Annotated in this window: 55 protein-coding genes and 5 tRNA genes (2 of these 60 only partly in view); 33 read left to right on the top strand and 27 right to left on the bottom strand. The window is 51.5% G+C overall.

The window, feature by feature from the left end; genetic code table 11:
• The 4 genes from OGY15_RS02665 to OGY15_RS02650 all read left to right on the top strand — a co-directional run.
• Nucleotides 1-878, top strand: partial view of a DUF2264 domain-containing protein gene (locus OGY15_RS02665; protein WP_286538094.1) — the 3' end only. Its footprint begins 904 nt before the window's first position; only the last 878 of its 1782 coding nucleotides appear in the window; its start codon lies beyond the left edge, outside the window; the stop codon is at nt 876-878.
• 24 nt (nt 879-902) lie between these two features.
• Entirely contained in the window at nt 903-2168 is a 1266-nt protein-coding gene (locus tag OGY15_RS02660) for an oligosaccharide MFS transporter (RefSeq protein ID WP_187252798.1), read from the top strand.
• A 21-nt stretch (nt 2169-2189) separates the two neighbouring features.
• Nucleotides 2190-3380, top strand: coding sequence for a glycoside hydrolase family 88 protein (locus tag OGY15_RS02655; protein ID WP_151219545.1), 1191 nt, complete (start codon nt 2190-2192; stop codon nt 3378-3380).
• 80 nt (nt 3381-3460) lie between these two features.
• Nucleotides 3461-4249, top strand: coding sequence for an oligogalacturonate-specific porin KdgM family protein (locus OGY15_RS02650; RefSeq protein ID WP_286538083.1), 789 nt, complete (start codon nt 3461-3463; stop codon nt 4247-4249).
• 19 nt (nt 4250-4268) lie between these two features.
• Here OGY15_RS02650 and OGY15_RS02645 read toward each other — a convergent pair whose 3' ends face one another.
• From OGY15_RS02645 to OGY15_RS24775, 3 genes are all read right to left on the bottom strand, one after another.
• Nucleotides 4269-5306, bottom strand: a complete 1038-nt coding sequence (locus OGY15_RS02645; RefSeq protein WP_151219547.1) for an AbrB family transcriptional regulator — start codon at nt 5304-5306, stop codon at nt 4269-4271.
• 174 nt (nt 5307-5480) lie between these two features.
• Nucleotides 5481-6764, bottom strand: coding sequence for a citrate synthase (locus tag OGY15_RS02640; protein WP_151219548.1), 1284 nt, complete (start codon nt 6762-6764; stop codon nt 5481-5483).
• Between the two features lie 206 nt (nt 6765-6970).
• Nucleotides 6971-7024, bottom strand: coding sequence for a hypothetical protein (locus OGY15_RS24775; RefSeq protein WP_418135082.1), 54 nt, complete (start codon nt 7022-7024; stop codon nt 6971-6973).
• A gap of 437 nt (nt 7025-7461) precedes the next feature.
• On the opposite strand from OGY15_RS24775, the gene sdhC reads away from it, so the two are divergent.
• From sdhC to sucD, 8 genes are all read left to right on the top strand, one after another.
• Complete coding sequence (sdhC, locus tag OGY15_RS02635) at nt 7462-7866, top strand: succinate dehydrogenase cytochrome b556 subunit (RefSeq protein WP_016152282.1); 405 nt, start codon at nt 7462-7464, stop codon at nt 7864-7866.
• Complete coding sequence (sdhD, locus tag OGY15_RS02630; RefSeq protein ID WP_005122550.1) at nt 7860-8207, top strand: succinate dehydrogenase membrane anchor subunit; 348 nt, start codon at nt 7860-7862, stop codon at nt 8205-8207. The genes sdhC and sdhD overlap by 7 nt, the downstream gene beginning before the upstream one ends.
• A complete protein-coding gene (gene sdhA / locus OGY15_RS02625; protein ID WP_003022919.1) occupies nt 8207-9973 on the top strand; it encodes a succinate dehydrogenase flavoprotein subunit in 1767 nt (588 codons plus the stop codon). Before sdhD ends, sdhA begins: the two co-directional genes overlap by 1 nt.
• A gap of 15 nt (nt 9974-9988) precedes the next feature.
• Nucleotides 9989-10705, top strand: coding sequence for a succinate dehydrogenase iron-sulfur subunit SdhB (gene sdhB / locus OGY15_RS02620; protein ID WP_003022921.1), 717 nt, complete (start codon nt 9989-9991; stop codon nt 10703-10705).
• 364 nt (nt 10706-11069) lie between these two features.
• Entirely contained in the window at nt 11070-13871 is a 2802-nt protein-coding gene (sucA, locus tag OGY15_RS02615; protein WP_286538079.1) for a 2-oxoglutarate dehydrogenase E1 component, read from the top strand.
• Between the two features lie 14 nt (nt 13872-13885).
• Nucleotides 13886-15109: a 2-oxoglutarate dehydrogenase complex dihydrolipoyllysine-residue succinyltransferase gene (gene odhB, locus OGY15_RS02610; RefSeq protein ID WP_187252794.1), complete on the top strand. Its 1224-nt coding sequence runs from the start codon at nt 13886-13888 to the stop codon at nt 15107-15109.
• A 90-nt stretch (nt 15110-15199) separates the two neighbouring features.
• Entirely contained in the window at nt 15200-16366 is a 1167-nt protein-coding gene (sucC, locus tag OGY15_RS02605) for an ADP-forming succinate--CoA ligase subunit beta (protein WP_003022927.1), read from the top strand.
• Nucleotides 16366-17235, top strand: coding sequence for a succinate--CoA ligase subunit alpha (gene sucD, locus OGY15_RS02600; protein ID WP_003022929.1), 870 nt, complete (start codon nt 16366-16368; stop codon nt 17233-17235). The genes sucC and sucD overlap by 1 nt, the downstream gene beginning before the upstream one ends.
• A 97-nt stretch (nt 17236-17332) precedes the next feature.
• Here the strand turns inward: sucD and OGY15_RS02595 are convergent, their stop codons facing one another.
• Genes OGY15_RS02595 through otnK form a run of 8 tightly spaced genes read right to left on the bottom strand, consistent with a single transcriptional unit; the run spans nt 17333 to nt 24093 of the window.
• On the bottom strand, nt 17333-17986 hold the full coding sequence (locus OGY15_RS02595) for an aspartate/glutamate racemase family protein (protein WP_286538071.1): 654 nt from the start codon (nt 17984-17986) through the stop codon (nt 17333-17335).
• Nucleotides 17983-18402: a GlcG/HbpS family heme-binding protein gene (locus OGY15_RS02590; protein ID WP_151219689.1), complete on the bottom strand. Its 420-nt coding sequence runs from the start codon at nt 18400-18402 to the stop codon at nt 17983-17985. The genes OGY15_RS02595 and OGY15_RS02590 overlap by 4 nt, the downstream gene beginning before the upstream one ends.
• A gap of 5 nt (nt 18403-18407) precedes the next feature.
• Complete coding sequence (locus OGY15_RS02585; RefSeq protein ID WP_286538067.1) at nt 18408-19754, bottom strand: bile acid:sodium symporter family protein; 1347 nt, start codon at nt 19752-19754, stop codon at nt 18408-18410.
• Between the two features lie 21 nt (nt 19755-19775).
• A complete protein-coding gene (locus OGY15_RS02580) occupies nt 19776-20588 on the bottom strand; it encodes a beta-keto acid cleavage family enzyme (protein ID WP_286538065.1) in 813 nt (270 codons plus the stop codon).
• 34 nt (nt 20589-20622) lie between these two features.
• Complete coding sequence (locus OGY15_RS02575; RefSeq protein WP_286538063.1) at nt 20623-21399, bottom strand: hydroxypyruvate isomerase family protein; 777 nt, start codon at nt 21397-21399, stop codon at nt 20623-20625.
• Nucleotides 21380-22189, bottom strand: a complete 810-nt coding sequence (locus OGY15_RS02570; RefSeq protein ID WP_187252788.1) for a DeoR/GlpR family DNA-binding transcription regulator — start codon at nt 22187-22189, stop codon at nt 21380-21382. Before OGY15_RS02570 ends, OGY15_RS02575 begins: the two co-directional genes overlap by 20 nt.
• Before the next feature lie 6 nt (nt 22190-22195).
• A complete protein-coding gene (otnC, locus tag OGY15_RS02565) occupies nt 22196-22840 on the bottom strand; it encodes a 3-oxo-tetronate 4-phosphate decarboxylase (protein WP_151219551.1) in 645 nt (214 codons plus the stop codon).
• Entirely contained in the window at nt 22837-24093 is a 1257-nt protein-coding gene (gene otnK / locus OGY15_RS02560) for a 3-oxo-tetronate kinase (protein WP_151219552.1), read from the bottom strand. The genes otnC and otnK overlap by 4 nt, the downstream gene beginning before the upstream one ends.
• A gap of 372 nt (nt 24094-24465) precedes the next feature.
• Between otnK and OGY15_RS02555 the strand changes: the two genes are divergently transcribed.
• On the top strand, nt 24466-25359 hold the full coding sequence (locus OGY15_RS02555; RefSeq protein WP_286538058.1) for a PocR ligand-binding domain-containing protein: 894 nt from the start codon (nt 24466-24468) through the stop codon (nt 25357-25359).
• Here OGY15_RS02555 and cobA read toward each other — a convergent pair.
• Nucleotides 25338-26126: a uroporphyrinogen-III C-methyltransferase gene (gene cobA, locus OGY15_RS02550; RefSeq protein ID WP_286538056.1), complete on the bottom strand. Its 789-nt coding sequence runs from the start codon at nt 26124-26126 to the stop codon at nt 25338-25340. The genes OGY15_RS02555 and cobA overlap by 22 nt on opposite strands.
• Nucleotides 26127-26530: 404 nt before the next feature.
• On the opposite strand from cobA, the gene OGY15_RS02545 reads away from it, so the two are divergent.
• Entirely contained in the window at nt 26531-27433 is a 903-nt protein-coding gene (locus tag OGY15_RS02545; protein WP_151219554.1) for a LysR substrate-binding domain-containing protein, read from the top strand.
• Nucleotides 27434-27490: 57 nt separating this feature from the next.
• Here OGY15_RS02545 and cobO read toward each other — a convergent pair whose 3' ends face one another.
• The 10 genes from cobO to glmS all read right to left on the bottom strand — a co-directional run bounded on the left by cobO (nt 27491) and on the right by glmS (nt 38631).
• Nucleotides 27491-28093, bottom strand: a complete 603-nt coding sequence (gene cobO / locus OGY15_RS02540; protein ID WP_187252785.1) for a cob(I)yrinic acid a,c-diamide adenosyltransferase — start codon at nt 28091-28093, stop codon at nt 27491-27493.
• Nucleotides 28094-28102: 9 nt separating this feature from the next.
• Nucleotides 28103-29755 (bottom strand): class I fumarate hydratase, encoded by a 1653-nt coding sequence (locus OGY15_RS02535; protein ID WP_151224962.1) that lies wholly within the window; start codon nt 29753-29755, stop codon nt 28103-28105.
• Between the two features lie 93 nt (nt 29756-29848).
• Nucleotides 29849-30850 carry a glutaminase A gene (gene glsA, locus OGY15_RS02530; RefSeq protein ID WP_286538053.1) on the bottom strand — a complete coding sequence of 334 codons (1002 nt, stop codon included), beginning with the start codon at nt 30848-30850 and terminating at the stop codon, nt 29849-29851.
• A 74-nt stretch (nt 30851-30924) separates the two neighbouring features.
• Nucleotides 30925-32232, bottom strand: a complete 1308-nt coding sequence (locus OGY15_RS02525; RefSeq protein WP_151219558.1) for a dicarboxylate/amino acid:cation symporter — start codon at nt 32230-32232, stop codon at nt 30925-30927.
• Nucleotides 32233-32400: 168 nt separating this feature from the next.
• On the bottom strand, nt 32401-32718 hold the full coding sequence (locus OGY15_RS02520; protein WP_005122536.1) for a DUF4387 domain-containing protein: 318 nt from the start codon (nt 32716-32718) through the stop codon (nt 32401-32403).
• Nucleotides 32715-34085 carry an acyclic terpene utilization AtuA family protein gene (locus OGY15_RS02515; protein ID WP_278238710.1) on the bottom strand — a complete coding sequence of 457 codons (1371 nt, stop codon included), beginning with the start codon at nt 34083-34085 and terminating at the stop codon, nt 32715-32717. Before OGY15_RS02515 ends, OGY15_RS02520 begins: the two co-directional genes overlap by 4 nt.
• Before the next feature lie 3 nt (nt 34086-34088).
• Nucleotides 34089-35330 carry a methylaspartate ammonia-lyase gene (locus OGY15_RS02510; RefSeq protein ID WP_005122534.1) on the bottom strand — a complete coding sequence of 414 codons (1242 nt, stop codon included), beginning with the start codon at nt 35328-35330 and terminating at the stop codon, nt 34089-34091.
• Nucleotides 35330-36775 carry a methylaspartate mutase subunit E gene (locus OGY15_RS02505; protein ID WP_151219559.1) on the bottom strand — a complete coding sequence of 482 codons (1446 nt, stop codon included), beginning with the start codon at nt 36773-36775 and terminating at the stop codon, nt 35330-35332. The genes OGY15_RS02510 and OGY15_RS02505 overlap by 1 nt, the downstream gene beginning before the upstream one ends.
• An 18-nt stretch (nt 36776-36793) precedes the next feature.
• Nucleotides 36794-38182, bottom strand: a complete 1389-nt coding sequence (gene glmL, locus OGY15_RS02500; RefSeq protein ID WP_187252783.1) for a methylaspartate mutase accessory protein GlmL — start codon at nt 38180-38182, stop codon at nt 36794-36796.
• A complete protein-coding gene (glmS, locus tag OGY15_RS02495; protein WP_151219560.1) occupies nt 38182-38631 on the bottom strand; it encodes a methylaspartate mutase subunit S in 450 nt (149 codons plus the stop codon). The genes glmL and glmS overlap by 1 nt, the downstream gene beginning before the upstream one ends.
• A 1218-nt stretch (nt 38632-39849) precedes the next feature.
• Here glmS and cydA point away from each other — a divergent pair.
• The 18 genes from cydA (at nt 39850) to pnuC (ending at nt 51762) form a co-directional block, all read left to right on the top strand.
• Nucleotides 39850-41418 carry a cytochrome ubiquinol oxidase subunit I gene (gene cydA / locus OGY15_RS02490; protein WP_151219691.1) on the top strand — a complete coding sequence of 523 codons (1569 nt, stop codon included), beginning with the start codon at nt 39850-39852 and terminating at the stop codon, nt 41416-41418.
• A gap of 15 nt (nt 41419-41433) precedes the next feature.
• Nucleotides 41434-42573: a cytochrome d ubiquinol oxidase subunit II gene (cydB, locus tag OGY15_RS02485; RefSeq protein WP_151219561.1), complete on the top strand. Its 1140-nt coding sequence runs from the start codon at nt 41434-41436 to the stop codon at nt 42571-42573.
• A gap of 14 nt (nt 42574-42587) precedes the next feature.
• Nucleotides 42588-42701 (top strand): cytochrome bd-I oxidase subunit CydX, encoded by a 114-nt coding sequence (gene cydX, locus OGY15_RS02480; protein ID WP_003022970.1) that lies wholly within the window; start codon nt 42588-42590, stop codon nt 42699-42701.
• Entirely contained in the window at nt 42701-42994 is a 294-nt protein-coding gene (ybgE, locus tag OGY15_RS02475; protein ID WP_151219562.1) for a cyd operon protein YbgE, read from the top strand. Before cydX ends, ybgE begins: the two co-directional genes overlap by 1 nt.
• Nucleotides 42995-43267: 273 nt before the next feature.
• Nucleotides 43268-43672: a tol-pal system-associated acyl-CoA thioesterase gene (gene ybgC / locus OGY15_RS02470; protein ID WP_045441116.1), complete on the top strand. Its 405-nt coding sequence runs from the start codon at nt 43268-43270 to the stop codon at nt 43670-43672.
• Nucleotides 43669-44361 carry a Tol-Pal system protein TolQ gene (gene tolQ / locus OGY15_RS02465; protein ID WP_003022976.1) on the top strand — a complete coding sequence of 231 codons (693 nt, stop codon included), beginning with the start codon at nt 43669-43671 and terminating at the stop codon, nt 44359-44361. Before ybgC ends, tolQ begins: the two co-directional genes overlap by 4 nt.
• A 3-nt stretch (nt 44362-44364) precedes the next feature.
• Nucleotides 44365-44793, top strand: coding sequence for a colicin uptake protein TolR (gene tolR, locus OGY15_RS02460; RefSeq protein WP_003022978.1), 429 nt, complete (start codon nt 44365-44367; stop codon nt 44791-44793).
• 63 nt (nt 44794-44856) lie between these two features.
• Nucleotides 44857-46113, top strand: coding sequence for a cell envelope integrity protein TolA (gene tolA / locus OGY15_RS02455; protein WP_008784157.1), 1257 nt, complete (start codon nt 44857-44859; stop codon nt 46111-46113).
• 128 nt (nt 46114-46241) lie between these two features.
• Nucleotides 46242-47534, top strand: a complete 1293-nt coding sequence (gene tolB, locus OGY15_RS02450) for a Tol-Pal system beta propeller repeat protein TolB (RefSeq protein WP_003022981.1) — start codon at nt 46242-46244, stop codon at nt 47532-47534.
• Nucleotides 47535-47568: 34 nt separating this feature from the next.
• Entirely contained in the window at nt 47569-48087 is a 519-nt protein-coding gene (pal, locus tag OGY15_RS02445) for a peptidoglycan-associated lipoprotein Pal (RefSeq protein ID WP_003022983.1), read from the top strand.
• 9 nt (nt 48088-48096) lie between these two features.
• The gene (gene cpoB, locus OGY15_RS02440) at nt 48097-48885 is read left to right on the top strand and encodes a cell division protein CpoB (RefSeq protein ID WP_151219564.1); all 789 of its coding nucleotides are present in this window, start codon (nt 48097-48099) and stop codon (nt 48883-48885) included.
• A 164-nt stretch (nt 48886-49049) separates the two neighbouring features.
• Nucleotides 49050-49125, top strand: a tRNA-Lys gene (locus OGY15_RS02435).
• 137 nt (nt 49126-49262) lie between these two features.
• A tRNA-Val gene (locus tag OGY15_RS02430) sits at nt 49263-49338 on the top strand.
• Between the two features lie 3 nt (nt 49339-49341).
• Nucleotides 49342-49417 (top strand) — tRNA-Lys (locus OGY15_RS02425).
• A gap of 146 nt (nt 49418-49563) precedes the next feature.
• Nucleotides 49564-49639: transfer RNA gene (locus tag OGY15_RS02420), tRNA-Lys, on the top strand.
• 32 nt (nt 49640-49671) lie between these two features.
• Nucleotides 49672-49747, top strand: a tRNA-Lys gene (locus OGY15_RS02415).
• Nucleotides 49748-49971: 224 nt separating this feature from the next.
• Nucleotides 49972-51015: a quinolinate synthase NadA gene (nadA, locus tag OGY15_RS02410; RefSeq protein ID WP_187252781.1), complete on the top strand. Its 1044-nt coding sequence runs from the start codon at nt 49972-49974 to the stop codon at nt 51013-51015.
• 27 nt (nt 51016-51042) lie between these two features.
• The gene (gene pnuC / locus OGY15_RS02405) at nt 51043-51762 is read left to right on the top strand and encodes a nicotinamide riboside transporter PnuC (RefSeq protein ID WP_151219566.1); all 720 of its coding nucleotides are present in this window, start codon (nt 51043-51045) and stop codon (nt 51760-51762) included.
• Here pnuC and zitB read toward each other — a convergent pair.
• A complete protein-coding gene (gene zitB / locus OGY15_RS02400; RefSeq protein ID WP_151224966.1) occupies nt 51759-52700 on the bottom strand; it encodes a CDF family zinc transporter ZitB in 942 nt (313 codons plus the stop codon). The two genes, pnuC and zitB, sit on opposite strands and share 4 nt — an antisense overlap.
• A gap of 113 nt (nt 52701-52813) precedes the next feature.
• Nucleotides 52814-53188 carry a YbgS-like family protein gene (locus OGY15_RS02395; protein WP_286538033.1) on the bottom strand — a complete coding sequence of 125 codons (375 nt, stop codon included), beginning with the start codon at nt 53186-53188 and terminating at the stop codon, nt 52814-52816.
• Nucleotides 53189-53505: 317 nt separating this feature from the next.
• Here OGY15_RS02395 and aroG point away from each other — a divergent pair, with 317 nt between their 5' ends.
• Entirely contained in the window at nt 53506-54558 is a 1053-nt protein-coding gene (aroG, locus tag OGY15_RS02390) for a 3-deoxy-7-phosphoheptulonate synthase AroG (RefSeq protein ID WP_187252779.1), read from the top strand.
• A gap of 67 nt (nt 54559-54625) precedes the next feature.
• Here aroG and gpmA read toward each other — a convergent pair whose 3' ends face one another.
• The 3 genes from gpmA to galK all read right to left on the bottom strand — a co-directional run.
• A complete protein-coding gene (gene gpmA / locus OGY15_RS02385; protein WP_151224968.1) occupies nt 54626-55378 on the bottom strand; it encodes a 2,3-diphosphoglycerate-dependent phosphoglycerate mutase in 753 nt (250 codons plus the stop codon).
• Nucleotides 55379-55610: 232 nt separating this feature from the next.
• Nucleotides 55611-56651, bottom strand: a complete 1041-nt coding sequence (gene galM / locus OGY15_RS02380; protein WP_151219571.1) for a galactose-1-epimerase — start codon at nt 56649-56651, stop codon at nt 55611-55613.
• Nucleotides 56645-56970: the 3' end of a galactokinase gene (galK, locus tag OGY15_RS02375; protein WP_151219572.1), read on the bottom strand. Its footprint extends 823 nt past the window's final position; the window shows 326 of its 1149 coding nt (coding positions 824-1149); its start codon lies beyond the right edge, outside the window — the gene reads right to left on this strand; the stop codon is at nt 56645-56647. Before galK ends, galM begins: the two co-directional genes overlap by 7 nt.

The raw sequence follows: 56970 nt of genomic DNA, 5'->3' as shown, positions 1-56970 counted from the left end.
ATACCTATCCGAATCTGGTGATGACTGAAGATTACAACAGCCCGTGCTCGCCCTGGTGGGCATGTAAGGCATTGCTGATTCTGGCACTGCCGGAACAGAGCGCGTTCTGGCAAGCCGAGTCGGCCCCGTTGCCTGAACCAGAGCCAATTCATCCGATCAAGGAAGCTGGGCAATTTGTCGTTCATGATGATGAAAATCGACACGCCTGGATGCTGATGTCCGGGCAGTACGATCGCAATAATTTTGTCAATTTCGATGCCAAATACGGCAAATTTGCTTACTCCAGCCACTTCGGTTTTACCCTTGAGCGTGGTCTTTATGGCATCAACCATGCGGCCTGTGATTCGATGCTGATGTTCAGCGAACAGGACAACTATTGGCGCGGCCGCCGTGAGTGCGAGGCTGTAGAAATGACCGATACGTTGATTCGAAGCCGTTGGCTCCCATGGTCAGATGTCGCAGTGACGACCTGGCTGATCCCGTTTCAGCAAGGGCATATTCGAATCCATCGCGTGGAAACCGCGCGTACGCTTGAGTGTGTGGAAGGGGGATTTGCGCTTAATCGCCATCAGCTTATCGATACCAAAACTGCACAGCACGGGGTCACGCTTCGCGCCATCTCAGGTGTATGTCAGATAACCGATCTGTTGGCTGGACGCCAACCGGAGGTCGTCACTACGCCACCTAACAGCAATATTCTGTATGCATCTCCGGGAGAGATCCCCTGTCTTCGTAGCACGCTTACACCGGGCACGCACTGGCTGGTCTGCGCCATCAATGCCACTTCGCTTTTATGGCTGCCGCCCCCAGTGGCAATGGCCTTCGACTGCGAAAACCAGGCGCTGACGCTGGGTGCCAAAACGTTGGAAATCTTATAACTAACGCATCTCCGGAGAAAAATAATGGCTAACTCTGTGCAGTCGACGCGCTCGGCTTACATAAAATTAAGTCTGTTTGTATTCCTGTTTACCTTTACCTGGGCGGCCAGTTTTGGTCTGTATGCTATCTGGCTGGGAGATAAAGCCGGGCTGGATGGTGTGGAAATCGGCACGGTGTTTGCTGTAAACGGCGTTTTTGCGGTAGTTATCAAACCTGTTTACGGTTACATCATGGATAAAATGGGCATGAAAAAACATCTGCTTTATTTTGTCTGTCTCGTTTCGGCCCTGATGGCACCCTTTTTCATCTGGTGTTACCTGCCGCTATTACAAACGCATTTTATCAGCGGGATGATCGTCGGCGCGCTATTTTTCAGCCTCGGTTGGTATGCGGGCGTGGCGGCGGAGGAGTCCTATGTTGACCGTTTCAGCCGTCTGTACGCGATGGAGTTTGGCCGGATACGCATGTGGGCGGCGCTGGGCTGGGCAACAGCGTCGTCATTCTCCGGTTATCTCTACAATATATCCCCCAAAATAAACTTTGTTATCAGTAGCGTCTCCGCACTGTGCATGTTTGCGGTTCTGTTGACGCTGAAAGTTGATCACTTTGGCCAGGAAGAGAATAACGTCCTGTCGAAAGAGAAGATTGTGATTGGTGATGTGTTCGAGCTGTTACGTAATAAAAAATTCTGGACCTTTGCGCTGTATATCGCGGGAGTGGCATGGATGATGTTTATTGCCGAGCAACAGTTCTCTCGCTATTTCGTCACTTTCTTTAGCACTAAAGAAGAAGGTAATGCCATGTTTGGCTATATGAGTACCGCGCAGTCGGCCGCTGAGTTTTTCGGCATGATGCTGGTGCCTGCCATTATTAACCGCATTGGCGCCAAGCAGGGGATGATCCTGACCGGTCTGGTGATTAGCTTACGTTTGATTATCTCCGGACTAACTAACGATCCGCTGATCATCTGTCTGGTTAAACCATTATATGGAATTGAAATCGCCCTAATTCTGGTTTCAGTCTTCAAATATATTGCCGAGCATTTCGATAAACGCGTTAACGCCACGATGTATCTGCTGGGCTATCAGGCCATGATTTACGTCGGCTCAATTGTCGTGGCGCCGCCTGCTGGCTATGCCTACCAAAAAATTGGTTTTGAGCATACCTATCTGATTATGGGCGTGGTTGCCCTGGTATTTACCGGGATCTCTGCCTTCACGCTTTCTACTTGCTATCAACATAAAAAAAATATTGCAGCCCCTGTCCATGGGCAAGAAGCCACCCATTAAAGTAAAGAAAACGAGAGAATTATGTCTGCAACTATTCGTAAAGAACCGATCGTTCCTGTTGTCCTGCGAAGCGGCGAACGCGCTGCTATTGCGCAGAAGATTCGCCGTGCTTTACCGGTAATTTTATCTGCTATCGATCGTAACAGCGTTTATTTTGGCTCGCGTTTTCCCGATGCGGCATGTGAGGACGGGCGTTATCCAATTATTGATAATCAGGAATGGACTACCAGTTTCTGGACTGGCCAACTGTGGCTGGCATGGGAATGGACGCGTAATGATGCCTATCGTACGTTGGCCGAACAACATGTTCGTTCTTTTGGCGAACGTATTGCCAGACGGGATCATACTAATCACCACGATCTGGGTTTTCTGTACAGCCTTTCCTGCATAGCGGCTAATAAACTGACCGGCAATCGCGAGGCAGCTTATATCGCGCAGCAGGCAGCAGAAGTGCTGATGGAACGCTATCACGAGAAATGCGGCATTATTCAGGCGTGGGGCGAACTGGATAATCCAGAGCAGCAGGGCAGGATGATTATAGACTGCAATATGAATCTGCCATTACTGTATCAGGCCAGCGCCAGCACCGGCGATCCACGTTATGCAGAAGCGGCAAAAAATCATATTGAGCAGGCACGACGTTATATTGTGCGCGAGGACGGTTCGACGTTCCATACGTACTATATGGATGTTCACACCGGGGAACCGCGATTTGGCAATACTCATCAGGGTTTTTCTGATGATTCCTGCTGGTCGCGTGGGCAGGCATGGGGCGTTTATGGCTTTTTGCTGAATTATCTCTATACCGGAGATGAACGACTACTGGAACTGAGTCAGACGCTGGCAAATTACTTTATAAATCGTTTACCGGAAGATCTTATTTGTTATTGGGATTTGGCACTCACCGATCCCCATAGTGAAAGGGATAGCTCAGCCAGCGCAATACTTGCCTGCGCCTTGCTGGAGTTGGTTAAGCAGCTCCCGGCGACTCATCCAGATCGTGAAAGCTACGAAGCGCTGGCATTACGAATGATTGCGCGAATGCTTGATGACTATCTCAATACTGTGCATAAAGCAGGCGAAGGATTATTACAGCACTCTGTATATTATTTTAAAGGTAATGTTGGCGTCGATGAATGCTGTGCGTGGGGTGATTATTTTCTGATGGAAGCATTGACCCGCGCAACATCCTGCTGGAATAGCTACTGGTAATATACCGCTCCCCCAGTTTAATAAATATGCTATTGGTTTAGCAGGGGGAGCTTTTATCTCTGTACGGCGAGGAAAGTATAATGAAAAGCAATAATATTAAGAAGGCCATATTAATGGCTGTATTGGTCATGCCCTCAACTGGCGCTTTGGCTGCGGAAAATAATACGACAACGGTCCCTCAGGTAAAATCAACTCCTTTTACGACGGTTTATTTTGCGCCGCGTACGCAGTATCGTACAGCCAGCAAAGGTTTTTTACAGCGACTGATGTTAACCGGCGTGGTACAGGATCCTGACTCAATTTTCAGCAAAATGTACTGGAGTTTTGAAACCGATGCCGATCTAGGAAAAAACATGGATCAGTGGAAAAGCAGTTATCAGGAAGCTGAGTTTAACAAACCTTTTGCGCTGGGTGAGAGTGACTTCTGGCTTGAGCCTGGCGTGGTGTTTCACTGGGAGTCTGCCGGTTCACGCGTTGATCCTTATATCGGGATTGGCTATCATTTTGATCCGACGCTGGGTGCGGTTTTACGCTATCGCTATAACCACCAAAACCATGACAGCGAAACATTGCAAGGCGACTGGGATGATTCTTCGGAACACCGTGTCGATATTTATTTAACCAAATATTTTACGCCAAACTTCTGGGTGCAATACAATCCGACGTATTACAGTAAAACTCATGGCGATAAATTTGAGTATGCTAATGGCAAGAATCATACCCTGCAGCATAACTTTGTATTTAATTTCCATGCTACGCCACGTTTTTATCCGTTTTTTGAATTAGGCTATCTTGATAAATATAAAGATGGTAATGATACAAAAAATGAATATCAAATCAGGGTAGGGTTTAAATATAACTTAAACTGATCCGGGTTTATGAGGGGAATTATTTTGGCGCATGCACCGAAATAAATCGCGCCACTGCCGGACCAGTCAATAATATACTGAATAGCCGCAGGGTTTGCATCGCCATGATCAGCGCCATATCGGCGTGGCTTCCTGCGGCAATCACCGCGACAGAATCCACGCCACCTGGACTGGTCGCCAGATAGGCAGTGAGAAAATCAATCTGCATGTAATGCGCCAGTCCCCAGGCCATCGCGGCACAGATCGCCATCAGTGAAAAAATGGACAACAGGATCTGCGGCAAAGGGCGCAGCGCCATTAAAAAGATCTGCTTGTCAAAGCCGAGGCCGATTTGCCAGCCGATGGACATATAGGCTATTGCCAGTAGCCACTCCGGCAGCTCGATCACCATCACCCCACCGGCATTTAACAGTGCACCAGCCAGCATCGGGAGCAACATGACGCCAGAGGGAATGCGCAGTAAACGCCCGGCTATTCCGGCAATAGCAGCCAACAAGATGGTGCTGAACAGATTGCCGCTCAGCGGTGGGAACCAGACGATTTGCTCGCTGACCGTTTGGGCCTGTTCACCCATTACCAGTCGGGTGACCAGCGCCGCAGCGCCAACCACTAATAATACCCGCAGATACTGCATAAACGCCACCAGACGGATGTCGGCACCATAATCCTGCGCCATCGCGACCATGGCCGCTGCACCGCCCGGTGATGAGCCCCATGCACCGGTGTTCCCCGGTAGACTACTGTAGCGAACAAGCAGCCAGCCGATTACCGCGCTGCTGACAAGGGTTGCTATCAGGATAACCATCACCATCGGCCAGTGGGCCGCAAGGGTTGTAAAGATTGAGCCAGTCAGGTTTTGGGCAATCATGCAACCGAGGATCGCTTGGGCACCAAGAAACGTGAAGCGGGGAGGGCGCAATGAGATGCCGCGCAGACTGAAAATGATACCGACGATCATCGAACCGAGCAGCAAGGGTCCAGGAAGATGGATAAACAGAAAGAACAGGGAAAGAAGGAGTGATAGCAGAAACAACAGGCTCCACTGCAAAACAGGCATCCCGTGCTCCTGAGTAAAATGAGGGAAATCTCAGTAAATCATAGAAAAGGCGTGATGAGAATAAAATAATATGGATCAAGAAAAACAGGCCGGATTGTGGCTTTAACGCCTTGTCCGGCCAGGGGGAGCTGATTGTTGTAAGCCGGAAAGGCGCTAACGCTATCCGGCAGACAATTAACGCTTAATTTCAGACTTAAAATCGCGTTTGTCGTAGCCGGTATACAGCTGACGTGGACGTGCGATCTTCATGCCGTCGGTGTGCATTTCGTTCCAGTGTGCAATCCAGCCAACGGTACGCGCCATGGCGAAAATAACGGTGAACATAGAAGACGGAATACCCATTGCTTTCAGAATGATGCCGGAGTAGAAGTCTACGTTCGGGTAGAGTTTCTTCTCAATGAAGTACGGGTCGTTGAGCGCAATGTGCTCAAGCTCCATAGCCACTTCCAGCAGATCATCTTTGGTGCCCAGTTCTTTCAGCACTTCGTGACAGGTTTCACGCATCACGGTGGCGCGTGGGTCATAGTTTTTATAAACACGGTGACCAAAGCCCATCAGGCGGAAAGAATCATTCTTGTCTTTCGCGCGGCGAACAAATTCTGGAATGTGTTTAACGGAGCTGATTTCTTCCAGCATTTTCAGTGCAGCTTCGTTTGCACCGCCGTGTGCCGGTCCCCACAGGGAAGCAATACCGGCTGCAATGCAGGCAAACGGGTTAGCGCCAGACGAACCCGCGGTACGTACGGTAGACGTCGAGGCGTTCTGTTCGTGGTCGGCGTGCAGGATCAAGATACGGTCCATTGCGCGTTCCAGAATCGGGTTTACTTCATATTTTTCGCACGGCGTGGAGAACATCATGTTCAGGAAGTTACCGGCGTAAGAGAGATCATTACGCGGGTACACGAACGGCTGTCCGATGGAGTATTTGTAGCACATCGCGGCCATGGTCGGCATTTTGGACAGCAGACGGAAAGCGGCGATTTCGCGGTGACGCGGATTATTCACATCCAGCGAATCGTGGTAGAACGCAGCCAGCGCACCAGTAACACCGCACATAACGGCCATCGGGTGAGAGTCGCGGCGGAAACCGTGGAACAGACGGGTGATCTGCTCGTGGATCATGGTATGGCGAGTGACCGTAGTTTTGAACCCGTCGTACTCTTCCTGCGTCGGTTTTTCGCCGTACAGCAGGATATAACACACTTCCAGATAGTTGGACTCGGTCGCCAACTGGTCAATCGGGAAGCCGCGATGCAGCAAAATACCTTCGTCACCATCGATGAACGTAATTTTGGATTCGCAGGATGCGGTAGAGGTAAAACCTGGGTCAAAAGTGAACATCCCTTTTGAACCGAGACTACGAATATCAATAACATCTTGACCGAGCGTACCTTTCAGCACATCCAGTTCAATAGCAGTATCACCATTTAGAGTGATTTTTGCTTTAGTATCAGCCATTTACGGTCTCCTTAGCGCCTTATTGCTTAAGACTGCCGGAACTCACATTTGCTTTCGTACATCAATGAACCGTTACCAGTTTGTTATTTGGCTCGCCGCTCTGCGAAAGAGGGGATGACCTGGGTACAGAGCTATGGGCGCTTGCAGGTAAAACGGTCTTTTCATGGCGAATAAACTGCAAATCAAGAACTTAGCAATCCGAATTATTAAACCTGTCTATCACTAATAACTGTCCTGACGGTATTGGTCAATACTTCCACACTGTTGCATAACTAAATCTCCGGTGAAAGAGTGACCCCATAACTTTTACGCATTATATGCTTTTTCTGGTGTCGTTTGTAACAACTTTGTTTAATGATTGTCAAATCAGATGATTAAAAATTAAAATAATGTTGTTATCGTGACCTATGTCACTGTTCGGGATAAAACCCGACAAACTATATGTAGGTTAATTGTAATGATTTTGTGAACGTCCTATACTGCCGCCAGGTCTCCGGAATACCCTGCAATCCCGAGCCAACCAGCGTTGTAACGTGTCGTTTTAGCATCTGGAAGCAGTGTTTTATATGACGCGTAGTTATAGTAAGGACGCTGTCTGACCCGCACGCAGACCGGAGGAAGGAAATCCCGTCGTCTTTCAGGCTACAGGTGTCTTCATCTTCTGTACCCGAAGTCCAAAGGGAATAATAAGAACAGCATGTGGGCGTTATTCATGATAAGAAATGTGAAAAAACAAAGACCTGTCAATCTGGATCTGCAAACGATCCGGTTCCCAATCACGGCGATAGCGTCCATTCTCCATCGCGTATCCGGAGTGATCACCTTCGTGGCGGTCGGGATTCTGTTGTGGTTATTGGGTACCAGCCTTTCCTCCCCTGAAGGTTTCCTCGCGGCGTCATCCATTATGAATAACTTCTTTGTGGAGTTAATTCTGTGGGGGATCCTGATTGCGCTGGCATATCACGCCGTAATGGGCATTCGCCATCTGTTGATGGATTTTGGCTATATCGAAGAAACCCTCGAAGCAGGGACACGCTCCGCCAAAATTTGTTTCGTTATCATTGTCGTGCTTTCACTTCTCGCAGGAGTCCTCGTATGGTAAGCAACGCCTCCGCATTAGGACGCAACGGCGTACATGACTTCATTCTGGTTCGTGCTACCGCTATCGTTCTGACGTTATACATCATCTATATGGTCGGCTTCTTCGCCACCAGCGGCGAGCTGACGTTTGAAGTCTGGACCGGTTTCTTCTCATCGGCATTCACCAAAGTCTTCACCCTGCTGGCACTTTTTTCCATCTTGATTCATGCCTGGATCGGCATGTGGCAGGTGTTGACCGACTACGTTAAACCTCTGGCTGTGCGCCTGATTCTGCAACTGGCTATCGTCGTTGCGCTGGTGGTTTACGTCATTTATGGATTTGTTGTGGTGTGGGGTGTGTAATGAAACTGCCAGTCAGAGAATTTGATGCTGTTGTGATTGGTGCCGGCGGCGCAGGTATGCGCGCGGCGCTGCAAATTTCCCAGAGCGGTCAGACCTGTGCGCTGCTCTCCAAGGTGTTCCCAACCCGTTCCCATACCGTATCTGCGCAAGGTGGTATCACCGTTGCGCTCGGTAATACCCATGAAGATAACTGGGAATGGCACATGTACGACACAGTAAAAGGGTCGGACTACATTGGTGATCAGGACGCTATTGAATATATGTGTAAGACCGGTCCGGAAGCGATTCTGGAGCTGGATCACATGGGGCTGCCGTTCTCTCGCCTTGATAATGGCACCATTTATCAACGTCCGTTTGGCGGCCAGTCGAAGAACTTCGGCGGTGAGCAGGCGGCACGTACCGCAGCCGCGGCAGACCGTACCGGTCATGCGCTGTTGCACACGCTGTATCAGCAGAACCTGAAAAACCATACCACCATCTTCTCAGAATGGTATGCGCTGGATCTGGTTAAAAATGCCGATGGCGCGATTGTCGGTTGTACCGCGCTGTGTATCGAAACCGGTGAAGTCGTTTACTTCAAAGCTCGCGCAACCGTGCTGGCGACTGGTGGTGCTGGCCGTATTTATCAGTCCACTACTAATGCCCACATCAACACCGGTGACGGCGTTGGTATGGCTATCCGCGCCGGTGTTCCGGTGCAGGATATGGAGATGTGGCAGTTCCACCCAACCGGTATCGCCGGTGCGGGTGTTCTGGTCACAGAAGGCTGCCGTGGTGAAGGTGGCTACCTGCTGAATAAACACGGCGAGCGCTTTATGGAGCGTTATGCGCCAAATGCGAAAGACCTGGCGGGTCGTGACGTGGTGGCGCGTTCCATCATGATCGAAATCCGTGAAGGTCGCGGCTGCGACGGCCCATGGGGCCCACACGCCAAGCTGAAACTTGACCACCTGGGTAAAGAAGTACTGGAATCCCGTCTGCCGGGCATTCTCGAGCTGTCTCGCACCTTCGCTCACGTTGATCCGGTGAAAGAGCCGATCCCGGTTATCCCAACCTGCCACTATATGATGGGCGGTATTCCGACCAAAGTAACCGGCCAGGCGTTGACCGTAAACGAGCAGGGCGAAGATGTGGTGATCCCTGGATTGTTTGCCGTCGGTGAAATTGCCTGTGTATCGGTTCATGGTGCAAACCGTCTGGGCGGCAACTCGCTGCTGGACCTGGTGGTGTTTGGTCGTGCGGTGGGGCTGCATCTGCAAGAGTCTATCGCCGAGCAGGGCGACCTGCTGGATGCGACCGAAGATGAAATCGATGCTTCTCTGGCGCGCCTGAATCGCTGGAACGGCAACCGCAACGGTGAAGACCCGGTGGCGATTCGCAAAGCGCTGCAGGAATGTATGCAGCACAACTTCTCGGTATTCCGCGAAGGCGATGCGATGGCGAAAGGTCTGGAAGAGCTGAAAGCGATTCGCGAGCGTCTGAAAAATGCCCGTCTGGACGATACCTCCAGCGAGTTCAACACCCAGCGTGTTGAGTGCCTGGAACTGGATAACCTGATGGAGACCGCGTACGCCACCGCAGTATCTGCAAACTTCCGTACCGAAAGCCGTGGCGCGCATAGCCGCTTCGACTTCCCGGAACGTGATGATGAAAACTGGCTGTGCCATTCCCTGTACCTGCCAGAGTCGGAATCCATGACGCGACGTCAAGTCAATATGGAACCGAAGCTGCGCCCGGCATTCCCGCCGAAGATTCGTACTTATTAATGCGGAGACAGGACAATGAAACTCGAGTTTTCAGTTTATCGCTATAACCCGGATGTTGACGACGCTCCGCGCATGCAGGATTACACCCTGGAGGCGGAAGAAGGGCGCGACATGATGCTGCTGGATGCGTTGATGCAGCTGAAAGAAAAAGACCCATCGCTGTCGTTCCGCCGCTCCTGCCGTGAAGGGGTCTGCGGCTCCGACGGTCTGAATATGAACGGCAAAAATGGACTGGCCTGTATCACACCTATTTCTGCGCTGAATCAGCCGGGCAAGAAAATTGTCATTCGCCCGCTGCCGGGCTTACCGGTTGTGCGCGATTTGGTGGTAGACATGGGGCAATTCTACGCACAGTATGAGAAGATTAAGCCTTACTTGTTGAATAATGGGAAAAATCCGCCGGCTCGTGAGCATTTACAAATGCCTGAGCAGCGTGAGAAGCTCGATGGGCTGTATGAATGTATTTTGTGTGCATGCTGCTCAACGTCCTGCCCATCGTTCTGGTGGAACCCGGACAAGTTTATTGGCCCGGCAGGCCTGCTGGCCGCGTATCGCTTCTTAATTGATAGCCGCGATACCGAGACCGACAGCCGCCTGGAAGGTTTAAGTGATGCTTTCAGCGTATTCCGCTGCCATAGCATCATGAACTGCGTCAGTGTATGTCCTAAAGGGCTGAACCCGACGCGTGCCATCGGCCATATTAAGTCGATGCTGCTCAAACGTAGTGCATAAATAGTTGTTGTTGCCGGGGAAGTGATTCCCCGGTAGTGCAGGAAACCTCTAAAAACTGCCACATTGATAGCAATAATCGCAGCCTGAACAGCGAAGATTATTAGACAGTTTTTAAAGGTTCCTTAGCGGACGCAGAAAACACGACAGTCCGCAACAAGTGAACCCCGGCACGCACATCGGTGTGCGTGGTAGTATCCACGGCGAAATACTCGTCATAGATCACGTTGCATGTGCGTTGGCTGCACTTGCTCACCCTGGTCACTTACTGGATGTAAGCTCCCAGGGATTCGCAAGCTTGCCGCCTTCCTGAAACGTGATCTATTTAGAGTATTAAATAAGCAGAAAAGATGCTTAAGGGATCACGATGCAGAACAGCGCTTTGAAAGCCTGGTTGGACTCTTCTTACCTCTCTGGTTCAAACCAGAGCTGGATAGAACAGCTCTATGAAGACTTCTTAACCGACCCTGACTCGGTAGATGCTAACTGGCGTTCGACGTTCCAGCAGTTACCTGGTACCGGAGTCAAACCGGATCAACTCCACTCAAAAACACGTGATTATTTCCGTCGGCAGGCGTTGATTACCCCACGTTACTCTTCTTCTATTTCCGATCCTGATGCCAATGTGAAGCAGGTTAAAGTCCTGCAGCTCATTAACGCCTACCGTTTCCGCGGTCATCAGCATGCGAATCTCGATCCGCTGGGACTGTGGCAGCAAGAAAATGTGGCCGATCTGGATCCGTCCTTCCACGATCTGACCGATGCGGATTTCCAGGAAAGCTTTAACGTAGGTTCTTTTGCCGGCGGCAAAGACACGATGAAGCTGAGCGACCTGGTTGTCGCGTTGAAACAAACCTACTGCGGCCCGATTGGCGCCGAGTATATGCACATTACCAGCACTGAAGAAAAACGCTGGCTTCAACAGCGTATCGAGTCTGGCCGCGCCGCGTTCAGTAGTGAAGAGAAGAAACGCTTCCTCAGCGAACTGACCGCTGCGGAAGGTCTGGAACGCTACCTGGGCGCGAAGTTCCCGGGAGCGAAACGATTCTCGTTGGAAGGCGGGGATGCGTTAATCCCAATGCTCAAAGAGATGATCCGCCACGCCGGCAACAGTGGTACCCGTGAAGTGGTGCTGGGTATGGCGCACCGTGGCCGTCTAAACGTGCTGGTCAACGTGTTGGGTAAAAAACCGCAGGACCTGTTCGACGAGTTCGCTGGCAAACATAAAGAACACCTCGGTACCGGCGACGTGAAGTATCACATGGGCTTCTCGTCGGATATCGAAACCGAAGGCGGTCTGGTTCACCTGGCGCTGGCGTTTAACCCGTCGCACCTGGAAATCGTTAGCCCGGTGGTTATCGGTTCCGTGCGCGCGCGTCTGGATCGTCTGGACGAGCCAAGCAGCAACAAGGTACTGCCAATCACCATCCACGGCGATGCGGCGGTAACCGGGCAGGGCGTGGTTCAGGAAACCCTGAACATGTCGAAAGCGCGTGGTTACGAAGTGGGCGGTACCGTTCGCATCGTGATCAACAACCAGGTGGGATTTACTACCTCTAACCCGCTGGATGCGCGTTCTACGCCGTACTGCACCGACATCGGTAAGATGGTTCAGGCGCCAATCTTCCACGTTAACGCGGATGACCCGGAAGCGGTCGCTTTCGTGACGCGTCTGGCGCTGGACTTCCGTAATACCTTCAAACGCGATGTGTTCATCGATCTGGTGTGCTACCGCCGTCATGGCCACAACGAAGCCGACGAGCCGAGTGCAACTCAGCCGCTGATGTATCAGAAAATCAAAAAGCATCCGACCCCGCGTAAAATCTACGCTGACAAGCTGGAAGCGGATAAAGTCGCCACGCTGGAAGATGCGACCGAAATGGTCAATCTGTATCGTGACGCGCTGGATGCTGGCGAATGCGTCGTGAAAGAGTGGCGTCCAATGAACATGCACTCCTTCACCTGGTCGCCGTACCTCAACCACGAGTGGGACGAAAGCTACCCGAACAAGGTAGAAATGAAGCGTCTGCAGGAGCTGGCAAAACGCATCAGTACCGTGCCTGAAGCCGTTGAAATGCAGTCGCGCGTTGCCAAAATTTACGGTGACCGTCAGGCCATGGCCGCAGGCGAGAAGCTGTTCGACTGGGGTGGGGCAGAGAATCTGGCTTATGCCACGCTGGTTGACGAAGGCATCCCAGTTCGTCTGTCGGGTGAAGACTCCGGTCGTGGAACCTTCTTCCACCGTCACGCAGTGATCCATAACCAGGCGAACGGTTCAACCTACACGCCGCTGCAGCATGTGCATAACGGCCAGGGCACGTTCCGCGTATGGGACTCCGTGCTGTCTGAAGAAGCCGTGCTGGCGTTCGAGTATGGTTATGCCACAGCAGAACCGCGTACGCTGACCATCTGGGAAGCGCAGTTTGGCGACTTTGCCAACGGTGCGCAGGTGGTGATTGACCAGTTCATCTCTTCCGGCGAGCAGAAGTGGGGCCGTATGTGCGGTCTGGTTATGCTGCTACCACACGGCTATGAAGGTCAGGGCCCGGAGCACTCCTCCGCACGTCTGGAACGTTATCTGCAACTTTGCGCTGAGCAAAACATGCAGGTTTGCGTCCCGTCCACCCCGGCACAGGTCTACCACATGCTGCGTCGTCAGGCACTGCGCGGGATGCGTCGTCCGCTGGTGGTGATGTCACCGAAGTCGCTGCTGCGACATCCGCTGGCAGTGTCCACGCTGGACGAACTGGCAAATGGCACCTTCCTGCCAGCCATTGGCGAAGTAGATGAACTTGATCCGAAAGGCGTGAAGCGTGTCGTGATGTGTTCTGGTAAGGTTTGTTACGACCTGCTGGAGCAACGCCGCAAGAACGACCAAAAAGATGTTGCCATTGTGCGCATCGAACAGCTCTATCCGTTCCCGCATAAAGCGGTGCAGGAAGCGCTGAAACCGTTTGCTCATGTACATGATTTTGTCTGGTGCCAGGAAGAGCCGCTCAACCAGGGCGCATGGTACTGCAGCCAGCATCATTTCCGTGAAGTAATTCCATTTGGGTCCGCTCTGCGTTATGCAGGTCGCCCGGCCTCTGCCTCCCCGGCAGTAGGATATATGTCTGTTCACCAGAAGCAGCAACAAGATCTGGTTAATGACGCGCTGAACGTCGATTAAATAAAGGATAAATAATGAGTAGCGTAGATATTCTTGTTCCCGACCTGCCTGAATCCGTAGCGGATGCAACGGTTGCAACCTGGCACAAAAAACCGGGCGATGCAGTACGTCGTGATGAAGTACTGGTAGAAATCGAAACTGACAAAGTGGTACTGGAAGTACCGGCATCAGCGGACGGTATTCTTGATGCGGTTCTGGAAGATGAAGGGACAACCGTCACTTCTCGCCAGATCCTTGGTCGCCTGCGTGAAGGCAACAGCAGCGGTAAAGAGACCAGTGCCAAGTCTGAAGAGAAAGATTCTACTCCTGCACAGCGCCAACAGGCGTCTCTTGCTGAGCAGAACAACGATGCCCTGAGCCCGGCGATCCGTCGCCTGTTGGGTGAGCATAACCTCGAAGCCAGCGCCATTAACGGCACCGGCGTCGGTGGTCGTATCACACGTGAAGATGTTGAAAAACATCTGGCCAAAGCACCGGCGGCGAAAGCAGAAGCCAAAGCGCCAGCCGCTGCACCTTCGTCACAGGCTCAACTTGGCGCGCGTGGTGAAAAACGTGTTCCGATGACCCGTCTGCGCAAACGCGTGGCTGAGCGTCTGCTGGAAGCGAAAAATTCCACCGCGATGCTGACCACATTTAACGAAGTCAACATGAAGCCAATCATGGATCTGCGTAAGCAGTACGGTGACGCGTTTGAGAAACGCCACGGTATCCGTCTGGGCTTTATGTCTTTCTACGTGAAAGCGGTGGTTGAAGCGCTGAAACGCTATCCGGAAGTCAACGCGTCCATCGATGGTGATGACGTGGTATACCACAACTACTTTGATGTCAGCATGGCGGTCTCCACGCCACGTGGTCTGGTAACGCCGGTTCTGCGCGATGTGGATCTGCTGGGTATGGCGGACATCGAGAAAAATATTAAAGAACTGGCAGTTAAAGGTCGCGACGGCAAGCTGACGGTGGAAGATCTGACGGGCGGTAACTTCACCATTACTAACGGTGGTGTATTCGGTTCCCTGATGTCTACGCCGATCATCAACCCACCGCAGAGCGCCATCCTGGGTATGCATGCCATCAAAGATCGTCCGATGGCCGTAGACGGTAAGGTTGAAATCCTGCCGATGATGTATCTGGCGCTGTCTTATGACCACCGTCTGATCGATGGTCGTGAGTCAGTCGGCTTCCTGGTAACCATTAAAGAGTTGCTGGAAGATCCAACGCGTCTGCTGCTGGACGTGTAGTTAATAAGAGTATCACCTGCCCCGTAGGCCTGGACGCTTATCAGGCCTACGGGTAAAAGATAACGATTACCTGAAGGATGGACAGAACACATGAACTTACATGAATATCAGGCAAAACAACTTTTTGCCCGCTATGGCTTACCGGCACCGGTGGGTTATGCCTGTACTACTCCGCGTGAAGCAGAAGAAGCCGCTTCAAAAATCGGCGCTGGCCCGTGGGTAGTGAAATGTCAGGTTCACGCTGGTGGCCGCGGTAAAGCGGGCGGTGTGAAAGTTGTGAACAGCAAAGAAGACATTCGCGCTTTTGCTGAACACTGGTTGGGTAAACGTCTGGTCACTTACCAGACAGACGCCCATGGTCAACCGGTAAATCAGATTCTGGTTGAAGCAGCGACCGACATCGGTAAAGAACTTTACCTCGGCGCAGTGGTTGACCGTAGCTCCCGTCGCGTGGTCTTCATGGCCTCTACTGAAGGCGGTGTGGAAATTGAAAAAGTCGCGGAAGAAACCCCGCACCTGATCCACAAAGTGGCGCTCGATCCGCTGGCAGGGCCGATGCCTTACCAGGGACGTGAGCTGGCGTTCAAACTGGGTCTGGAAGGTAAACAGGTTCAGCAGTTCACCAAGATCTTCATGGGGCTGGCGACCATTTTCCTGGAGCGCGACCTGGCGCTGATCGAAATCAACCCGCTGGTTGTAACCAAGCAGGGTGACCTGATCTGCCTCGACGGCAAGCTGGGCGCTGACGGCAACGCGCTGTTCCGCCAGGCTGATCTGCGCGAAATGCGCGACCAGTCTCAGGAAGATCCGCGTGAAGCGCAGGCTGCACAGTGGGAACTGAACTACGTTGCGCTCGACGGCAATATCGGCTGTATGGTTAACGGTGCGGGCCTGGCAATGGGCACCATGGACATCGTTAAGCTGCACGGCGGCGAACCGGCTAACTTCCTCGACGTTGGCGGCGGTGCCACCAAAGAGCGCGTGACCGAAGCGTTCAAAATTATTCTCTCTGACGACAATGTTAAAGCCGTCCTGGTTAACATCTTCGGCGGTATCGTACGTTGCGATCTGATCGCCGACGGTATCATCGGCGCGGTTGCCGAAGTCGGCGTTAACGTCCCGGTTGTGGTGCGTCTGGAAGGCAACAACGCCGAACTCGGCGCGAAAAAACTGGCTGATAGCGGCCTGAATATTATTGCAGCGAAAAGTCTGACGGATGCAGCTCAGCAGGTTGTTGCCGCAGTGGAGGGGAAATAATGTCAGTTTTAATTAATAAAGATACCAAGGTTATCTGCCAGGGCTTCACCGGTAGCCAGGGGACATTCCACTCCGAACAAGCGATTGCTTACGGTACGCAGATGGTTGGCGGTGTAACGCCAGGTAAAGGTGGCACCACGCACCTGGGCCTGCCGGTGTTCAACACCGTGCGTGAAGCCGTGGAAGCGACGGGCGCAACCGCGACCGTTATTTACGTTCCGGCACCGTTCTGCAAAGACTCCATCCTGGAAGCGATTGATGCTGGCATCAAACTGATTATCACTATCACCGAAGGCATCCCAACCCTGGATATGCTGACCGTGAAAGTGAAGCTGGATGAAGCTGGCGTGCGCATGATTGGCCCGAACTGCCCGGGTGTTATCACCCCAGGCGAATGTAAAATCGGTATCATGCCGGGTCACATTCACAAGCCGGGTAAAGTGGGCATCGTTTCTCGCTCCGGTACGCTGACCTATGAAGCGGTTAAGCAGACCACCGACTACGGTTTCGGCCAGTCTACCTGTGTAGGCATCGGTGGCGACCCGATTCCGGGGTCTAACTTTATCGATATCCTGAAACTGTTCCAGGAAGATCCGCAGACTGAAGCGATCGTCATGATCGGTGAGATCGGCGGTAGTGCGGAAGAAGAAGCCGCGGCTTACATCAAAGATCATGTGACCAAGCCTGTTGTGGGTTACATCGCGGGTGTGACTGCGCCGAAAGGTAAGCGTATGGGTCACGCGGGTGCGATCATCGCGGGCGGTAAAGGTACTGCGGACGAGAAATTCGCGGCTCTTGAAGCTGCGGGCGTGAAAACCGTTCGTAGCCTGGCCGATATCGGCGAAGCACTGAAAACCGTTATTAAGTAAGCAATAAAAATACAGCCCTGACTTTCTGCATGGTCAAGGGCTGGTCCCGTTTCGACATGGTTGGCCATCTGATGATGGCCTTTTTTTTGCCAGTAATTTAGCTTTCAGCCAGCGTTTTCAGCCAGCGAATACCGCTTTCCGGCGAGGTCATTACCGGCACAGGCGGGGAAGGGAGCTGTTGTAGAACGCGCGCCATCGAAGCCTGCGCCAGCATCACGACATCCGCTTGGGTAAAGGCGCTCTGTAACCCTTCACTAACAATACGGTCATGGGTCTCCATATCTCTCGCCAGTAGCGCGTGGAATGCCTCCTCCATTAATACAGGCGTAATGGTTCGCGATTTACCGCTCTGTTGAACTTTGCGCTGGACGTAATCCAGCGTTGGCTTCAGCGTGGTTGCCACGGTCGCCAGGACGGCGATTCGCTCACCTTTTTCAATCGCCTCTTCCACCATCGCGCAGTCAATGCGCGCGAGCTGGAGTGGGGTCATAAACTGACATTGCTCCACCGCAGTACCAATTGAGGAACAGGCGGTAATAAAGATATCGCAGTCCGCCTTTTCAGCAATATGTACATAGTCGGCGATGCGGGCGGCAATATCTGGAGTCACTCCCTGGGCCTTCATTACCTGCTTGATCATGGATTCTTCAACCAGGTGCATAACTTCAACATCCGGCATAATGTCGGCGATCAGCTGTTGCATCATTGCAAGTGTGGCTGCGCTGGTATGTAGCATGGCGACCTTTTTCATTGGGCTATCTCCTTAAGTAACGTTTCCGCGACGGCCAGCGCCGCATCATGATCTTCCTGTGCGGATAAACCGCCTACCGCGACGGCTCCGAGGCATTTCCCCTGGCGCAGAATCGGGATCCCACCCGGCAGCGCCGTAAAACGCGGATCGGCAAAATAGCCAATATCCAGCTGCTCTTTCTGCAGACGCTGTAAAAATGCCTGCGTGGTGCAGCCCAGGCGGCTGCTGGTACGCGCTTTACGCTGGGTTAACTCGATGGTTAACAGTTTGGCGTTATCCATTCGTGCAAAGCTAAGCAGTTCTCCATTGGCATCGCATACGGCCACGCTTAACGGGCGATTTGCGTAACATGTTTCGGCGAGCTCGAGCGCACAGGTTACGGCGCGCTGGGCGTGTTCCAGAGTGAGAGTTGTCATCGTGATTATCCTTTCGACAGATTTTCGCAAGCGGGTTGAACGGGATCTTTGGCTGCGGCTGCCTGCGCCTGTCTGGCGTCTTTTTTGCGCCAGTAGTTGGCGAGCAGCGAGCCGCTAACGTTGCCCAGTGGTGTCATCACCGCTGATGCGAGGCCTACGGTTGCCAGTTTGCCCATCGCCGCGGCAAGCCCGGACGCCATACCGCCGTTTTGCAGGCCGACTTCAAAGGCCACGGTACGGGCAGACTGTACGTCCATGCGGAAGATCCAGCGGCTCATCAGGTAACCAATCAGGAAGCCGCCGAGGTTATGCATCAGCATGGCGAAACAGAGCAGGAAGCCGACCTGTACCAGGTTGTCGCGCCCGGCTGCGGCGGCGGTGGTGGTAAAGAAAATGATCCCCATCATTGAGATGGTTGGCATGACCTTCTTCATGCCCGCCACACGGCCATACAGCCAGTTGTAGAACAATGCCCACACGAGACCGCCTGCCACGAAGTTGAGGACCACCGCGTACATCTGTGCTTCGGCGCTGGCGTGATCAAACAGCGCGTCCCAGCCGCCGGTAATCATATACAGCAGCCAAAGCGCACCGATCCCGGCCAGCATCTGGACGACACGGCGGCCGCGCACGCCGGCATAGGTTTTCAGATAGTCATGCAGAATTGCCGCGCCGATGGGAATTAATACGATTTTCACCACGTCCATCACCATCGCGGTGAGTTGGATATCGATCATCGAGCCCGCCAGCAGGTTGACCCACAGCGGCGTCATTACCGTTGCCGCCAGCGTTGAGACTGCGGCGATTGACACCGCCAGCGCGAGGTTAGCATTGGCGATGTAAACCATTACCGTAGATGAGAGACCGCTTGGGCAAGCGCCAATCAATAAAATGCCTACTGCGACTTCAGGCGGAAAATCAAAGATCAGGGTAATGCTCAGGCCGAGCAGGGGCATGATCACGAAATGGCAGAAGGTACCGATAAACACAGCCCACGGCATTTTGGCAACATCAATAAAATCCTGGATCGTTAGCTTCGTGCCCATGCTGAACATGGTGGCCTGAATCACGAGGAACACGATCCATTTATGGGTGATATTGAAACCGCCCCAGACGATCAGATCCGTAGACCAGGTCATGGCGGCCACAAAACCGGCGATGATCCACAATGTAAACTGATAGCTGCGTAAACCAGGCCAGTAGCCCGCACCGGCGGCGAATCCGGCGGTGAACATCACCAGCCCCGGCTGCCACAGCGCCGCGGACTGGATTAGTGCGCCGATAATTGCCAGCGCCGCGCCCGCAACGCTGAGGCCAAGTCCGGTTTTATGAATAACAGTGGTCATAGTCATGTTGAAATGTCCTTGCTGTTGTTATTGCTGCCGGGGGGGAATAGATAACATACGCCGTGCAATTTCCGGCGTGGCGACTTTTTTATCCATACTGTGAATGAGCGTAGCGAGTTTGGCGACTTGCTGATAATTATGCTGCGCTTTTTCTTCGGCGCTTAAATAATAACTATCTTCAAAGCCGATTCGTACTTCACTGGCACCCATAGCGACAGCAGCAGCGATAATATCGAAATTCTTTCTACCAAAATGGGTAATTCCCCATAAGGCATCGCGTGGAATCATGCTACGAAACGCAATTAATGCATCAATGGTTGCAGGCGTACTGCCGCGGTGGCCGAGAACGATATTAAAGAGCATGGGTTTTTGAAATTTTATTTTATCTTCAAGGTTCAGGATGTTATTAATCATGCCGATTTCAAAAACTTCAAACTCTGGGATAATATTGCGTTCGGTTATTTGCCGGGAACAATATTCCACGTCCGGAGCGGGATTAAAATACACCGCATCACCGAGGTTGACGGAACCGACGTTCAGCGAAGCCATCTCTACGCCGGGACAGGCGAGTGGTGCGCAGCGTTCGGCGATGGACATCGAAGAGACGCCGCCGGTAGAAGCCTGAATAATCAGGTCTGAATGGTGCATAACGCGGTCAATGGTAGCCTGAAAGTCGATAGTATCTGGCGTCAGGCGTCCCTGTTTATCACGAACGTGTAAATGCACGATGGACGCGCCATGTTCTACGCTGGCGAGTATTTCCTGCGCCAGTTCTTCGGGTATAACTCTGGGGCAATCCGCGGCAACGGGTGCCAGCGAAATAATAACAGTATCCGACATTTTTTCCTCCGATACAGAGATAGAGATATTAAAATTATAGGTAAGGTGTCATCCAGTTTAATGCGTCTGGCCCTGATGTTGACGGTTGATATTCACAGCCAATCCAGCCCTGGTAATTCATTTTTCTTATAAAATTAAATAGCCATGTTTCATTTAACTCCCCGGTTCCCGGTTCATGACGATAAGGAACAGAAGCAATTTGAAAATGTTTAATAAGGGTAAAATAGTGTTCGATATTTTTCGCCACGTTGCCATGAATTTTCTGACAGTGGTAAATATCAAACTGTAAACCGATATTTTTCTTAGCAACTTCGTGAATAATTGATTCGGCCAACGGGAAGCTGTCAATAAAATAACCGGGCATATCTTGCGAATTTAATGGTTCAATCAGTACATCGATTTCCGCGTCTGCCATCACATCACAGGCGATGCGCAGCCGATTTGTCAGGAGATCGCGCTGGGCGTGCAGCGTCAGGTCGCCGCAGCGCAAGCCCGCCATAATGTGAACCCGGCGACAGCCCAGCGCCGTGGCATAATCGCGCGCCACGTTCAGGCTATGGTGAAATTCTTTGTCGCGACCGGGCTGTGCGGCCAGTCCTCGTTCACCTTGCGCCCAGTTGCCAGCCGGCGCGTTCATCAGCACTACCGGCAGGGATGTTTCCCGCTGAGCGGCTTGCAAATGTTCCAGCGGATGCTGCCAGAGAAATAGCCCTTCTACACCGCGAAAACCGGCCGTCTGCGCCGCCGAAAATCGCGCCGCTATCGGTAAATCTGTAAACAACCAGTCGAGATTAGCCGCTAACTTCAGCATGGCGCGCACCCTCCAGGCCATCAACCAGATGCAGCTTAACGCCCTGACTGGCAATCGTTTGTTGCGCGTCTTCCGGTAACCGGTTATCAGAAATAATGTCGGTTAACTGCTGCAGACCACAGATGTGGAACATACCGTATTTGCCAAATTTACTGCTGTCGCAGACCAACACCCGACGCCGGGAGACGGTGAGTACCGCTTCTTTGACCGAGGCTTTCCCTTCACTCGGCGTCGACATACCGCGTTCGGTATCCCACGATGAGGAGCTTAGAAACGCTACGTCAATATTAATGGTGTGCAAAAAACTGGCGGCGCTTTTTCCAAGACATGAGCGGTTACGTTGATCTACAAGGCCACCGGTGTGATAGAGCGTAATGTGCGGCATATCCATCAAATAGTGGCTGATGGAAAAATCGTTGGTGACTACCGTCAGATTGAAACAGTGGCTGGCGGCGACGGCTTTCGCCACTTCAAACAACGACGTTCCTGCATCCAGATACAGCGTTTGTCCGGGCTCAATGAGCATGGCGGCAAGCTGGCCCATTTTACGCTTTACATCATGATTCAACTCGGCTTTTTCCCGCCATGGCAGTTCAGATTTCAACAGGTTATTGAGCTTCACGCCGCCGTTAATGGCGATAACTTTGCCTTCTTCTTCCAGCAATTGAATGTCGCGACGCACGGTCATATGCGACACGCTCATTAAATCTGCCAGTTCATTAAATGAGGCGGCATTTTTTTCGTGCACGTAGCGGTAGATAAAATCACGTCGTTGCTCGGGGATCATCATGTCACCTCACGCTTGCCGGGAATGTTCAAGTTCGGCCACCGCCTCTTCTGAGAGCGGAACATAGCCGAGCGGTTTTAACGTCAGCCAGATGCGAGCACTGTCTTCCAGCTCCTCGGCGTTAAATACTGCCTCACGCAGCGAGCGACCGCTTACTACCGGCCCATGATTGGCCAGCAGCGCTGCCGAATGGTCTGCTGCAATTTCACTCAGTGCGCTGGCAATACCTTCATGGCCGGGCTTGAAATAAGGTAGCAGCGGTAACTGCCCGACCCGCATCACGTAGTACGGCGTTAATGGCGGCAGACAGTTTTCCGGCGTGGCGCACGGCAGGCAGGAGAGTGCGGTCAGCCATGGAGAATGCAGGTGTACGACTGCACCGCAGGATGGCCGATGCCGATACCACGCCAGATGCATGGGAACCTCTTTTGAGGGTTTGTCACCGCTAAGATGAACGCCGTTGGCATCAAGCCGACTTAGCGTGGCCGGATCAAGTTCGCCCAGGCAGGAGTTGGTCGGGGTCACCAGATAGCCGCCATCCGGCAATTTGGCGCTGAGATTGCCGGAACCGCCGCTGCTGTAGCCGCGCACAAACAGGGAACGGCCATAATGGACGAGTAGTTCGCGCAGTTGGTGTTCACTCACCGGATTCATAATGCGTACTCCTGGGCAGTAAAAAAGAAATCTTCGTCACCAAAGTTGCCTGACTTCAGTGCCAGCGCCAGACCTGAAGAAAATACCCACGGCACGCCTGGCGCAATGGTTTTGCCAACGGACAAACGCTTCACCTGCAGGGCTTCCACAACGGTGCCGGACGTTTCACCGCCTGCGACGATAAATGTGTTTACACCTGCAACCTGTAGCTTTGCGCTCAGTCGGGAGAAAGCGTGTTCGATTGCCTGGCTGGCAGACTGTTCGCCGTACTCCTGTTGAATGCGTTTAAGTACTTCTGGCGGCTGAGTGGCGTAAATCATCGGCGCGAATGGGTCGCTGATATGCGTCATCGCCCAGGCACACAGTTCATCGGTGTAGCGTTCTGCATCAGACAGGCAGCGAGCCACATCGAGCACTCGAGATGCTGCCGCGGCTTTGTAACGAGTAACCTGGCGATTGCTCATTGCTGAACAGCTACCGGAGAACACCACGGTTTTTGCCGGCAGTGGAAAAGCGTCCGACTGCTGGGTTTGCCGACCTCCGGCGCAGGCGGCCAGCGCACCACCAAGCCCGGATCCCCCGGCTAACAGAGGGCTGGCATGGAGTGCCTGCGCCAGCGTGTTGAGATCTGCTTCATCCAGCGTATCGACAATAACGTGACGCGTACCTTCAGCCTGAAGTTGGGCCAAAGTATGAGTGACCGCTTCCACACCTTGACGCAGCGTTCTGAGGTTGATGCAGCCAACCGACCCCGGCGTTTGTGCGCTCAGCAGGCGCGGCAGACTGGCATCGGTCATGGGATTGAGCGGATGCTTTTCCATTCCGGACTCGTTAAGCAGTACGCCATTTACAAAAAGATGGCCATGCACCACCGTGCGCCCGTTTTGCGGCAGGGCGGGGCAGTGGACGATCACGGGAGTCTGCAGGTCGTTCATCAACGCATCGCTGACTGGTCCAATGTTGCCTGTTGGTGTGGAGTCAAACGTCGAACAATATTTAAAATAGATCTGGCGGACACCTGCCTTTTGTTTCAGCCAGCGGGCACAGGACAGAGATTGTGCGACGGCCTGTTCTGAGGGTAATGAGCGGCTTTTCAGCGAGATGACGATAGCGTCAACCTCTTCATTCCAGCATTGAGCGGCATCAGGCATTCCGGGTAGTAGCGCAACGCGCCACCCCTGCTGCGCCATAAAGCTTGCAATGTCCGTTGCGCCGGTGAAATCGTCGGCGATAACGCCTGTGGTGACGGCCATGGATCAACTCCGTTCAGATTGTTTGCTAATTGAATATATTATTCAGGAGGGCCTTTCACATTCACATGATGATTATCACAAATAAGCACATCATTGATTCATGGTAAAAATGGGTAATCTATTGAAAAGAATGGAGATAGATTATGAGCGTTGCGAAAAGAGCCTCACAAGGAAGTGTGAAGATTCGTTAATCTTTGAGAAAGCAAAGTCAGTAGTGTGCAGCCGAGTATTATTGTGTCCGCTATAATTCTCTTGCTAATTGATCATAATAATCTGCGTAAATGAGATTATTTTTTGCGGTAAACATCATTTTTTCTTGAGACTAAATTTTGCATATTACCAGCTTTAATATAATTAATGCTGGGGGATAGCGTGCAGTTGAAAATCCAGAATGACTATTTACACCATTTTTTTTCTATCGCAGAACTCTTTTCCCGTGCCACTGGGTTAGCGTCGGTAGTCGTGGATATTAACGGTATACCATTGTCTAAATATCATAATTTTAATTCGTTCTGCACATTAATGCGGGCAGATGAACATTATCGAGTGGGGTGTCAAAAGTGCGATAAGTACTGTGCTTTTGAAGCACTAAGACAGCTTAAACCCAGAATACTCACCTGTCATGCCGGGTTAAGCTTGTTTTCTATGCCATTAATTTGTGAAGGGCAACTTTACGGTTCTATTATCTGTGGGCAGGTCCGTGTAAAGTATCAGGAGTATAAAAATATCGCCATTGATAATGATAATTTATGGATGGGTAATATTGAATTAAAAGAACAATGGTACCAGGTTGCGGAAGCAGATAATAATTCACTGGTGGCGTCGGCAAATCTGTTAAATTTTATTGTTGATAATTTTGAGAAAGAGCAACCACAATTGGAAGAAGTTGTTATTCCACCGGTCGGTCATATTCAGAATTATTTCACAGAACCTTCCCGACACGAGAAAAAACTGCTGGCGGCACTGCGTTACATTGACGAGAATTTATATGGTGAATTGTCTTTGGAATCCGTTGCGGCTCATGTTTGCTTAAGTGCAAACTACTTCAGCCGATTTTTCAAAAAACGCCAGGGCGTTAATTTTAAAACCTGGGTGAGCCAGAAAAAGATGCAGAAAGCGGGGGAGTTATTACACGATCCGGTTCATTCAATAGACAGCATTGCCCGGAAACTGCAATATGCGCAAACCAGCTATTTTTGCCGCGTTTTCCGGGCGGCGCATCAAACGTCGCCCCAGTCTTTTCGTCATGCCAGACTTTCGCAGTAAAGGTTTTCCGGCAGCGAGATGGCTTCAGGTATAAAAGAGAGCCGATCGCTCAGGGTCACCACGTCACCAATGACAATCAGCGCGGGTGGAAGGATGTTCGCTTCCTGCGCTTTGCTCAGTAATGAACCGAGCGTACAGGTCAGGCGGCGTTGATTTTCTCGGGTCGCGGACATAATTAGCGCGGCGGGCGTGTCTGCTGCTTTCCCGCCCATCAATAGTTCTTCACAAATAAACGCCAGATTAGCGATACCCATGACGATGACCAGCGTACCGTTAAGTTTCGCCAGTTGACGCCAGTTCTGCTGCTGGTTGCCTTCGCGCGTATGGCCAGTGACTACGTGAAAGCCAGAGGCAAATTCGCGATGCGTCACCGGGATCCCAGCGTAGGTCAGACCGCCAATAGTAGAACTGATCCCTGGCACAACTTCAAAAGGGATCCCGGTCTCAACGAGATCCTCAACTTCTTCAGCCCCACGGCCAAAAACATACGGATCGCCCCCCTTCAGGCGCACAATGTTGTGATGCGTTTGGGCATACTGGACAAGTAGTGCGTTAATTTCATCCTGCGGGACGCAGTGGAAGCCCGGGTTTTTGCCAACATTGATAAGCAGACAATCAGGTAATGCCCATTCCAAAATTTTAGGATTGACCAGCCGATCGTAAATAATGACGTCTGCGTGTTTAATGCACATCATCGCTTTGAGGGTGAGTAATGAAATATCACCGGGACCTGCTCCAACGAGCCAGACCTTTCCGAAAGTTTTCACATTGCGTCCTTTATCACGTCTAACAAAAATGGCAGAAACTACATCAAGGAATGATAAAAAGCAGTCGTTTGCCCGTAAGTTATAACGTGAAATTATCCGGAGTTATGGCATGGATAATATTGATTAATCTCGCAAAGTTTTTTCTGCAATAAACAAGATGACTTGAAAAATTATTAAGAACTTATTGGCACGTTTTACTTAGGTTTAACCTTATTTAAATTGTGTTTATTGTTGTGCTTGAGTATTATTGGTTAATATTTATCCGTCGTCAGTGTGAGTAAATCATGGATTGGATCAATGACATCAATGGATAAAATAAAATATAACTCTCGGTGCTTATCTGGGTGCCTTGAATTATTTTTTATAAATTAAACTATTTTTGTACGCTGCATATGGAAGAGGTTATGAGAGGAAAAATACCCAAGACGGAGTTGCTGGTAACTTTTGAAGTGGTTGCGCGTCACGAAAGTTATACCCGGGCAGCTGAAGAGCTGGCATTGACTCAAAGTGCTGTTTTCCGCCAGGTAAATGCACTAGAGGATTTTCTTAATACCGCGCTATTTAATCATGCCAAAAAGCGCATATTTTTAAATGCTGCGGGCAAACACTATTTAGGTATCGTTAAAGAAACGTTAAATAAACTCGAGCGCGATACGACCACAATAATGACCTGGCAGCCGACCGTACAGGTTATTGAGCTGGCGGTGAATCCGACGTTCAGCACGCACTGGTTGATCCCAAACTTGCGCGAGTTTAACAAACTCAATCCAGATATTATTGTGAACATCCATTCGCTGGCGAATATCGGTGATTTTCTCAATCGCGAGTATGACGCAGCAATTATGCGTGAAGACTTTTACTCGCCGTGGTCAGAGGTTGAGTACCTGTTTGAAGAGGAAATCCTGCCGGTATGTAGTCGCTGTCTGCTGGCTGAGCCGGAACGGAAACTGACGGTTGATGAACTGCTAAATGAATACCCGCTGTTGCATCAAAGTACGCGTATCAAAGGCTGGCAGGAATGGTTTGCACTGTCTGATGTCAGCAGTCCGCTGGTGAATAAAGGACCGAGGTTTGATCTGTTGTCGATGCTGATTGCGGCGGTCCGCTCTAATTTGGGCGTTGCGCTGCTGCCCCGTTTTGCCATTCAGCACGATTTGGACAGTGGTGATATGGTTATTCCTTGCGATGTCCCGATGCGCACCGGGAACCGTTTCATCATGACGTGGCGTGAAGAGAAATCAGAGTCCGAACATTTACAGATTTTCCGTAGTTGGCTGTTGAATAAATCCGTGGTGTCGCCCATTTGATGGCCCCAGCGCTACGTTGAAATCGGCCTACGACTCTGTGAGCTGTAGGCCGTATGACTACCAGTCGATCCCAACCTGCGCCTGAATTCCTCGGTCAAACGCGTGCCTGACCGGGCGAATTTCACTGATCGTATCGGCCATTTCCAGCAATCGTGCGTGGCATCCGCGTCCGGTGACAATTACGCTCTGCTGGGCAGGGCGATTTTCGATGGCGTTGAGAACCTCCTGGGTATCCAGGTAGTGGTAAGCCAGCATGTAGGTGAGCTCATCCAGCACCACCAGATCGTAATGCGCATCAGCCAACATGCGCTTACTTTCCTGCCAGACTGTCGTTGCTGCCTCGATATCTGCCTGTCGATTCTGCGTTTCCCAGGTAAATCCAGTCCCCATAATATGGAATTCGACGCCGAGCGGTTGCAAAGTGTTGTACTCACCATTATCCCACTGGCCCTTAATGAACTGCGCGATGCCAACGGTTTTTCCGTGACCAACCGCGCGCGTTGCCGTACCAAAGGCTGCGGTGGATTTTCCTTTACCGTTACCGGTGAAGACTATCAGGATCCCTTTCTTCTCCGTTGCCGCCGCCACGCGGGTATCAACCTGCTCTTTCAGTTTCTGCTGACGCTGGCGGTGCCTGTCATTATTGGCTCGCGCTTCCATGGTGACTCCTTAGTGTCCTGCCGGACAAGTTGCGCAGCGATGCTGCTGCTCAAACTGGCTAAAGAAGTTATTGCCTTTGTCGTCTACTAATACGAACGCAGGCATATTTTTAACTTCCATCATCCACACCGCTTCCATTCCCAGCTCTGGATATTCAAGGCACTGCAGGCTCTTCACATACTGCTGGGCCAGTAGAGCCGCCGCGCCGCCAATGCTGCCGAGGCTAAATCCACCGTGTTTGTGACAGGCATCAGTGACCTGCTGACTGCGGTTACCCTTGGTGAGCATAATGAGACTTCCGCCTTGTGCCTGGAAAGCATCGACGTACCCATCCATGCGTCCGCCGGTTGTCGGACCCAATGAACCGCAGGCTTGGTTTTCGGGGGTTTTGGCGGGGCCGGCGTAATAAACGATATGTTTTTTCATGTATTCCGGCATCGGTTCGCCGTTATCCAGGCGCGCTTTGATGTTTGCGTGGGCGATATCTCGGGCAACAACAATTGGGCCGCTTAACGACAAACGAGTGCCGATCGGCAGGGCGGACAGGTCATGCAGAATTTCGCGTAATGGACGATTCAGATCCAGTTGAACGGTCTGGGCGCCGTTTTCCACACGCTGTGAATCAGGGATAAATTTGCCCGGGTTATGCTCAAGTTTCTCCAGCCAGATACCGTGTTTGTTGATTTTGGCTTTGATGTTGCGATCGGCTGAGCAGGAGAGGGCCATGGCGATAGGGCAGGAGCCGCCGTGGCGTGGCAGGCGGATCACCCGGATATCGTGGGCAAAGTATTTGCCGCCAAACTGCGCGCCGATGCCAAACTCGCGGCTGGCATTGAGCAGTTCGGCTTCCAGCGCTGTATCGCGGAACGCCTGACCCAGCTCGTTCCCGCTGGTGGGCAGGTTATCGTAATATTTGGTTGATGCCAGTTTGGCTGTCTTCAGGGCCTGATCGGCGGACAAGCCTCCAACCACAAAAGCGATGTGATACGGCGGGCAAGCAGCGGTACCCAGTGATTTCATTTTTTCGATCAGGAAAGCAGTGAGCTTTTCCGGCTGCAGAATAGATTTGGTTTCCTGGAATAGCGCCGCCTTATTGGCAGAACCGCCGCCTTTGTTGACGAACAGGAATTTATATTCGTTACCCGGCGTGGCGCTGATGTCGATTTGCGCCGGCAGGTTAGTCTGGGTATTGATCTCGGTATACATGTCCAACGGGGCATTTTGCGAGTAACGCAGATTGTTTTCGGTGAAGGTGGTATACACGCCTTTGCTTAAGGCTTCGGCGTCATCGCCGCCTGTCCAGACATGCTGTCCTTTGCTGGCCACAATGGTTGCCGTCCCGGTGTCCTGGCAGTTAGGCAGGACACCTTTGGCCGAAACTTCAGCGTTGCGCAGCAGTTGTAATGCGACGTACTTATCGTTACCGCTGGCCTGCGGGTCGTGCAAAATGCTGGCTATCTGTTTCAAATGTCCGGCGCGCAGAAAAAATGAAGCCTCATAAAATGCCTGCTGTGCTAATAAGGTTAACGCTTCGGGCGCCACCTTAATCACTTCCTCTCCGTCTAACTCCGTTACCGTTACGTGCTGGTTACTCAGTAATTCATACTCGGTACTATCTTTACTCTGAACAAAGAGCTCCTGCCAGACAAATGGTTTAGACATGTTTACTTCTCACCTCTTCATTTTTGCCGGATGACGGCGTAAATAAGCGCGCTAATCGTAGGCCGGAGAGGCGAAACGCCATCCGGCATCGTGTTATTTTGCTAAAAAGACATTGGCCTGCGTCGCTTCGGCGACATATTCGATGGTTTGCTGGGCGCGAACGCTGTTGCCAGCCTCATCCAGCGGCGGAGAGTAGACGGCAATGGCATATTCGCCAGGAACAACGGCAACCATCCCGCCGCCGACACCACTTTTCGCCGGAATACCAACGGTGTACAGCCATTTACCGCTGCCGTCGTACAGTCCGGCAATCGCCATTTCCGCCAGCACCTGCGGAACATATTTTTCATTCAGCAACTGCTTGCCGTTGAACGGTGATTTCCCTTTGTTCGCCAGCACTGCACCCATTTTGGCCAGTTGCTCAACGGTGATATCCACCGAGCACTGACGGGTATAAATTTCGACGGCGTCGTCGGTGTTGCCATAGAAGCTGTTATAGGGTTCCATCAGCTTCGCCAGCGCCTGATTGTGTTGGTTGGTTTCCATCTCGGATTTGAAGACCGGCTCATTAACCGTGAGCGTGGCGTCGGCCCAGACGTTCAGGTTGTCGAGGATTTTGTTCCAGCGATCGGTTTTATCTTTGGCTTCAATCAGGCTAACGGTGCTCATGGCTCCGGCGTTTACCAGCGGGTTCTCAGGCGCACCTTTGGTCAGTTCAACCGCTAAACCGGAGTTAAAAGGCATGCCAGTGGCATTTGCCCCGAGTTTATCCAGTACCACCTGAGGACCGTGTTGTTCCATGGCGAGCGCCATGGTGAAGACTTTACTCAGGGATTCCATGGGAAAGGGTTTGTTAACATCGCCAACCTGGTAGATCTTGCCATCCACCGTAGCAATAGTGATGGCAAAATTATTTGGGCTGTAGGTCGCCAGGGCAGGGATGTAGTCGGCGACTTTTCCATCGTTATTACTTTTGAACTTTTGATGCGCCTGTTCTATCAGTCTGGCGTAGTCCGGCGCGGTTTGCGCGAATGAGGTCGCGCTAAACAAGATGCTGAAAGAAAAGAGACTCACGCCGATAATTGTTTTATTCATTGTGCATTCCTGCTGATTTGATAACTATGTTGCCGGATAGCGGCGCAAGCGCCTTATCCGGCAATCGTGTTTTATCAGGACATCGCAACTTCAGACTGTTCAGTAACCGGGCGTTCCTGTTCCGGTGACTTCACTGGCGCAGTTCCACGGCAACCCTGGCCGAAGTGTTCGCCTTCCCAACGACCCACAATGGCAGCGCCCATGGCGTTACTCATGACGTTGGTGGCAGAACGACCCATATCGAGGAACGGATCGACGCCCATCAACAGGATCAAACCGGCTTCCGGAATGTTGAATTGGTTCAGGGTGGCGGCGATAACGACCATCGAGGCACGCGGTACGCCCGCCATTCCTTTAGAGGTCAGCATCAGAATTAACAGCATGGTAATTTGCTCGCCCATGCTCAGTTCGATATTGCAGGCCTGAGCAATAAAGACGGTGGCAAAGGAGCAGTAGGCCATGGAACCGACCAGGTTAAAGGAGTAACCGATAGGCAGAACGAAGCTGGCAATTTTTGAGGAAACGCCGAATTTTTCCAGCTTGTCCAGCGTGCCCGGGAAGGCGGCTTCAGAACTGGAGGTCGTAAAGGCCAGTAGTGCAGGCTCGAAGATTGATTTGGTCAAACGTGCGATACAAGGCCCGACTATCATGGTTGACAGGCCAATCAGGATTGCCCACAGCATACCCAGCGTCAGGTAGAATTCACCCATGAAGATCCCGGCGCTGACCATCACTCCCAGACCACGTTCGGCAATCAAACCTGAAATAGCGGCAAAAACGGTCAGCGGCGCAAACAGCATGACGTAACCCGTCAGCTTCAGCATCACGTGCACCAGAGAATCCAGAACCTTCACGATAGGCTCGGCTTTTTCACCAATGGCGGCCAGGCTGCAACCAAGGAAAATTGAGAACACCACGATCTGCAGAATTTCGTTCCGCGCCATCGCATCGACAATACTGGTCGGTACCGCGTGCGAGATGAACACTTTCAGCGTGAATGGCTCTGACTTAACCGCGGCAACGACCCCGGCGTCATGCGGCACGAAGTTGATACCTGCGCCTGGCTGGAAAATATTAACGATAACCAGACCCAGCGCGATTGACAGCAATGATGCGCAAATAAACAGGAAGAAGGTTTTTGAAAATATACGTCCCAGCGTTTTGGCATCGCCCATTTTGGCAATACCCACAACCAGAGTTGAAATAACCAATGGCGCGATAATCATTTTCACCATACGTAAGAATATAGTGGTGAAAATGGAAATGTCTGCTGCATAAGATTTTGCTGTTTCAGCCGTGACCATATTATTGATGGCTACCCCGGCAATCATGCCGAGTATCAGACCTAATATGATCATCTTCGTTAAACTTATTTTCTTCATGTGTACTCCATCGGATAAAGGTTGGTAATTGGAATTGTGTAGGGTGGCGTGCGCCTGAGCCTGGACAGCAGCTTAGACGCACGCCTGTTGTGACCAACCGCATGAATAATTCGAAGCACTGTGATACAGCTGAATTCTGTGCCCCAATGGTTGTTATTGTGTTTTTTGTTACAAGTCGAACTCAATACTTAATAATGGTGCGTGTTGCTGCGCACCATAAACATCATTGTCACCAACGTTGCCGGAAATAATATCGCGCGGCATGACAATTTTTACGGCATTCGCCGGGTCGAACCACACAATATTGTGAATAAAGTCAGGTTCAACGTTATATAAACCGGCAATAAGCTGCGGTGTTAATTGCTCGGAACGTTTTACGCGCTGATAATCTTCCCGGGTTTTAAATAAAATATCTAAAACCAGTTCGTACGGTCCGGCGTTTTTCGAGCGAATAACTTGCGCCAGTGAACAAATTGACTGTTTCATGCCTGAACTCCTTCTGGCGTCACCTGTTCAATGTGGAAATCAAAACGCAGCGCATCGCTTGCTTCAATCAGGTGATAGATCGAGAACTCATACACCGGTCCACTTTGAATATCAGATGGCGAGAACGGGAAGGCGAGGTTGCCCGCCGTCGCAATGCGATTCTCATAGCCGTAGTGCAGCAGGGTAGAGCGCACCAGCGAGCAAACGCTGTTGGCGATATCCTGCGTCGGCGCGACGACATCCAGTAAAATCCCCAGTTCGTGACCGGCGGTTTTCATCGGTTCATGGTTGCCCATCACGCCGTTCTTCCCGTAAAGGTGGAACGTCATACGGATGCTGTCGTCATTCAGGGAGAGGTTACGTGCTACGCTTGCCTGGACCTCTTCGAGAATGGTGTCAATTCCGGCAATCATAATCGGGTCACGCGTTCCGGCGATGGTCAGGCAGCGGAAGCCAACCTGACGCGCCCCTTCCAGTTTCAACGCATACGGTGTTTCTTCATGACGTGAACCGCTGACATACACTTCACCCTCGTTAACCTGGGTAAAGGTGCACGCTTTCAGGTTCAGCACACCGCCGGGGCCCGGCAGGAAGAACGGATCGGACTTCTCATACAGGGTGTGCGCCGCAGCTGACGTTTCTGTGAACTTACGCTTGGGATTGAACGCCTTCAGCGTAAAGCCGTTGTCGTCGATAATCCCCATCGCACAATCGGAGCCGGAGCCGGGGGTGGCAGCAATGGCAGCACACTCAAGGATCTTACCGCAATGCAACGCCAGACCTTCATCAAAGCCTTGCATAATTGGCAGCGCGGCAAAGCAGGCCGGATCGTAGGCGCGTCCGCCCAGCACCACTTGCGCACCGGCTTTCAGTGCGCGCTGGAAAGGCTCGATACCCATCTGCGCGACGATGTAGGTACTCTCTTCGATCGCCTCGTGAGTCAGTTCCGGCACAAAGTCGAGTGCGGTGATTTTGCCGTTATCCAGCGCCTGATGAACGATTTCTTTGTCGACATCTGACGGGATTAGCGCCATTGAGAAGGACAGTTTTTCTTCCTGTGCGATCTCATGGATAATCTGGCGACACCACTCCAGATGCGGAGCTGCGCCAGAACCACCGGCTGTGCCGATCACGACCGGGATGTTGTTCTTAACGCCCGCCACAATCATATAGCGCAGATCGCGTTTTACCCCGGCTCTGTCGGTAAAGGGTTTACCTGCCCCCAGGTAATGGGGGCCCGGATCGGAGGAACCCGCGTCAACAGCAATAAGATCGGGTGACTCTTCCATGGCTTTGCGAAAACTTTCTTCCGGGAAGCCATAACCCAGGATAGCCGTCGGCGATAAGATCTTAAATGTGCGAGCCATCTCTTAATCCTTAGTTTGCAACAACGCGATGGTGCGATTCATCTCGTTAAACACGATGTTGAGACCTTCATCGAATCCCATTCCTGGTTTGACCAACATGCGCATCGGACGCGCGGCAAGCGCCACGTGTACGCAGGTGCGAGCACTGATCTCGGTTTCGTTACAGGTACCGCCCTGATAGGCTTCCATGGCGTGTTTGTTGCAGTACAGCACTGCATCAACAATGTTATGAATGCCGCCAAGATCAGGGGTTTTGATCTGTACCATGTGGCAGCTGCCCGCATCGGTAAAGTCCACGATATCCTGATAGGTGTTACACCATTCGTCGGCGACAATTTTCACGCCGGAGCCCAGACGGGTCAGTTCTTTGGTGATGGCGGTCAACATGCGGATCTGATCCGGCTTGTTACCCGCATCTACTGGCCCTTCGATATACAGCGGCAGGCCTTGAGCTTCGGCTTCCAGGCTGGCGATGTATTCGGCGCAGCGCACGGGATCCATATCGAAGATCAAACCGATCGTGCCGTACACATCAATATGCAGCGTCGGGTGATAACGTTCGCTGGTGCGCAGGCTTAAGATACGGTCGGACAACCAACGTACATACTCACGCAGTTTTTCGCCTTTAAAGCCCAGTTTCTCTTCGACGTTGTTGATCAGCGCATGCGGCAGGACGTCCACACCTTTGAGGATCATCTTGTCAACGGCGATATAACGGTCGTCGCCGCTCTGGCCAAATAATGGAATAGCTTCCGGTACGCACGGCAGTTGCCATTCATCGCAAACCACTTCAGTTTTCAGACGACCGGTAGCCAGCGCCGCCGCATCGAGCAGCGCCTGAGACAGACCATAGCGGACGGCAGTATGCAGCAGATGACCGTCAATACGCAGTTGGTCAAAGAAACGGGCGTTTGGCAGGAACGCATCAACGTCACGGCCTTCCAGCAGCGGTTTGATGTGATCGTTGAGGAACGGAATGAAATTTTCTGCCAGGAAAAGCGGATCACGACCACCTGCGCCTGAATATTGAACCGCTGCGCAATCGCCCACCGCTACCGCGCCATTCTCCAGAATCAGTTGCACGGAAACGCATTCACCCGCCTGACGAACAGAGGTAAATCCTGGCGTTACCGGATCGCCGGTATAGATAAACCCGTCATGACCGGCGCCATTTTTGATGGCCTGCTGATCGTCAAAATAAAATGAGGAGTAGCCAGCGGTGAAAAGGGCCTTTTTGATTTTCATTATGGTCTTCCTATTAATTTACTGTGGGATACGGCGTTGATGTCATCAATGACCATCTGGAAAGAAGGCTTGCGGCCTTCAAAATGTGCGCGCTCTGCGACATAGTCGTGGTGCAGGGCGAGAATATCTTTCGGCAGTGGAACTGCACCGGCTTCGAGAATACGGATAGCGCCTGTGTTATCGCGAACAGGGAGGATCTTGCCGGCGTTGCAAGCGGCAGGCGCGAACGGCACATCCAGTACGCCAGCTTCAAAGGCCAGCACCGTGCCACGCGCAATGTCGCCATTGCCCAGTTCGAAGACTTTTTTCAGCACTGCGCGGACTTCGCTCTTGATCAGATCAACTTCCTGCTCGACGGCAGCGCATTGCGGGAATTTCTGGTCACTGACCATGTTGAGCATCTGGCGTGACGCTTTCAGACCCTGGGCGTTGGCTGCTGCCGTTGGGATACCGAACGCTTCGTGCGGGCTTTTGGTGATCACTTTCGTGGCACCGGACATACCCGCAACCGCTGCCCCCCAGGCGATAACGGAGAAGGCTTTCGCTTCATCTTCCGGGAATCCGCCCATCCACTGGTGGAAAACGGTGCTCAGTTCGTAATCGTCGAATCCGTGGTTATGGAAGTATTCGTGGGACAGTTCGCGCAGCGCCTGAATAGCGGCGATATCCTGCGTCAGGCTACCGACCTGGCCGTAGCCGACGGTAATGGACTTCACGCCCTGTTCCAGCGCCAATAGACCTTCAATAATCGCCACCGAGTGGGACATAAACGGTGGGATTAGGGTGCCAGTTAGCGGGCCGAACGGTTCACGGTTAATACGAATACCGTTCTCTTCGTACAGGCCCATCAGGCGATCGCAGTACTGCCAGTCACGGATGGATTTTTCCAGGGTGACGCGCTTAGCGTAAGGAATGTTGTAGGAGATACCGCCGCCTTCGTAGCTGGTAAAACCACTGGCCATAGCGATTTCCGCCAGCAGGCGAGCATCTGGCGTTCCGTGGCGAACCTGGATCGGTTTTTCCAGCGATTCAGTCATCCGGCGGCAGGCAGCTACCCCGTGATTGACGACCGGTAAACCATTCAGTTTGGACGTCCCAGCTTCGATGGATTTCTGGATCCCGACAGCGGCTTCTTCATAGCGATTCAGACGGGTATAGGCATCGATGGTGCTTGGCAGGAGGTCGCACTCTTCCTGCAATGTTTTGAGCAGCGCAATATGCTCATCCATTAAGGCTACGCCTGCGCGCGGCTGGCTCAGGGTTCTGCCTTCCTGATCGGCCTTCAGCAGAGCAAGGGAGAAGCGTTTGTTATCTGGAATTGATTGCTGGTACTTCACGCCATCTTCGAAGTTCTCAACGTCTTTGCCGGTTTCCCAGGTTTGTAACACCTGATGCCTTTCGGTCATGAATTCGTCGTGGGTTAATTTTTTATTTCGAAGTTCCATTCGTAGCTGCCTTAAGTTTTATAGGGTTAAACACTGAATGCTGGTGCGAGCAGCGGCTTGCGGGTACAGTCTGGCGACGTTTGCCAGTAGAGGGAGCAGGCCATTTGAATCGCGGTAATACTCAAACTGGTTCGGTAACAGAATTCTTTTGCCCTGGTCGTCCAGCTCCCGATATTTGAGCCAGTTATGGATATCGAACTGGCTGGCGCGAGAGAGCCATCCCCCTGAACCGACGACTTTGCGCACGGTGGTGAGATCGCGACCCATCTGTAAATCCACGTTACCCACGCAGGTACAAACCTGCTTTTTAGTGCCCGCGTGGCGCTCAGCGGCATAGCCCACGCATAAACCTGCCAGCAGGGTGTCGAAATATTTCTCTTCCTCGCTGAGTGGCAGGTAATCCGGTTGCCCAACCAGATGACGTAGGTAGCGGTAAAACGCTTCCTCGCGCTGTGGCTGTTGGGCGAAGATGACTTTCACCATATCCTGCGTGCTTTCTCCCACCACAACGGCGGAAACGCGCATACCCAGGTCACCTTCAACGGTACGTTTGACGAACGGTTCAGGAACACCATGCAAGACGGTGTCGGGGGAGAGGGTATTCGCGCTGGCCGAATAGACATCCGTGGTGGCTCCGCCCATATCAATCAGCATGAACTCCTTCCATGCGTTGTCGTAATCGCTAATGGCTTTGACTAACTCATAGACTGTCCATGGCGTCGGCATTGGCTCTTCGCCTGTTTCGCCGACAATGACGTCCAGACCTTTACCTTTGACAATGCGTGACAAGAACACATCGCAAATCGCCTGGCGTGCGGCAAACGGATTCGGGTGATCGAGGTCAGGTAGAATGTTGTCTACCGTGGTCAGATCTTTGTCTCCCAGAATCGTTTGAATTTCGTCCTGAATGTCCCGATTTCCGGCGTAGATAATGGCGCAATCAAGCTTTGAGCCTGCCAGAGCGCGCGCATTCGCCAGGCCGTAACTTTCTTCGCCGCCGTCTGTACCGCCGGTAAACAACAGAATGTCTGGTGGTGATGATTCCAGTTCCTGGATGTCATGACGGTTCAGTTTGTACGAATAATATTGCGCGATTTTCGCTCCTGCCGAATGGGCGGTAACTTTTGCCGATTCCAGCGTAATGGAAGGCACCAGCCCCATTGCTGCTACGGCGAGCCCACCTTTGGCCGAGGAGGAGTATTTCAACTGTACTTCACCACTTTTCAGTAACGGGCGAGCATCGGCAACATTCAGCACCTGATTCAGGCTGGCAAAAAAACCGTCTGCCAGATGATGTGTGGTGGTTGGGGTCAGGACATGGTTTACCAGGGTTAATTCCTCGCCTTCATGAGCAAAGAGGGCAGCCTTGGTCCATGTCGAGCCGATATCGACAGAAACTGTTTGCATCAGATGGCCTCTTCCAGACAACGCTGCTCGAGGCCATTGTGCTGGTGAATATCATTAGTGATAAGCGCGCAGACATCTTCCAGGTCGTGGCTCGGCGCGAAGACGCGGTTAAACCCCATCTCTTTAAATTTCACTTCTACATCGGCGAAGTCATGTTTCCCGACGACCAGGTTGCCGCCGACGTACAGCAGAATGTCGCCGAGGCCACGCTCGATGCAGCGCTCACGTAATCCGAGGCAGTCAATATCACCATGACCGTAGATAGACGACACCACGATGGCATCGGCACCTGTTTCAATTGCGGCATCAATATATTCATCCTGGCTCACCATCACCCCGAGGTTTATTACGTGGAAATTATGAGCCGTGAAAACGCGATCCAGAACTTTATTACCTACTGCATGGCAGTCAGCACCGATGACGCCAATAACAAGTGTAGATTTCTTCATGGGTAATCCTCTGTAGGGCTGATGGTCAATAAGTGAAAATTGTTTTCTAATATTTAGAACATGGAGTGCGACAACCTTTTAATAGGGTTGGAGTTTCTGTGGAAGCTGAAAAGGAAGCAATTGATCTATTTTCAAAATATCCTGCGCAAAATGATTGTTATATTTCTTGGTTATAAAATGTCATTAAAATCAATGTGTTGTTATTGTTTCTTGTTTCTTTTTTTAATTTGTTAGGGAAATGAGTAATAAATGACTTGCCATGTTTGTGATCGAAATCTTATTTTGTTGCGATGCTCATTCATGCGACGCTTTTTATAATTTCAAAAATTATTTCTGCTAAATAACTTGTGAACGGCATAACGGTTTTTTATTTTTTAATCTTATATGGCACAATTATCTTTTGTTAAATTTAAGATAAAAATGATAATGAATTGTTTGTATCAGATTTAATCTTATGTCACATAAAAAAGAGGGAGCAGGTACGATAACTTTCAGTGATGAGTGAAGCGAAGCGCCAACTTTCTGCGGTAAAACCTAAAATGCAATGAGGCGGTCAATGTCAGGCTCTTTCGCTTCTGATTGAGATAGTTACATTACGGTGTTAATCATAAGTAAAATTAAAATGAAAAAATTGTATGAAATAAATATTCACTGACTTGCTAAACAAAAAACTGTGAGCTACCCAGCAATAGTGACTCTTTATCTGTTGGCAAATTTGTCCGTCTGGCCGGTTAAAAGATCGTGTACATTTAAATAAATATCCTATCATTTGTAGTAACGGCAATTACTCATTGAAAAACATGTCGTTAACATGTTGTTTACTAGTCACCTGACTGCTAAACACTATTAACATTGGTTTTGGAAATTGATTTAAATCAATGTTTAAAACTTGGTAAACGATCTCAAAAGAGGTTAAATTGCTGCAGATCAAATTGGTCTGAAAGTGGTAAATTAGCTATAAATTGATCATTATCGAAAAATGCAAATTTACCTCGATAAAAACCTGTTTATTGTAAGGATTTTACGGCGTATTATAATTGCGGGATCAATTTGAGTGTTTTATTAACATGTTTGTAACCTATCGTCATTGTCCTTTCTTCAAACGAGAAGAAAGAGCTGCGGCGGAGGGGAGCAGATAAATTTGTATTGGGGCATGCGTGTGACCCTTTCTAACGGGGTTCACTCTCGGAGTCTTCATGCGATGAGCAAGGAGTCATGATGTTAGATATAGTCGAACTGTCACGCTTACAGTTTGCCTTGACCGCGATGTACCACTTCCTGTTTGTGCCACTGACGCTTGGTATGGCGTTCTTGTTGGCCATCATGGAAACGGTCTACGTCCTTTCCGGCAAACAGATTTATAAAGATATGACCAAGTTCTGGGGCAAGTTGTTTGGTATCAACTTCGCTCTGGGTGTGGCAACCGGTCTGACCATGGAGTTCCAGTTCGGGACTAACTGGTCTTACTATTCCCACTATGTAGGGGATATTTTCGGTGCGCCGCTGGCGATCGAAGGTTTGATGGCCTTCTTCCTCGAATCCACCTTTGTAGGTCTGTTCTTCTTCGGCTGGGACCGTTTGGGTAAAGTCCAGCATATGTGCGTCACCTGGCTGGTGGCTTTAGGTTCAAACCTGTCCGCACTGTGGATTCTGGTTGCGAACGGCTGGATGCAAAACCCAATCGCCGCGGATTTCAACTTTGAAACCATGCGCATGGAGATGCTGAGCTTCTCTGAACTGGTGCTCAACCCGGTAGCACAGGTGAAATTTGTTCACACTGTCGCCTCTGGTTATGTAACTGGTGCGATGTTCATCCTTGGCATTAGTGCGTATTACATGCTGAAAGGCCGCGACTTCGCTTTCGCAAAACGCTCATTCGCGATTGCTGCCAGCTTCGGTATGGCTGCTGTACTTTCTGTTATCGTTCTGGGTGATGAGTCCGGATACGAAATGGGTGACGTACAGAAAACCAAACTGGCTGCGATCGAAGCCGAGTGGGAAACTCAACCTGCTCCTGCTGCGTTTACTTTGTTCGGTATTCCCGATCAGGATAAACAAGAAAACAAATTTGCGATTCAAATTCCTTATGCGCTGGGCATCATTGCCACCCGCTCTGTTGATACACCGGTCATTGGTCTGAAAGACCTGATGGTGCAACACGAAGAGCGCATCCGTAACGGTATGAAAGCCTATCAGTTGCTGGAAGAACTGCGTGCTGGTAGTACCGATCAGGCCGTTCGCGACCAGTTCAACAGTATGAAGAAAGACCTGGGTTATGGTCTGCTGCTGAAACGCTATACCGATAAAGTCACCGACGCGACGGAAGCGCAAATTCAGCAGGCAACAAAAGATTCTATCCCACGTGTTGCACCGCTTTACTTCGCTTTCCGTATCATGGTGGCGTGCGGCTTCTTGCTGCTGGCAATTATTGCGTTGTCCTTCTGGAGCGTAATTCGTAACCGTATCGGTGAGAAAAAATGGCTGCTGCGTGCGGCGCTTTACGGTATTCCACTGCCGTGGATTGCTGTAGAAGCAGGTTGGTTTGTTGCCGAATATGGTCGTCAGCCATGGGCGATCGGTGAGGTGTTACCAACGGCGGTTGCAAACTCATCGTTAACAGTAGGTGACCTATTGTTCTCCATGATCCTGATTTGTGGCCTGTATACCCTGTTCCTGGTGGCAGAATTGTTCTTAATGTTCAAGTTTGCACGCCTCGGCCCAAGCAGCCTGAAAACCGGTCGCTATCACTTTGAGCAGTCCAATGTGACTTCTCAGCCGGCACGCTAAGACAGGAGTCGTCAAATGATCGATTATGAAGTATTGCGTTTTGTCTGGTGGCTGCTGGTCGGCATTCTGCTGATTGGTTTTGCGGTCACTGATGGCTTCGACATGGGGGTGGGCATGCTCACCCGTTTCCTCGGTCGTAATGATACCGAGCGTCGAATTATGATTAACTCCATCGCCCCGCACTGGGATGGTAACCAGGTGTGGTTGATCACCGCGGGTGGCGCATTGTTCGCTGCCTGGCCGATGGTGTATGCCGCTGCATTCTCCGGTTTCTATGTGGCGATGGTTCTGGTGCTGGCGTCCTTGTTCTTTCGTCCGGTCGGTTTTGATTACCGTTCCAAGATTGAAGACACTCGTTGGCGTAACATGTGGGACTGGGGCATCTTTATTGGTAGCTTCGTTCCACCGTTGGTGATTGGTGTGGCGTTCGGTAACCTGCTGCAAGGGGTTCCGTTCCACATTGATGAGTACCTGCGCCTTTACTACACAGGTAACTTCTTCCAGTTGCTGAATCCGTTTGGTCTGCTGGCGGGTGTTGTGAGCGTTGGGATGATCATCACCCAGGGCGCGACCTATCTGCAGATGCGTACTGTGGGTGAGTTACATCTGCGTACCCGCACCACCGCTCAGGTAGCGGCGCTGGTGACTCTGGTCTGTTTCGCGCTGGCGGGTGTATGGGTGATGTACGGTATTGACGGTTATGTTGTGACTTCTGCAGTTGATCATCATGCGGCGTCTAACCCGCTGACCAAAGAAGTCGCGCGTGAAGCAGGCGCATGGTTGGTGAACTTTAATAATGCACCGATCCTGTGGTTGATTCCGGCACTGGGTGTGGTTCTGCCGCTGTTGACTATCCTGACCTCTCGTATGGAGAAAGGGGCATGGGCGTTCGTCTTCTCTTCATTGACGTTAGCCTGCATCATCCTGACTGCTGGTATTGCAATGTTCCCGTTTGTGATGCCATCCAGCACCATGATGAACGCGAGTCTGACCATGTGGGATGCAACGTCCAGCCAGCTGACGCTGAACGTGATGACCTATGTGGCATGTGTGTTCGTGCCAATTATTCTCCTCTACACCACATGGTGCTACTGGAAGATGTTTGGTCGTATCACCAAAGAAGATATTGAACGTAACACACACTCTCTGTACTAAGTAAGGAGCTTAAAATGTGGTATTTCGCATGGATTTTGGGAACGCTTCTTGCCTGTGCATTTGGGATAATCACAGCGCTGGCGCTTGAGCACGTTGAATCAGGCAAGGCCGGACAAGAAGATAGCTGATGACCAACATTATCGCGATAGTATATGCGGTAATGGACAAGCGCCCCTTGCGGGCGCTTTCCTTTGTGCTGGCAATCGTGTTGGCCGGCTGCATATTCTGGGAACCGTCACGTTTCGCGGCCAAAACCAGTACGCTTGAAATCTGGCATGGTTTTCTGCTGATGTGGGCGGTCTGCGCAGGCATCATTCATGGCGTTGGCTTTCGTCCTCGCGCCGTACACTGGCAGGGCATCTTCTGCCCGCTGATCGCAGATATCGTCCTCGTGGTTGGTCTGATTTTCTTCTTCTTTTGAATAAGAAACATCCTTAAATATTTATGGGCTTGCATAAGCCCATAATTTTTTACTCTCCGTTTACTTTCCCCCATTCCAAAGCACCATTCCCGCGCGTATAGTAGCGAAGTTCGAAAGCACCAACCTAATTGCATTACCGGGATGTAAAGTGAAGACAGCGCGATATACAACGACATTCTTGATGCATCGCGGCGGCAAGAACGCGAGTCACCAGGGGCTTACAAAGTTAAGCGACCGGTGTGAGTGGGCAAAGCCAACAAAGAGGCAGTAAGAATGAATAAGTATATTTTCCGATGGCCGGTTCGTGTCTATTATGAAGACACCGATGCCGGTGGGGTGGTTTATCACGCCAGTTACGTCGCTTTTTATGAAAGAGCACGCACAGAGATGCTGCGTCATCATCACTTCAGTCAGCAGGTTCTGTTGGCCGAACGTGTAGCCTTTGTGGTGCGCAAGATGACCCTTGAGTATTTTGCGCCTGCCCGGCTCGACGATATGCTCGAAGTCCAAACCGAAATTACGTCAATGCGTGGCACCTCATTGGTTTTCACGCAACGCATTGTCAACGCAGAGAACACCGTGCTGAATGAAGCCGAAGTTCTGATTGTTTGCGTTGATCCACTCAAAATGAAGCCTCGTGCGCTTCCCAAGTCTATTGTCGCGGAGTTTAAGCAGTGACTGACATGAATATCCTTGATTTGTTCCTGAAGGCAAGCCTTCTGGTTAAACTTATCATGTTGATTTTGATTGGTTTCTCAATCGCATCCTGGGCTATTATTATCCAGCGGACCCGTATTCTTAATGCTGCTTCACGTGAAGCCGAAGCATTTGAAGACAAGTTCTGGTCCGGCATTGAGTTGTCGCGCCTGTACCAGGAAAGTCAGGGGCGTCGTGATAATCTGGCGGGTTCAGAGCAAATTTTTTATAGCGGGTTCAAAGAATTTGCGCGTCTGCATAGGGCGAATAGCCATGCGCCTGAAGCGGTCGTTGAGGGGGCATCCCGTGCGATGCGTATCTCGATGAACCGTGAACTGGAAACGCTGGAAACGCATATTCCATTCCTCGGCACTGTCGGCTCCATCAGCCCGTATATCGGTCTGTTCGGTACCGTTTGGGGGATCATGCACGCCTTTATCGCGCTGGGCGCGGTAAAACAGGCGACGCTGCAAATGGTTGCGCCGGGTATCGCGGAAGCGTTGATTGCAACGGCTATCGGCCTGTTTGCGGCAATTCCGGCGGTTATGGCTTACAACCGACTGAATCAGCGCGTGAACAAGCTGGAACTGAATTACGACAACTTTATGGAAGAGTTCACCGCGATTCTGCACCGCCAGGCGTTTACCGTTAGCGAGAGCAACAAGGGGTAAACCATGGCCAGAACGCGTGGACGAGGTCGTCGCGAACTTAAGTCCGAAATCAATATTGTCCCGCTGCTCGACGTACTGCTGGTGCTGTTACTGATCTTTATGGCAACCGCGCCGATCATTACGCAGAGTGTGGAAGTTGACCTGCCGGATGCGACCGAATCGCAAGCCGTCAGCAGTAACGACGAGCCACCGGTCATTATTGAAGTTTCCGGTATTGGGCAATACAGCGTGGTCGTTGAGAAAGACAGGATGGATCAACTGCCGCCGGAGCAGGTTATCGCGGAAGCGAAAAGCCGCCTGCAGACCAATCCGAAAACAGTATTTTTAATCGGTGGTGCGAAAGACGTGCCTTATGATGAAATAATTAAAGCGCTGAACTTGTTACACAGTGCAGGCGTAAAATCGGTTGGCCTGATGACGCAGCCAATCTGATGACTGCATATTGCTGGCTTGAAAGATAGCGCGTAACAGGCGAACAGTTTTTGGGAACCGAGAGTGTCAAAGGCAACCGAACAAAACGACAAGCTCAAAAGGGCGATAATTATTTCAGCGGTGCTGCATGTCATTTTATTTGCAGCGCTGATCTGGAGTTCGTTCGATGAGCACATTGATGCTTCAGCCGGCGGCGGTGGCGGTTCGTCTATCGACGCCGTTATGGTCGATCCTGGTGCCGTTGTTCAACAGTACGATCGCCAGCAGCAACAGCAGGCAAGTGCGAAACGTGCAGAAGAACAGCGCGAAAAACAGGCGCAACAGCAAGCAGAGGAACTTCGTGAGAAGCAAGCTGCTGAGCAAGAACGACTGAAGCAACTGGAAAAAGAACGTTTAGCTGCGCAGGAAAAAGTGCGCGAGCAGGCGGAACAGCAGAAGCAAGCAGAGGCCGCCGCCGCGAAAGCGCAAGAACAACAGAAACAGGCTGAAGAGGCTGCGGCGAAGGCTGCTGCAGACGCGAAGGCCAAGGCTGATGCTCAGGCGAAACAAGCGGCAGATGCCGCGAAGAAAGCTGCTGCGGACGCACAGAAAAAAGCTGAGGCAGAAGCCGCTAAAGCCGCTGCTGATGCGAAGAAAGCTGCCGAAGCACAAGCTGCTAAGGCTGCCGCAGATGCTGCGAAGAAAGCGCAGGCTGAAGCCGCTAAGCAAGCAGCAGCCGAGAAAGCTGCCGCTGAGAAAGCAGAAAAAGCCGCCGCCGCGAAAGCAGCCGCTGCTGAAAAGGCTGCCGCTGACAAAAAAGCAGCTGCTGAAAAAGCTGCGGCAGATAAAAAGGCTGCTGCTGAGAAAGCCGCTGCCGATAAGAAAGCTGCAGCAGATAAAGCTGCTGCTGCGAAAAAGGCTGCCGCCGAAAAAGCCGCCGCAGCATCTGGCGTTGACGACTTGTTGGGCGACCTAAGCTCCGGTAAGAATGCACCGAAATCGGGTGGTGGAGCGAAAGGAAACGGCCAACCGGCGAAAGATAGTGGTACAAGTGGTGCAAATGGCGGTGCATCTGGCGCTGATATCAGTGCTTACGCATCTCAAATTCGTAATGCGATTCAGAGCCGTCTGTATGGTGCCGATTTGTATGCGGGAAAATCCTGCGTATTACATATCAAGTTAGCGCCTGATGGTCTGTTACTGGATGTGACCGAAGAGGGCGGGGATCCGGCATTGTGCCAGGCTGCGCTGACGGCTGCGAAAACAGCCAGAATTCCTAAACCGCCTAGCCAGGCTGTTTATGAAAAAGTAAAAGATGCCAAACTGGACTTTAAACTGTAATAACGACCCCTGAGAAATCGGGGGAAACGGTCTAAGGTTGAGACAGTGTTCTGGTAGTTTTGTGTATTTGAGTTTGTTAACATTCTGCTAAATTATCGTGGGCTTTCCGTCCAGATAAGGGAGATATGATGAAGCAGGCATTACGAGTTGCATTTGGTTTTCTGATGCTGTGGGCAGCGGTGCTGCACGCAGAAGTACGTATCGAGATCACCCAAGGGGTGGACTCGGCACGCCCGATTGGTGTTGTCCCCTTCCAGTGGGCAGGACCGGGTGCTGCACCTGAAGATATCGGTGGTATCGTGGGTGCTGACCTGCGAAACAGCGGTAAATTTAACCCATTAGACCGTTCTCGCCTGCCGCAGCAGCCGGGTACCGCGCAGGAAGTTCAACCTGCCGCATGGTCTGCTCTGGGTATTGATGCCGTAGTGGTTGGCCAGGTCACACCGAATCCAGATGGTTCCTACAGTGTTGCTTATCAACTGGTTGATACCGGTGGCGCACCGGGTACCGTACTGGCACAGAACACGTATAAAGTGAACAAGCAGTGGTTGCGTTACGCAGGCCATACCGCAAGTGACGAAGTGTTTGAAAAACTGACCGGTATTAAAGGTGCATTCCGTACCCGTATCGCTTATGTTGTTCAGACTAACGGCGGTCAGTTCCCGTACGAGTTACGCGTGTCCGACTACGATGGCTACAACCAGTTTGTGGTACACCGTTCTCCGCAACCGCTGATGTCTCCGGCGTGGTCTCCGGACGGTTCAAAACTGGCGTACGTAACCTTCGAGAGCGGTCGTTCTGCACTGGTTATTCAGACATTGTCTAATGGCGCAGTTCGTCAGGTAGCGTCGTTCCCACGTCACAACGGTGCACCTGCGTTTTCTCCGGATGGCAGCAAGCTGGCGTTTGCCCTGTCTAAAACCGGTAGCCTGAACTTGTATGTCATGGACATTGGTTCCGGTCAGATTCGTCAGGTGACGGATGGTCGCAGCAACAACACGGAACCGACCTGGTTCCCGGACAGCCAAAACCTGGCCTTTACGTCTGACCAGGCTGGTCGTCCGCAGGTATACAAAGTTAACGTTAACGGCGGTGCTCCGCAGCGTATTACCTGGGAAGGTTCGCAAAACCAGGATGCGGATGTGAGCAGCGACGGTAAATTTATGGTAATGGTAAGCTCGGCAAATGGTCAGCAGCACATTGCCAAACAAGATCTGGTAGCGGGTGGCGTACAAGTTCTGTCGTCAACGTTCCTGGACGAAACGCCAAGTCTGGCACCTAACGGCACTATGGTAATCTACAGCTCTTCTCAGGGGATGGGATCCGTGCTGAATTTGGTTTCTACAGATGGGCGTTTCAAAGCGCGTCTTCCGGCAACTGATGGTCAGGTAAAATTCCCTGCCTGGTCGCCGTATCTGTGATAATAAATAATTGATTAATAAAGGAATCATTGAAATGCAACTGAACAAAGTGCTGAAAGGGCTGATGATTGCTCTGCCTGTTATGGCTATTGCGGCATGTTCTTCTAACAAGAACGCCAGCAATGACGGCAGCGAAGGCATGCTGGGTGCCGGCACTGGTATGGATGCAAACGGCAGCGGCAACATGTCTTCTGAAGAGCAAGCGCGTCTTCAGATGCAACAGCTGCAGCAGAACAACATCGTTTACTTCGATCTGGACAAGTACGATATCCGTTCTGACTTCGCTGCAATGCTGGATGCTCACGCTAACTTCCTGCGTAGCAACCCGTCTTACAAAGTCACCGTAGAAGGTCATGCGGACGAACGTGGTACTCCTGAGTACAACATCTCCTTGGGTGAGCGTCGTGCAAACGCCGTTAAGATGTACCTGCAGGGTAAAGGCGTTTCTGCTGACCAGATCTCCATCGTTTCTTACGGTAAAGAAAAACCTGCAGTACTGGGTCATGACGAAGCGGCTTACGCCAAAAACCGTCGCGCCGTACTGGTTTACTAAGAGAATTGCATGAGCAGTAACTTCAGACATCACGTGTTGAGTCTGTCGTTACTGGTTGGCATAGCGGCCCCTTGGGCCGCTTTTGCTCAGGCGCCAATCAGTAGTGTCGGCTCAGGCTCGGTCGAAGACCGTGTCACTCAACTCGAGCGTATTTCTAACGCTCACAGTCAGCTTTTAACCCAACTCCAGCAACAACTCTCCGATAATCAGTCCGATATTGATTCCCTGCGCGGTCAAATTCAGGAAAATCAGTACCAGCTGAATCAGGTTGTTGAGCGCCAGAAGCAAATATTGCTGCAGATGAATAATCTTGGCAGCGGTAGCGCGCCTGCTGCGCAATCTGCAGGTGGCGATCAGAGTGGGGCGGCAACCCCAGCACCTGATGCAGGCGCTGCGACAACGTCAGGGGCGCCCGCGCAAACTGGCGATGCGAATACCGATTACAATGCGGCAATTGCTCTGGTGCAGGATAAATCTCGCCAGGATGACGCGATTGAAGCATTTCAGAACTTCATCAAAAAATACCCGGACTCAACTTACCTGCCCAATGCGAATTATTGGCTGGGTCAGTTGAATTACAATAAGGGTAAAAAAGATGATGCAGCGTTCTATTTTGCTTCGGTAGTAAAAAACTTCCCGAAATCACCGAAGGCTGCAGACGCGATGTACAAAGTCGGCGTCATCATGCAGGACAAAGGTGACACAGCAAAAGCTAAAGCGGTTTATCAGCAGGTTATCACTAAATACCCTGGCACTGATGGCGCGAAACAAGCGCAAAAACGCCTTGGCGCGATGTAATGACCACGACACGACCAGAAATCGTGTTATTTCTGGTCGTGTCGTGTGATTCCTAAGCAGTTGAGTTATTTACATCGAAATTTTTGTTGCGCTAAAATCTGAAATCAGTAATATATGCCGCCGTTGCCAAGGGATATCAAACAAACCAAAAGCAGCGCAAAAGCGGGTCGTTAGCTCAGTTGGTAGAGCAGTTGACTTTTAATCAATTGGTCGCAGGTTCGAATCCTGCACGACCCACCAATCGCTAAGGTGGAACGCGATTGTAAAACGTGAAGGATAACGTTGCGTAAGCAACGGCCCGTAGGGCGAGACGAAGTCAAGTCATCCTGCACGACCCACCACTAACTCAGTTAGTAAGTAGTATCCAGCGTAGTATCGGGTGATTAGCTCAGCTGGGAGAGCACCTCCCTTACAAGGAGGGGGTCGGCGGTTCGATCCCGTCATCACCCACCACTCGGGGCGTTAGCTCAGTTGGTAGAGCAGTTGACTTTTAATCAATTGGTCGCAGGTTCGAATCCTGCACGCCCCACCAACTTTAACATCGTACTCAGATGTTAAACGTGAAGGATAACGTTGCGTAAGCAACGGCCCGTTAGGGCGAGACGAAATCGAGTCATCCTGCACGCCCCACCAATTTATTGGTGGTACCGAGTAAAAATTTTCAGGTTATTCCCGAGCGGGTCGTTAGCTCAGTTGGTAGAGCAGTTGACTTTTAATCAATTGGTCGCAGGTTCGAATCCTGCACGACCCACCATCCTAGAAGTATAAAGAAGTAAACCCCATAAGGGGGCGTTAGCTCAGTTGGTAGAGCAGTTGACTTTTAATCAATTGGTCGCAGGTTCGAATCCTGCACGCCCCACCAGTGTAAAAAAGCGCCCTAAAGGCGCTTTTTTGCTATCTGCGATTTAAAAGATTTGAACCTGCAGGCCCGCCGGTCGCCATCCGGCACTCATCACTCGCAATTATTGTGACTTTTCTGCGCCAATCCGCTATCTTGTTTAGCATATAAAACAAATCAAACCGAATATGGCGTGCGTCACGCTTTTAATCGGTTAATTCGTTAAGCCAGTAAAACGAGAAAGCAAGATGAGCGTGATGTTTGATCCAGAAGCAGCAATTTATCCGTTTCCGCCGAAGCCAGGGCCGCTGAGTGTGGATGAAAAGCAATTTTATCGTGAAAAAATCAAGCGCCTGTTGAAAGAGCGTGATGCCGTTATGGTCGCGCACTATTACACCGATCCTGAAATTCAGCAATTGGCCGAAGAGACCGGTGGCTGTATTTCTGATTCTCTGGAGATGGCGCGGTTCGGTGCAAAACACCCAGCTTCTACGCTGCTGGTTGCGGGCGTGAGGTTTATGGGAGAAACCGCCAAAATTCTCAGCCCGGAAAAGACTATCCTGATGCCAACCTTACAGGCGGAATGTTCATTAGATCTGGGCTGTCCGATAGACGCGTTCAGCGCATTCTGCGACGCGCATCCGGATCGTACCGTGGTGGTTTACGCCAATACTTCAGCCGCCGTTAAAGCTCGTGCTGACTGGGTCGTGACCTCCAGTATCGCGGTTGAACTTATTGAGCATCTTGATAGCTTAGGTGAAAAAATCATCTGGGCTCCGGACAGACATCTGGGTAACTACGTGCAGAAACAAACCGGCGCAGATGTGCTCTGCTGGCAGGGGGCCTGTATTGTCCACGACGAGTTTAAAACCCAGGCTTTAACGCGCATGAAAGGACTGTACCCTGATGCTGCGGTGCTGGTGCACCCGGAGTCACCTCAGTCTATCGTTGATATGGCCGATGCGGTTGGCTCAACCAGTCAGCTCATCACCGCAGCTAAATCGTTACCGCATAAGCAGCTGATTGTGGCGACTGACCGGGGCATTTTTTACAAAATGCAGCAGGCCGTTCCGGATAAAGAGCTGCTTGAAGCTCCAACGGCTGGCGAGGGGGCCACCTGTCGTAGCTGCGCGCATTGTCCATGGATGGCGATGAACGGCCTCAAGGCCATTGCTGAGGGGCTGGAGCATGGCGGCGCGGCGCATGAAATACATGTTGATCACGCACTGCGAGAAGGGGCATTGTTGCCATTAAATCGTATGTTGGAATTTGCGGCTACACTACGAGCTTAATACTTTATTTTTGCTCTGGGGGAAAAGATGGACTTTTTTAGCACGCAGAACATTCTGGTACATATTCCGATTGGCGCAGGTGGTTACGATCTATCGTGGATCGAAGCCGTGGGGACGATCGCCGGGTTGCTGTGTATTGGCCTGGCGAGTCTTGAGAAAATCAGCAATTACGTTTTCGGTCTGATAAACGTCACGCTGTTTGCGATTATCTTCTTTCAGATCCAGCTTTATGCCAGCCTGTTGCTGCAAGTCTTTTTCTTTGCCGCCAACATCTACGGTTGGTATGCCTGGTCCCGGCAAACCAACCAGCATGAAGCGGAATTGAAAATTCGCTGGCTGCCGTTGCCAAAAGCGATCGGCTGGCTGGCGGCTTGTGTGGTGGCGATCGGCCTGATGTCGGTCTATATCGATCCGGTCTTTGCGTTGCTGACTCGTATTGCGGTCAACATAATGCAGGCATTGGGACTGCAGGTTGCTGTGCCTGAACTGCAACCCGATGCATTCCCGTTCTGGGACTCCTGCATGATGGTGCTTTCGATTGCGGCGATGATCCTGATGACGCGCAAATACGTTGAAAACTGGCTGCTGTGGGTGATCATCAACGTAATCAGCGTGGTGATCTTTGCCCTGCAAGGCGTATATGCCATGTCGCTGGAATATATGATCCTGACGGTTATCGCCCTCAACGGGAGCAGGATGTGGATCAACAGTGCGCGTGAGCGAGGTTCCCACGCGCTGTCTCATTAATGGTGATGATGTGAATGGCCGGACACACCCTGATACAGGTGGCAGTCCGGTCCATTGCACGGCTGATACTCCATCTGAATCGTCGCGTGTTCAATCTGGTAATGATGGATAAGGAAATGCTGAATACGCTCCAGCAGCGCATCATGATCGTGCGGCGGGATCACCTGCACATGCAGCGTCATTACCGGCTTTTCTCCCACCATCCAGACGTGGACATGGTGCACATTGCGGACTTCGGGAATATCCCGGCTGAGATGGCGCTGCAGTGCGGCGATATCCAGCGCCAGCGGAGCCCCTTCCAGTAATTCGTTGACGCTATCTTTTAATAATCGCCAGGCGCTGCGCAGCACCAGTACGGATACCAAAATTGAGAGGATCGGGTCCGCAGGCGTCCAGCCCGTCCAGATAATAATCAACGCAGCGATGATTGCCCCGACCGAGCCGAGTAAATCGCCCATCACATGCAGCGCTGCGGCACGGACGTTCAAATTTTTCTCTTCGCTGCCGCGATGTAAAACCCAAAAAGCAAGCACGTTGGCCAGTAAACCCGCGACAGCAATAACCATCATCATGCCGCCCGCCACGGGACGAGGTGTCTGGAAGCGCTCAATCGCCTCCCAGACGATTAAAATGGTGATAACGACCAATGCGATGGCATTAACGAATGCGGCCAGCGTCGTGAGCCTCAGCCAGCCGAAGGTGTGGCGTATTGTGGGTGGGCGACGGGAAAACTGAACGGCCAACAGCGCGAAAAGCAGCGCTGCCGCATCCGTAAGCATATGCCCGGCGTCGGCCAGCAAGGCCAGTGAGCCTGAAAGTATTCCGCCCACCACTTCGACCAACATAAATCCGGCGGTAATGCAGAATGCGAACATCAGTCGGCGGGCGTTATTGTCTTTGGGTTGCTCAGAGGAAGTATGAGTATGTGCGTGCGCCATTATGCCATCCCTTTGTTATTCTCATCTTTACTGTATGCCATCATACCGTTTTTGGGACGATAAAATTAAAAAGGAGAGCTATTGCTCTCCCGTTATTAGCTTTATTTTCAGCGTTACTGCGTGGTGCCGTCAGTTTTGGTATCAACATCATTGTTGATGCCGTTTCCAGTCTCAACCTTCTTGTTCACATCAGGACAGCGACCGTCCTTACACATGGTGTTTTTGTGCATCTCGTCTTTGGTCATCCCCTCATGGTTCATTGATGAACCGTTCGGGTGCAGCATCGTGCCACCTGAATTCACGTTACTGTTGTCGACATTATTCGGCGCTACGTTTTCGCGAGCGTCTGGTGCGACCTGACCGGCATCTGCCGAGGAATTTGCCTGGCCATTATTGGACTGCGAGTTGGTTTCAGCGGCCAGCGCCGCACTGCTGGCGAGGCTGAGGGTAGCAGTAAGAAAGAGTGAAGCCAGCTTAGTCATATGCATAATATGCTCCTGTTAAGGTCGATATGTCGGATAACGTCTTCCAACAGTGCATGTGCCAGTTACATCATCAATACGTGGTTAATCGTTTTGCTTTGGAAATTAAAACCAGCATACAATCTTGAAATCTATGAAAATTTAAGATGTTACAGTTAGAAATTGTAGTCTGGATCTCATTTTTCGCTACATTATTGCGTTTTTTTACCAGATTCCAGGATTAATCCGTCCAAAGTGTAAAACCCCGTTTACACCTTATGACTGAAGATATAGATTGGAGGGATTGCATTCATTTATATAAGTATGGCAACGCTGGAATAATCATGAATTATCAGAACGACGATTTACGCATCAAAGAGATCAACGAGTTATTACCGCCAGTCGCACTGCTGGAAAAATTCCCCGCTACTGAAAATGCCGCAAATACGGTGGCTCATGCCCGTAAGGCAATTCATAAAATTCTGAAAGGGAACGACGATCGCCTGTTAGTGGTGATTGGGCCGTGCTCTATTCATGATCCGGCTGCCGCCAAAGAGTACGCCACTCGCCTGCTGGCGCTGCGCGAAGAGTTAAAAGGCGAGCTTGAAATTGTCATGCGAGTCTATTTCGAAAAGCCGCGTACCACCGTCGGCTGGAAGGGGCTTATCAACGATCCGCACATGGACAATAGCTTCCAGATCAACGATGGACTGCGCATTGCGCGTAAACTGCTGTTGGATATCAACGACAGCGGATTGCCAGCTGCAGGTGAATTCCTCGATATGATCACGCCGCAATATCTTGCCGACCTGATGAGTTGGGGCGCTATTGGAGCACGTACCACTGAGTCTCAGGTGCACCGCGAACTGGCATCTGGTCTGTCCTGCCCGGTTGGCTTTAAAAACGGTACTGATGGCACGATCAAAGTTGCGATTGATGCAATCAACGCCGCAGGGGCACCACACTGCTTCCTGTCTGTGACCAAATGGGGTCATTCGGCGATCGTGAATACCAGCGGTAATGGTGATTGCCATATCATTCTGCGCGGTGGCAAAGAGCCGAACTACAGCGCTCAGCATGTTGCCGACGTGAAAGAAGGTCTGATTAAAGCAGGGCTCTCTGCGCAAGTGATGATCGACTTTAGCCATGCCAACTCCAGCAAGCAGTTCAAAAAGCAGATGGATGTTGCGAAAGATGTTTGCGGGCAAGTTGCTGGTGGTGAAAAAGCGATTATTGGCGTGATGATCGAAAGCCATCTGGTCGAGGGTAATCAGAACCCGGATAGCGGCGAACCGCTGACCTACGGTAAGAGCATCACCGACGCCTGCATTGGCTGGGAAGATACTGATGCGGTGTTACGTCAACTGGCGGATGCGGTAAAAGCGCGCCGCGGTTAAACGTTAGCCTACCAGAAAGATAAAAAAAGCGCGGATAGTCCGCGCTTTTTTATGCGACACGCAGAAATTACTTCGCTTTACCCTGGTTCGCAACGGCAGCTGCTTTTGCGGCGATCTCGTCAGCGTTACCCAGATAATAGTGTTTGATTGGTTTGAAGTTTTCGTCGAACTCATACACCAGTGGTACACCCGTCGGGATGTTCAGTTCGAGGATCTCATCTTCGCCCATGTTATCCAGGTATTTCACCAGCGCACGCAGGGAGTTACCGTGAGCGGCGATAATCACTCGCTCACCGCTTTTCATGCGCGGCAGGATGGTTTCATTCCAGTAAGGGATAACGCGATCGATGGTCAGCGCCAGGCTTTCGGTAACCGGTAACTCGTTGTCGGTCAGCTTCGCATAACGCGGATCATGACCCGGATAGCGTTCGTCATCTTTAGTCAGTTCCGGTGGGGTGACCGCAAAGCCGCGACGCCATTGCTTAACCTGCTCGTCACCGTATTTTTCCGCAGTTTCCGCTTTGTTCAGCCCCTGCAGCGCGCCGTAATGACGTTCATTCAGTTTCCAGGATTTCTCAACTGGCAGCCAGGCCTGATCCAGTTCATCCAGTACGTTCCACAGGGTGTGGATGGCACGTTTCAGCACAGAGGTATATGCAAAATCGAAGCTATAGCCTTCCTCTTTCAACAGTTTACCTGCTGCTTTCGCTTCGCCCACGCCTTTCTCGGACAGATCAACGTCATACCAACCGGTAAAACGGTTCTCCTTGTTCCACTGACTTTCACCGTGACGTACCAGAACCAGCTTAGTTACAGCCATACACTCACTCCTATAAATCATATTGAATGATAATAATTCTCATTATATTGCCGTAATGCGTCAGCGGCAATCCTTACGCATAACCATAGCGAAAATAGCGCCACAGTGTAAGGTTCTTGTGAACTCAAGGTTGCGATTTTGTCTTTGAACGGTGGGGATTTGAACGGTTCTACTGTGATAAACAAGCAACAGGCCCGATTCGTTACGTCATCGGGCCTGGGAGGGGGAACGATTAAGCTGGTATAAACCGGTATTCCGTCACGCTGGTGTACTCTTCGCCAGGACGCAGGAAGCAGTCTGGCTGCGGCCATTCCGGATGGTTCGGGCTGTCCGGCAGGAACTCGCTTTCCAGCGCCAGACCTTGCCAGTCGGCGTAGGCGTCAGGACCACGGGATGGCGTACCGCCGAGGAAATTTCCGGAATAAAACTGCAAAGCCGGGGCAGAGGTGTAGACCTCCATCTGCAGTTTTTCATCCTGTGACCACAGATTCGCGATCGGTTTGCGGCTATCGCCTTGCGCCTGTAGCAAGAAAGCGTGATCGTAACCTTTTACTTTCCGCTGATCGTCATCGGCCAAAAATTCGCTGTCGATAACTTTCGCCACGCGGAAATCGAACGAGGTACCAGCCACCGGCTTCAGTCCGTCGTGTGGGATACCCATTTCATCCACCGGCAAGTACTCGTCAGCGAAGATCTGCAGCTTATGTTGACGGACATCGGTTGTATCACCGTCGAGGTTGAAATAAACGTGGTTGGTAAGATTCACCGGACAGGGCTTATCGACCGTGGCGCGGTAGGTGATCGAAATACGATTATCGTCAGTAAGGCGATACTGCGCGGTCGCGCAAAGATGGCCAGGAAAGCCCTGGTCGCCATCTTCAGACGTTAGGGCGAACAGCACCTGACGGTCATTCTGATTGACTATCTGCCAGCGACGTTTGTCGAAACCGTCCGGCCCGCCGTGCAGCTGGTTGTTGCCCTGGCTTGGTATTAATTCAACGGTTTCACCGGCAAAAGTATAGCGGCTGTTGGCGATACGGTTAGCGTAGCGACCAATCGACGCCCCCAGAAATGCAGCCTGTTCCGGATATTGTTCCGGGCTGGCGCACCCGAGTAATGCTTCGCGCACGCTACCATCGCTCAGCGGAATACGCGCAGAGAGCAGGGTCGCGCCCCAGTCCATCAGCGTGACCACCATCCCTGCGTCATTGCGCAGGGTAATCAGGCGAAACGGCTGACCGTCCGGAGCCTGCACAGGGATTTCGTTTAACATTGTCCGGCTCCTTGTGAAGGTTTGCAGACGTAGAATGTTTCTTTGATACCGGTTTTTGCTTCGTATTGCTCAGCGACAGCTTGTTGCACGGCAGGCACCAAATCTTGCGGGATCAGCGCCACGATGCAGCCGCCGAAGCCGCCGCCAGTCATACGTACACCGCCTTTATCGCCGATGGTCGCTTTGACAATTTCAACCAGCGTATCAATTTGTGGCACGGTGATTTCAAAGTCATCGCGCATTGAGGCGTGAGATTCCGCCATCAATTGTCCCATACGCAGCAGGTCGCCTTTTTCCAACGCCTGCGCGGCTTCAACGG

This window comes from Citrobacter sp. Cu231 (assembly GCF_030332265.1).
GTDB classification, from domain to species: Bacteria; Pseudomonadota; Gammaproteobacteria; order Enterobacterales; family Enterobacteriaceae; genus Citrobacter; species Citrobacter meridianamericanus.
Note: the sequence above shows the minus strand (reverse complement) of the source record. Positions and strands in the feature narration are given on the sequence as shown.

What these genes read in the sequence shown, in the direction of transcription:
- odhB (WP_187252794.1), top strand. Translation starts at nt 13,886, where the DNA reads ATGAGTAGCGTAGATATTCTTGTTCCCGACCTGCCTGAATCCGTAGCG.
- zitB (WP_151224966.1), bottom strand. Translation starts at nt 52,700, where the DNA reads ATGGCGCACGCACATACTCATACTTCCTCTGAGCAACCCAAAGACAAT.
- otnK (WP_151219552.1), bottom strand. Translation starts at nt 24,093, where the DNA reads ATGGCCGTCACCACAGGCGTTATCGCCGACGATTTCACCGGCGCAACG.
- OGY15_RS02645 (WP_151219547.1), bottom strand. Translation starts at nt 5,306, where the DNA reads ATGCCTGTTTTGCAGTGGAGCCTGTTGTTTCTGCTATCACTCCTTCTT.
- sucD (WP_003022929.1), top strand. Translation starts at nt 16,366, where the DNA reads ATGTCAGTTTTAATTAATAAAGATACCAAGGTTATCTGCCAGGGCTTC.
- OGY15_RS02585 (WP_286538067.1), bottom strand. Translation starts at nt 19,754, where the DNA reads ATGACTATGACCACTGTTATTCATAAAACCGGACTTGGCCTCAGCGTT.
- sdhC (WP_016152282.1), top strand. Translation starts at nt 7,462, where the DNA reads ATGTGGGCGTTATTCATGATAAGAAATGTGAAAAAACAAAGACCTGTC.
- OGY15_RS02520 (WP_005122536.1), bottom strand. Translation starts at nt 32,718, where the DNA reads ATGAAACAGTCAATTTGTTCACTGGCGCAAGTTATTCGCTCGAAAAAC.
- aroG (WP_187252779.1), top strand. Translation starts at nt 53,506, where the DNA reads ATGAATTATCAGAACGACGATTTACGCATCAAAGAGATCAACGAGTTA.
- ybgE (WP_151219562.1), top strand. Translation starts at nt 42,701, where the DNA reads ATGACCAACATTATCGCGATAGTATATGCGGTAATGGACAAGCGCCCC.
- OGY15_RS02570 (WP_187252788.1), bottom strand. Translation starts at nt 22,189, where the DNA reads ATGATGATCCCCGAGCAACGACGTGATTTTATCTACCGCTACGTGCAC.
- OGY15_RS02505 (WP_151219559.1), bottom strand. Translation starts at nt 36,775, where the DNA reads ATGGAACTTCGAAATAAAAAATTAACCCACGACGAATTCATGACCGAA.
- tolB (WP_003022981.1), top strand. Translation starts at nt 46,242, where the DNA reads ATGAAGCAGGCATTACGAGTTGCATTTGGTTTTCTGATGCTGTGGGCA.
- sdhA (WP_003022919.1), top strand. Translation starts at nt 8,207, where the DNA reads ATGAAACTGCCAGTCAGAGAATTTGATGCTGTTGTGATTGGTGCCGGC.
- OGY15_RS02525 (WP_151219558.1), bottom strand. Translation starts at nt 32,232, where the DNA reads ATGAAGAAAATAAGTTTAACGAAGATGATCATATTAGGTCTGATACTC.
- sdhD (WP_005122550.1), top strand. Translation starts at nt 7,860, where the DNA reads ATGGTAAGCAACGCCTCCGCATTAGGACGCAACGGCGTACATGACTTC.
- OGY15_RS02655 (WP_151219545.1), top strand. Translation starts at nt 2,190, where the DNA reads ATGTCTGCAACTATTCGTAAAGAACCGATCGTTCCTGTTGTCCTGCGA.
- ybgC (WP_045441116.1), top strand. Translation starts at nt 43,268, where the DNA reads ATGAATAAGTATATTTTCCGATGGCCGGTTCGTGTCTATTATGAAGAC.
- OGY15_RS02580 (WP_286538065.1), bottom strand. Translation starts at nt 20,588, where the DNA reads ATGTCGGATACTGTTATTATTTCGCTGGCACCCGTTGCCGCGGATTGC.
- cobO (WP_187252785.1), bottom strand. Translation starts at nt 28,093, where the DNA reads ATGGAAGCGCGAGCCAATAATGACAGGCACCGCCAGCGTCAGCAGAAA.
- glmS (WP_151219560.1), bottom strand. Translation starts at nt 38,631, where the DNA reads ATGAAGAAATCTACACTTGTTATTGGCGTCATCGGTGCTGACTGCCAT.
- OGY15_RS02395 (WP_286538033.1), bottom strand. Translation starts at nt 53,188, where the DNA reads ATGCATATGACTAAGCTGGCTTCACTCTTTCTTACTGCTACCCTCAGC.
- nadA (WP_187252781.1), top strand. Translation starts at nt 49,972, where the DNA reads ATGAGCGTGATGTTTGATCCAGAAGCAGCAATTTATCCGTTTCCGCCG.
- OGY15_RS02660 (WP_187252798.1), top strand. Translation starts at nt 903, where the DNA reads ATGGCTAACTCTGTGCAGTCGACGCGCTCGGCTTACATAAAATTAAGT.
- cydX (WP_003022970.1), top strand. Translation starts at nt 42,588, where the DNA reads ATGTGGTATTTCGCATGGATTTTGGGAACGCTTCTTGCCTGTGCATTT.
- OGY15_RS02515 (WP_278238710.1), bottom strand. Translation starts at nt 34,085, where the DNA reads ATGGCTCGCACATTTAAGATCTTATCGCCGACGGCTATCCTGGGTTAT.
- pal (WP_003022983.1), top strand. Translation starts at nt 47,569, where the DNA reads ATGCAACTGAACAAAGTGCTGAAAGGGCTGATGATTGCTCTGCCTGTT.
- glmL (WP_187252783.1), bottom strand. Translation starts at nt 38,182, where the DNA reads ATGCAAACAGTTTCTGTCGATATCGGCTCGACATGGACCAAGGCTGCC.
- sucA (WP_286538079.1), top strand. Translation starts at nt 11,070, where the DNA reads ATGCAGAACAGCGCTTTGAAAGCCTGGTTGGACTCTTCTTACCTCTCT.
- cpoB (WP_151219564.1), top strand. Translation starts at nt 48,097, where the DNA reads ATGAGCAGTAACTTCAGACATCACGTGTTGAGTCTGTCGTTACTGGTT.
- glsA (WP_286538053.1), bottom strand. Translation starts at nt 30,850, where the DNA reads ATGAATAAAACAATTATCGGCGTGAGTCTCTTTTCTTTCAGCATCTTG.
- sdhB (WP_003022921.1), top strand. Translation starts at nt 9,989, where the DNA reads ATGAAACTCGAGTTTTCAGTTTATCGCTATAACCCGGATGTTGACGAC.
- galM (WP_151219571.1), bottom strand. Translation starts at nt 56,651, where the DNA reads ATGTTAAACGAAATCCCTGTGCAGGCTCCGGACGGTCAGCCGTTTCGC.
- tolR (WP_003022978.1), top strand. Translation starts at nt 44,365, where the DNA reads ATGGCCAGAACGCGTGGACGAGGTCGTCGCGAACTTAAGTCCGAAATC.
- cydA (WP_151219691.1), top strand. Translation starts at nt 39,850, where the DNA reads ATGTTAGATATAGTCGAACTGTCACGCTTACAGTTTGCCTTGACCGCG.
- OGY15_RS02575 (WP_286538063.1), bottom strand. Translation starts at nt 21,399, where the DNA reads ATGCTGAAGTTAGCGGCTAATCTCGACTGGTTGTTTACAGATTTACCG.
- OGY15_RS02510 (WP_005122534.1), bottom strand. Translation starts at nt 35,330, where the DNA reads ATGAAAATCAAAAAGGCCCTTTTCACCGCTGGCTACTCCTCATTTTAT.
- sucC (WP_003022927.1), top strand. Translation starts at nt 15,200, where the DNA reads ATGAACTTACATGAATATCAGGCAAAACAACTTTTTGCCCGCTATGGC.
- OGY15_RS02535 (WP_151224962.1), bottom strand. Translation starts at nt 29,755, where the DNA reads ATGTCTAAACCATTTGTCTGGCAGGAGCTCTTTGTTCAGAGTAAAGAT.
- OGY15_RS02595 (WP_286538071.1), bottom strand. Translation starts at nt 17,986, where the DNA reads ATGAAAAAGGTCGCCATGCTACATACCAGCGCAGCCACACTTGCAATG.
- cydB (WP_151219561.1), top strand. Translation starts at nt 41,434, where the DNA reads ATGATCGATTATGAAGTATTGCGTTTTGTCTGGTGGCTGCTGGTCGGC.
- OGY15_RS02650 (WP_286538083.1), top strand. Translation starts at nt 3,461, where the DNA reads ATGAAAAGCAATAATATTAAGAAGGCCATATTAATGGCTGTATTGGTC.
- OGY15_RS02590 (WP_151219689.1), bottom strand. Translation starts at nt 18,402, where the DNA reads ATGACAACTCTCACTCTGGAACACGCCCAGCGCGCCGTAACCTGTGCG.
- OGY15_RS02545 (WP_151219554.1), top strand. Translation starts at nt 26,531, where the DNA reads ATGAGAGGAAAAATACCCAAGACGGAGTTGCTGGTAACTTTTGAAGTG.
- otnC (WP_151219551.1), bottom strand. Translation starts at nt 22,840, where the DNA reads ATGAATCCGGTGAGTGAACACCAACTGCGCGAACTACTCGTCCATTAT.
- gpmA (WP_151224968.1), bottom strand. Translation starts at nt 55,378, where the DNA reads ATGGCTGTAACTAAGCTGGTTCTGGTACGTCACGGTGAAAGTCAGTGG.
- OGY15_RS02640 (WP_151219548.1), bottom strand. Translation starts at nt 6,764, where the DNA reads ATGGCTGATACTAAAGCAAAAATCACTCTAAATGGTGATACTGCTATT.
- pnuC (WP_151219566.1), top strand. Translation starts at nt 51,043, where the DNA reads ATGGACTTTTTTAGCACGCAGAACATTCTGGTACATATTCCGATTGGC.